Origin of the sequence: Streptomyces sp. NPDC050732 (assembly GCF_040654255.1) — a bacterium.
Lineage (GTDB): Bacteria > Actinomycetota > Actinomycetes > Streptomycetales > Streptomycetaceae > Streptomyces.
This window is the reverse complement of the sequence record NZ_JBFAHP010000003.1, coordinates 230,687-285,655: the sequence shown is the minus strand read 5'-3', so window position 1 is coordinate 285,655 and position 54,969 is coordinate 230,687. Positions and strand designations below refer to the sequence as shown.

Below are 54,969 nucleotides of genomic sequence, written 5' to 3'. Positions count from 1 at the left end.
GCGTCCTCCGCCGCGGCGATGATGGCGGCGCGCCCGAGGCCCGCCCCGCGAGCACCGAGTGCCAGGGCTTTCAGCACCCTGGTCCCCTCCCACATGCGGCCCGAAGCGAGCAGGCAGTGCGGGGTGGGACCGATCCTGTGGAGACACTCGCCGAGCGGCAGACCCACCTGCGACAGGAAGCATGTGGGTGCCCAACCCGTGCCGCCTTCCGCCCCGTCCACGGTGACGGCGTCCGCTCCGGCCTCCCAGGCCGTACGGGCCGCGAGGTCCACGTCCCGGCCCGGGTGCAGCTTGACCCACACCCTGGCCCGGGGAAAGTTGTTGCGCATCTGTCTGATCTGCTGCCTGAGGATCTCCTCGGTGAACGTGCCGGGAGCGCTGCTCCGCAGCACGCTGCCGCGGGAGAGCACCGCGTCCGTGGCGTACAGGTCCGCGACCCGGTCGGCTGCTTCCTCTCCGAGCACCGTCATGCCGCCGAGCCCGGGCTTCGCCCCCTGCCCCACCTTCAGTTCGAAGGCCAGCCGGCCACCGTCCAACAGCGCCCCGCACGCCGGGTCGCTGTACACCTGGTTCCACACTTCGGCGTCGGCGTCCTCGGTGCTCTGCTGCACGGCCACGCCGCCCGTCTGACCTTCGCCGGCCGCCTCGGCGTAGGCGTGGATGCGGGACAGCAGAGAGGAAACCTCGTCGCCCGCGGTGCTCCGGTAGCCGTTGACCGGCGCGACGTTCTCGCCGACCACCAGGGGGATGCCGAGGCGTCCGGCCTGTCTGGCGACCGCCTCACCGAGCGTCCCGCTGGCTATCCGCGTGGACCCGAAGGCGGATACGTACAGCGGCAGCGCCGAGGTGAAGCCGCCCATGGGGACGCGGAGGCGGACGTCGTCGTAGAGAGGTTCCCGGCCCAGCTCCACCAGTGCGGCCAGCCGGTCGGGCATGAAGACGGGTGGGACGATCCGTGCGCGGTCCAGCAGGTCGGGCGGGTGCGGACCAGCCTCGGCGCCGGGCGCGCCGTACAGGGAGGTCCCGTACTCGCGCGCGTCCGGGAACACCGCTGCGACGCCCAGCCTGGCGCGCTCCCGCACCGGGCCCGCGGGAAATCCGTCCGCGCTGACGACTCCGGGGGCGGCGGAGGGGCGGGCTGTGGTGGTCATGCCGAGACCACGCCGGGCAGCCTGGGGTAGGCGGCCGCCTGCCACACGGCGTCGACGCCGGTCACGTACCGGGTGAAGCGTTCCAGCCCTATGCCGAATCCGGCGCTGGGCGGGAGGCCCGCGCGGGCGATGTCGAGGTACCAGCCGTACTTGGAGGGGTTCTCGCCGGTCTCGCGCATCCGGGTGATGAGTGTGGCGTAGTCGGACTCACGTCGGCCGCCGCTGGCCAGCTCGCCGAAGCCCTCCGGTGCGATCAGGTCGAAGTTGTCCAGAAGTCCTGGGCGGTCCGGGTGCTCCCGGTCGTAGAAGCCTCGGGAGCCCTTGGGGTAGTCGACGATGAAGCAGGCGCTGTCGGCCCTGGCCGAAAGGATCTCCTCGCCGCGCCAGTCGATTTCGGCTGCGGGGTCCTGGGAGTGGCCCAGGGCGATGAGTTCGTCCGTGGCCTCGCGATGGGTGATGCGGCCGAAGCGTCCCTCGATCACCTTCTGGAAGCGGTCCGGATCACGGCCGAGGGCCGCCAGGTCAGCGGGCATGTCCCGGACGACCTCACCGACCACGTACGCGACCAGCTGCTGCGCGACCCGCATCGCGTCGTCGCGGCCCGCGTCGCGGATCTCGACGTCGATCTGATGGAACTCGGCGAGATGCCTGTGGGTGACGGTGGTCTCCAGGGGTTCCAGGCGTACGTTCGGAGCGATGTAGAAAACTCTGTCGAACGCGAGCAGTGATGCCTGCTTGTACAGGATCGCGCTGGTCATCAACTTGTACTTGTGGCCGTAGAAGTCGACGTCCACCTGCTTGGAGCCACGGATGCCGGGGTCGGTCACCGGCCCGATGAGCGGCGGCAGCAGCTCGATGAAGCCGTGCTGCGACAGGAACGCGCGGGCCGCGGACAGCATCCGGTTCTGCACACGCAGCACAGCCTGGGTGACGGGCGAGGTGAGGTGCCGGTCGAGCCGTACCGCGTCGGCGTCTTCCGGCCGGGGGCCCGGGCGGGCCGGTTGCACGACGGTCATCTTCTTCTCCTGGGTGTCGTTCGGGTACCGCTCAGCGGGTGAGGGCGCCGGGGTCCGGACGGACGGCTCGTGGTCGTACCGCCTTTGCACATGGGCCAGCGCGTCGTACAGGCCGGTCGCGGTCAGCCGGGGCGCAGGACCGGCGTGGGCGGGGGCGATGGGCATGGCGCCGACCTCGGACCACATCAGACGGCCTTGCGGGTCGATATAGCTTCTGGAGCGGCCGGCGTTGTCGGCGTGCAGGCAGAACGGGAAGTCCAGCAGCCCCTTGGCGAAGGCTTTCAGGAGCGCCTCTCCGATGTCGTCGGCCAGGCCGAGCACCGTCGTGACGAGCATCCGCGCCTCTTGGTAGACGGGCGAATCGGTGTCGTCGTGGACCGGCTCGGGTCGCGGGGCACACGCCGTACGGGCGGCGTCAGCCGCGGTGAGCAAGGCGCGCACGTTCTCGGCGACGGTCGGAAGGCGATGCGCTTCCGCCTCTGTCTTGACGACCAGTCGCGCGGCGCCGGAGCGGACCGCCAGTTCCGCCGAGCCCCGCAGCAGCCGGGTGGCTCCGTGCCGTGTCTGTGGGAAGAGCCCCATGTACGTGTAGAGAACGACGTGCCACTCGCAGCCGTCCAGCAGCTCGGAGGCCAGTTTTCGCAAGGCCCGCACCGCCTGTTCGTCCTGCCCGGCATGGGTCTGCTGGGCATAGCTGAGGGAGATGCTGCGGATGCCGTGCTGCCGGAAGAACAGGGCCTCCAGGACACTCAGCGCCACGAGCAGCCCCGGCGGGCACAGCTGTCCGAGCACGCAGCCGCCGAACGTCTCCAGATGGGGCTCCAGCTCAGGCCCGCGCCGGCGGGCGAAGAACTCACAGCTCTCCCGCCAGCTTCGGACGGAGTCGGCCAGCGGCGTCCGTCCGTAGGGAAGGCAGTACGAGACCGGGCCGCCTTCCGTGGAGTCGATCCCCGCCAGGGCCAGTGCCGCGAAGATCCGTTGCGGCCGGGCGGAGCCGTGACGTACCTGCACCGGGAAACCGGGATCGCGTACGGCGGCCAGCATCTCCTGCGTCGTCAGTGAGCTGTAGGAGGTGATGGGGTATCCATTGAGCGGAACGCCGGAGCGAAGCGCCCCGAGCACCGCGGCCTCGTCGCCCACGCGGGTGTAGCTGTCCACGGTGATGGTGCCGACGGATCGGGTGGGCACGTCCCTGACGGCCAGCAACCCGGCCCGCATCGCCGCCGGGTCGGCGAACCCCATCCGCGGCTGTACGACAAGGACGCCGTCGGCCTGTGCCTCGGCGATGTACCGGCCGAACGCAGCCGGGCGAGCCGAGGCGTCAGGCCGCGGCACGCCGGCTCCGCGCCGGGAGGTTCCCGAGGAAGGACACGAAAGAGGCCAGCCCCGCCTCGCCCTCGGCGAATACAGCCGAGCAACCGGCGGCCAAGAGCGCCCGGGTCCGGTCCTCCGCCCCATCCTCGGAGACGCCCAGCTTGCCGCCGATCACCACGGGCAGGTCCCGCAGCGTCCGGTCACTTCGGAGGGCGGCGACGAGGGCCGGGGCGGAATGGAAGCCGTGCCCGTTCACCGTGCTGATCACCAGCAGGTCCGGACGCGTCGTGCGGCACCTCTCGATGATCTCGCTGTCGGGGACGCAGGGGCCCAGGTTGTGCACCCGGTGCCCCAAGTCCTCGACGAGAAGCTGGACATACACGAGATTCCAGGTGTGAGCGTCGGAGGAGAGCCCGGTCACGCACACGGTGAGTTCCTCACCGGGCTGCCTGCGCACCGCGGGCGCCGATATCCATTCAGGGGCGTTCATCCGTACTCCAGCCTCTGTTCCTGGTCCCGGCCCCAGTGCGCCGACAGCGTTCCGTGGCCGACGACGAGGGAGCGGACGGCGACTTTCGACGCTAGGCCCGCTCCTCGTCGGCCGCGTGCCACGTTAGGCCGAACGGGGTGCCGCCGCTTCGGCCTCGTACCCGGGAACAGCCTGTCCGGTCGGCGCTGTTGCACCGGTCAGGGGCCCGCACGGCACGGGGGTTCGCGGCATGCCCGACACGCGATTCGATCAAGACTTACTTCTGCAGGAGGACCTACTCATGGCTGACCGGCCTTTGACGCTCATGGCAGTACACGCCCACCCCGACGACGAGGCCACCGGAACCGGAGGGGTTCTCGCGCGGTACGCGGCGGACGGTGTGCGCACGGTTCTCGTGACGTGTACCGACGGCGGTTGCGGTGACGGGCCGGGGGGTGTGAAGCCGGGTGACCCCGGGCACGATCCGGCGGCCGTCGCCCTGATGCGCCGTCACGAACTCAAGGCGAGCTGCGATGTCCTGAAGATCAGCGATCTGGAGATGCTGGACTATGCCGACTCCGGGATGATGGGCTGGCCGAGCAACGACGCTCCCGGGTCCTTCTGGCAGACCCCCGTGGAGGAAGGCGCCGCCCGCCTCGCGGAACTCATGCGGCACTACCGGCCCGATGTGGTCGTCACCTACGACGAGAACGGCTTCTACGGGCACCCCGACCACATCCAGGCCCACCGCATCACGATGGCGGCGCTGGAGATGGTTCCGCTGACGCCGAAGGTGTACTGGACGACGATGCCCCGCTCGGGAATGCAGCGGTTCGGCGAGATCATGCGCGAGTTCGGTGAGGACATGCCGGAGCCGGATCCCGCCGAGGCCGCCGCGCTGGCCGAGATCGGCCTTCCCGACGACGAGATCACCACGTGGGTGGACACCACCGCGTTCAGCGGCCAGAAGTTCGACGCGCTGGCCGCGCACGCCAGTCAGGGCGAGAACATCTTCTTCCTCAGGATGGGCAAGGAGAGGTTCGGCGAGTTGATGGGCATGGAGACCTTCGTACGCGTCAAGGACGCCACCGGCGCGGCCGTGCCCGAGAACGACCTCTTCGCCGGACTGCGCTGACACCGGGGAGGAAACGGGGGAGGAATCGAACGGGGATCAGCCGAAACCTGCCGCGCCCGCCGGCCCGGCAGGTTTCGGCTGCCCGGGGTCTTGACAACTCGATTGGTCTGGACCAACGATGCGCACAGCAGCGGTGGCCACCGTCGATCACTTCCTCCCCCACCCCTCCCTGGAGGCACCCCGTGGACCGTGTACGTCAGGGCAGAGCCGGTGTTCGACGGAGACTCGGTGCGGCGATCGCCGTCGGTGCGGCCGCCGCGCTCGCCGTCACCGGGCTCGCCGCACCCGCTCAATCGGCTCCCGCACAGCCGTCGGACGCATCATCGGTGAACGCACCGTCAGTGGACGTCAAAGCGGACGTCAACGTCGTCAAGAACGCCGGGTTCGAATCGGACCTGAGCAACTGGACCTGCGCCGCCAACAGCGGCACCGCCGTCACCTCCCCCGTGCACGGCGGCACGAAGGCGCTCAAGGCCACCCCGTCGGGCCAGGGCACCGCCGAGTGCTCACAGATCGTCGCGGTGAAGCCCAACTCGACGTACAAGCTCACCAGTTGGGTGCAGGGCAGCTACGCCTACCTCGGTGCCCGCGGCACCGGCACCACCGACGTGTCGACCTGGACGCCGGGCACCTCGTCCTGGCAGCAGCTCTCCACCAGCTTCACCACCGGCGCGAACACCACGTCGGTCACCGTGTACACGCACGGCTGGTACGGGCAGAGCGCGTACTACGTGGACGACGTGAGCGTCTTTGGACCCGACGGGGGCGGCGGCACCGACCCGGTCGAGATACCGGCCGTGCCGAGCGGCCTCGCGGCGGGCACGACGACGCCCACGTCGGTGGACCTGTCCTGGACCCCGGTCTCCAAGGCCACCGGCTACACCGTCTACCGCGACGGCACGAAGGTCGCCTCCACCGGCGGCGCCTCCACGACCGTCACCGGCCTCACCCCGGACACCGCCTACAGCTTCCAGGTGAGCGCGTCGAACGCGGCGGGTGAGTCCGCGAAGTCGACGGCGGTGTCCGCACGGACCGCCAAGGGCGACGGCGGCGGCGACAGCACCGTGCCCAGGCACGCGCTGACCGGCTACTGGCAGAACTTCGACAACGGCGCGACCGTGCAGAAGCTGCGGGACGTGTCCTCGCAGTACGACATCATCGCCGTCTCCTTCGCCGACGCCACTCCGACCCCCGGCCAGATCACCTTCAACCTGGCCCCGGCCGTCGGCTATGCCTCCACCGCCGACTTCAAGGCGGACATCGCCGCGAAGAAGGCCGCGGGCAAGTCCGTCATCCTCTCGGTCGGCGGCGAGAAGGGCACCATCTCCGTCAACAGCGACGCCTCCGCGACGGCGTTCGCCAACAGTGCCTACGCGCTGATGCAGGAGTACGGGTTCAACGGCGTCGACATCGACCTGGAGAACGGCCTCAACCCCACCTACATGACGAAGGCACTGCGCCAGCTCGCGGCGAAGGCGGGCCCGAAGATGGTGCTCACCATGGCGCCGCAGACCATCGACATGCAGTCCACCTCCGGCGGCTACTTCCAGACGGCACTGAACGTGAAGGACATCCTCACGGTCGTCAACATGCAGTACTACAACAGCGGTTCGATGCTGGGCTGTGACGGCAAGGTCTACAGCCAGGGCAGCGTGGACTTCCTGACCGCGCTCGCCTGCATCCAGCTGGAGGGCGGCCTCGACCCGTCGCAGGTCGGCATCGGCGTCCCCGCCTCGACGCGTGGCGCGGGCAGCGGCTACGTGGCCCCGTCGGTCGTGAACAACGCCCTGGACTGCCTGACCCGCGGCACCGGCTGCGGCTCCTTCAAGCCGTCCAGGACGTACCCGGCGCTGCGCGGCGCCATGACGTGGTCCACGAACTGGGACGCGACCGCGGGCAACGCGTGGTCGAACGCCGTCGGCCCGAAGGTGCACAGCCTCCCCTAGGGAAAGGGTGGCGAACGGGGTCACCCCAGGCGGCGGACGGCCTCGTCCATGACCCCGCGCACCAGGAGCGCGTCCGGCGCGGCAGCGGTGACCAGGACCCCGGGGCCCGCGAGCGGCGTGATGGCGGCCCACTCCCCCAGCGGGCCCGCGGACGGCTTCTGGTGCGCGAACTCCGGTCGTACGACGATGAGTTGCCCGAGCGCACGGTGGCCGGCCAGGACCGCCGGGCCGTCCCAGCCGCCGGGCGCGCCGGGGCCGCAGGACAGCTCCTGGTCGAGGAGGAGCTGTCCCGCGCGGCGCACGGTGAGGCGGCTCGTCAGGCGGCCGGGCGCTTCGCCCGTGCGGCCGAGGACCTGCTCCTCGCGCAGCACCAGGCGGGCGTCGGCGGCCAGCTCGGCCCGCGTGGTGACGCGCAGGTCACTGTCGCGCACGGAGATCAACTGCTCGGGCAGCCAGTGCAGTTCGGCGCCGTCGGCGACGGCGAGGCGGACGTCGTAGCGTGCCGTCGCCCGGGTCTGGCCCGGGAGCGCGAGGGTGGCCGCCGCCGAACCGATGTGCAGCGCCGAGCCCTGCTGGGCGGTGGCCTCGACGGTGAGGTGGTCGCCGCCCAGGGGGCCGCTCATCGCGCCGACGAGCGTGACGCGCGCCGCGGGGCCGCTGGAGCGGGTGCGGCGCAGCGCGAGCGGGCCCTCGCCGTCGAGGACGGGGAGCGACGTGCCGCCGCGGCCGTCGGCCCGCGCCTCGACGCGGGCGGTGGCGCGGATTCCCGCACCGCCCCCCTCGACGCCGGTGGCAGCCGGCCGCGGCCGGCTCTCTTCCGTGGCGTCCCGAGGGGCCGTGGCGCCCCGTGGGGCCAGTTCCACCGTCACGCCGACGCGGTCCACGTCGCGTACTGCTCGCGCACCCATGCGGCGACCGGCCCGACGCCCTCGCTCGACCGCAAGGACTGGAAGGCGACGGGGAGTTCGGCGCGCTGCGCCTTCGCGTCGGCGGCCATCCGGGCGAGGTCGGAGCCGACGTGCGGGGCCAGGTCGGTCTTGTTGACGACGAGCAGGTCGGCGGTGGAGACGCCGGGGCCGCCCTTGCGCGGGATGTCGTCGCCGCCCGCGACGTCGATGACGAAGATCTGCGCGTCGACGAGGCCCTTGGAGAAGGTGGCCGTGAGGTTGTCGCCGCCGGACTCGACGAGGATCAGGTCGAGCGGACCGACCTCGTCCTCCAGGTCCTCGACGGCCTCCAGGTTGGCGGAGATGTCGTCGCGGATCGCGGTGTGCGGGCAGGCGCCGGTCTCCACGGCGGTGATGCGCTCGGGCGGCAGGACGGCCTCGCGGAGCAGGAACTCGGCGTCCTCGCGGGTGTAGATGTCGTTGGTGACGACGGCGAGGGAGAGCTCGTCGCGCAGTTCGCGGCAGAGCGCGGCGACGGTCGCCGTCTTCCCGGAGCCGACCGGGCCGCCGAGCCCGATGCGCAGTGCGCGGCGGCGCCCGTCGGGACGGTGGGCGTCGGCGGAGACGGCGGCGGGGCCGTCGTGGGAGTGGTCGAGGTGCAGCATGACAGCTCCATGGGTCGGTGGGTGGGCCGCCAGGGGCGGGCAGGGGTGATGGGTTGGGGGCGTTACGACGCGAAGAGGCGTACCGGCCAGGCCGCGTGCGCCTCCGCGCCGATCTCCAGGAGCGGCGCGGAGGCCGCGGGCAGCGCGTCGACGCCCTCGTGGACGGCGCGTCTCGCCGCCTCGGCGGCCTGGAGTGCCACCTGGTCGACGTCGGGCGCGAGCCGGGCCAGGACGGCCGTGGCATCGAAGGGGTCGAGGCTGAGCAGCCGTACGGTGGCGGTCGCCGGTCCGCTGATCCCTTCGTACGCCGAGCAGTACGCCGCGTCTTCGGGCCCGAGTCCGGCGGCGCGGGCGGTGAGTCCGAGGACGACCGGCTGGTGGGCGCCCTTGGGAAACTGGCGGGCCAGCGCGTCGAGTTCGGGGTGCGGCCAGGTGGCGCGGGCGGCCCGCATCATCTGCCGGCCGAGGCGCCGCGCGGCGGTGCGCAGGGCGGGCGAGGGCGTGCGGGCGTCCGCGGCCGCGTCCAGGGTGCCGGGGTCGACGCCGAGGGCTGCGGCCGCCGCGAGGGCGGCCGACACGAGCCCGGAGGTGTGCAGCCGACCCCGGCAGAAGGCCTCCAGGCTCGGCGCGCCCGTGATGCGGCCCGCCTTGACGGCCGCCTCGGCGCCGCCGGAGTGGGCGTGCCCGCCGGCGGGGAAACGGCCGTCGGCCAGGACGAGAAGTGCTGCTCTGGACATGGGTGGGGTCGCCTGGTGTCGTCGGGGCCGTCAGAAGAGGAAGTACCGCTGTGCGAGCGGGAGTTCGGCGGCGGGTGACGGTTCGACGAGTTCGCCGTCGATGGTGACGGCGAAGCTGTCGGCGGCGACCTCGACCCGGGGCAGCGCGTCGTTCTCGCGCATGTCGGCCTTGCTGCGGCCGCGGGTGGAGCGGATCGCGGCGAACGGCTTGTCCAGGCCGAGGCGCTCCGGAAGGCCGTCGTGGAGCGCCGACTGGGTCACGAAGTTGACCGAGTTGAGTGCCGGGGCCCTGCCGTGCGCCCCGTACATGCGGCGCGGCAGGACCGGCTGCGGGGTGGGGATGGAGGCGTTGGCGTCGCCCATCTGCGCGTACGCGATCTGTCCGCCCTTGAGGACGAGCTGCGGCTTGACGCCGAAGAACGCCGGTTCCCACAGCACCAGGTCGGCGAGTTTGCCGGGCTCGACCGAGCCGAGTTCGTGGTCGATGCCCTGGGCGACGGCCGCGTTGATCGTGTACTTGGCGACATAGCGACGTGCGCGGTGGTTGTCGGCGCGGGTGTCCCCCGGCAGGAAGCCGCGGCGCCGCTTCATGACGTGCGCGGTCTGCCAGGTGCGCATGATGACCTCGCCGATGCGTCCCATGGCCTGGGAGTCGGAGGACATGATCGAGATGGCGCCGAGGTCGTGGAGGATGTCCTCCGCGCCGATCGTGGTGGGCCGGATGCGGGACTCGGCGAAGGCGAGGTCCTCGGGGACGGCCGGGTTGAGGTGGTGGCAGACCATCAGCATGTCGAGGTGTTCCTCGACGGTGTTGACGGTGTGCGGCCGGGTCGGGTTGGTGGAGCTCGGCAGCATGTTGGGCAGCGAGACCGCCGTGATCATGTCGGGGGCGTGGCCGCCGCCCGCACCTTCGACGTGGAAGGCGTGCAGGGTGCGGCCCGCGACGGCGTCGAAGGTGGCGTCGATGAACCCCGCCTCGTTCAGCGTGTCCGTGTGGACGGCGAGTTGGGCGCCGGTCTCCTCGCAGACGTTCAGGCAGGCGTCGATGGCGGCGGGCGTGGCGCCCCAGTCCTCGTGGATCTTGAAGCTGACGGCGCCGGCGCGGAGCTGGGCGTGCATGGACTCGGCGTTGACGGTGTTGCCCTTGCCGAGGAAGCCGATGTTGACCGGGCTGGACTCCAGGGCCGCGAACATCCGGGACAGGTGCCAGGCGCCGGGCGTGATGGTGGTCGCCTTGCTTCCCTCGGCGGGCCCGGTGCCGCCGCCGAAGAGCGTGGTGACGCCGGAGGCGAGCGCCTCGTCGACGATGGTCGGCGAGATGAAGTGGATGTGGGTGTCGATGCCGCCCGCGGTGAGGATCTTGCCGTTGCCCGCGATGACCTCGGTCTCGGGGCCGATGACGAGGTCGGGGTGGACGCCGTCCATTGTGTCCGGGTTGCCGGACTTGCCGATGCCGGTGACGCGGCCGTCGCGGATGCCTATGTCGGCCTTGACGATGCCCCAGTGGTCGATGATCACCGCGCCGGTGATGACGGTGTCGGGGGCGCCTTCGGCTCGGGTGGTGCGGGACTGGCCCATCGACTCGCGGATGACCTTGCCGCCGCCGAAGACCGACTCGTCGCCGGAGCGCCCGGGCCCGCCCGAGCGGTCCTCCTCGATCTCGATGAGAAGGTCGGTGTCGGCGAGCCGGATACGGTCGCCGGTCGTGGGGCCGAAGAGATCCGCGTACGCGGCACGGGACAGCTCAGGCATCGAGGGCACCTCCGGTTTCGCCGCGCAGACCGGGCACGACGCGCTTGCCGGCCAGCGGGACGAGTTCGACGTCGACGGGGATTCCGGGCTCGAAGCGCACGGCGGTTCCCGCGGCGATGTTGAGCCGCTTTCCGTGCGCGGCGCCGCGGTCGAAGTCCAGACCCGGGTTGGCCTCGGCGAAGTGGTAGTGGGAGCCGACCTGGACGGGACGGTCGGCGGCGTTGAGGACGGTGAGGCGGGTGACCTCGCGGTTCTCGTTGAAGGGGACGGGCTCGTCGGCGAAGAGGATCTCTCCGGGGACCGGGCCGTGGGCGGTGCCGTGCGACGCGGCATGCATGAGGGGCTGACTCCCGTCAGACGATCGGCTCGTGGACGGTGACGAGCTTCGTGCCGTCCGGGAAGGTGGCCTCGACCTGGACGTCGTGGATCATCTCCGGGATGCCGTCCATGACGTCGTCCCGGGTGAGGACCCGCCGCCCCGAGGACATGAGCTCGGCGACGGTGCGGCCGTCGCGGGCGCCTTCGAGGATGTGGGACGTGATGAGGGCGATCGCCTCGGGGTGGTTGAGCCGCAGTCCCCGCGCCCTTCGCTTCTCGGCCACATCCGCGGCCACATGGATGAGCAGTCTCTCCTGCTCGTGCGGGGTCAGTTGCACGCGTCCCACCTCACAGTCCTCGCTCCGAACCGTGCGGGGTCCGGCTGCCGCGGCCACCGCGACGGATATAGATGTAACACACAGCGAAGGCGCGCGATCTTGCGCACCCCGGTTAGAAAATCCGCTGGTGGCGTGGCACGGGAGGGTAGTTGGGAGGAGTTTCAACGAGGTTAACCAGTCGTTGACCGGCCCATGACCGTCAGCTGGGCTCCCCCATACTCATCAGGGCTCGCAGGCCGTTCTGCAGCGCCTCGACGGGGACCTCGTCGAGGCGCTGCCGGACGCACTCTGCGTGTAGGTGCGGGCCGGGCCTCCCTCGGCTGGTGAAACACTGGCCTCTCCGGCCCGCCTGGGGAGGGCGCCGTGTCCGAGACCGAGTAGCACGTGATCAAGGTGGGGCTTTGTGCCCGCGACCACGCCGTACAGATGGTGTTCGAAAGCTGCAGGTGGAGCCCGGAATGCCTCGCGTCCCTGAATCCCCAGGTCGCCTTCGTGCTGGTAGCCCTGCCCCGCGAGCCGAGAGATCAACACAAGCATGGCCGCTTCCTCGGGCACCACGATATCGAGGTCGATGATCGGCTTGGCGGCACACCCGGGCACGGCCGTACTGCCGATGTGCTCGATGGACACAGCCAGATCCGCGACGTGAGGGGCCAGCCACTGCCGCCGATCCTCGAACCGCTCGGACCATTGGGGTTCGTAGGCGCTGACCACGATCCTGTCCGTCATGTCGGCAGTCTCTCGGTGATCGCTCCATGCGATGAGCGCTGTCTGCTGCCCAGCGCGACGGCCCCGGTCAGATAGAAGGCGGCTTGTTCGATGTCGTCGTCCTGCGGCGTGAGGTCCCCCCGACCACTGTTCGACTGCGAAGGCCGCGGCCAATGCCGAGAGGTGCTGCTCGGGCCCAAAACTGTGCACGAGAGACGACGCGTCATCGCAGACCAGCCATCAAGTGGAGGACAGATCCCCGAGCCAGCGATGTCCTGGGTGGACGCGGGTGAGGAAATCGGCCAGTGCCGTGCGCTGAACTGAAGTCATGTGCGGAAGAGTCGCGTTGAAGTCTTCCTGATCCTTGGGCCGTGCGTGCTTGGCCTTGAACAGCAGGACCAGTTCAGGCGCCAGGTAAGGGATGCCGTCCGAGGTGCGGTGGACAATCTTGCTGTAGGGAAGCCGGATCGTCTCATCGTGTCGGCAGATCCAGATTCTGCCGTCGTGGGGTTCACGGAACACATCGAGCAGGTAGTCGCCGGTGGCCGGCTCGCGCAGCCAGGTCTGGTGTGTGGAGGCCAGCACATCCGGTGTGGCGTTCTCCCAGATCCGGCCGCTGCTGACCGCGTCGAAGACATATCCGGGAAAACGGCTGCGCACCTCGGGGAACTCTGCGGCAGGGACCGCGATCTCGATGTCCCCGTGTTCGCGCGTCTGCGTACCGCGGAACAGATCCAGCGCCCAGCCAGCGGCGACACACCACGGCGCGGAGACCCCGGCCAGGCGCTGTGCAACCTCACCCGGGGTCCAGCAGGCCGACCACCTTGCGTCGAGCGCATCGAGTTCGGCGGCCGACAGCTCGATGCCACCACTGGGAAGTTGCTCGCTCACCGGAATGAATCTAGCAGCAGGGTAGAAGGGGCCCCGCCTGGTTTCCCCGAGCACGTTGGGCACTCCGCGCCCTTCCCGGCGGGCGGCAGTCCGGCCGCCGCGGCGGCGAGGAGCCGAACGGCTCCTGACCTCGGGAGAACAAGCGTCGGACGCAGCGCGCTGCCGCTCGTCATCGCGGGAGTCGTGGTCGGCTTCCTCGTCACGCTGCTGGGCCTGCGCGGCGGACGCGCTGCCCGTCACCGCCGCGCTCGCGGGCGCCGTCGCGGCCGCGCTCGTGCACGGCCAGCTCGGCGTGCTCACTGGCAACCGGCGGGCGGTAGCGGGGGTGCTGGCCCTGACGCTGATCGCATGGGCCGCCTTCGGCCTCGCGGCGGCCCTGCTCGGGACGGTGCGCGCCCGGCGCCGCCAGGCCACCGCACCGGGCCCCTCAAGGCAGTCGGCGGCATCGGCGGACTGACGCGCGCTCGCTACGTCGCGTTCGGCCCCCGGTGTTCGGCCGCGATGCCGAACCGCTGCCGCTCCGACGCAGCGGACGACGTGGAGTCGATCGAGGTGACGGTACTGACCGTCCGTTCCTCGGAGGCTTCCGCGAGCCCTTCGAGGCGTTCCAGGTCGGCGGCGGAGACCAGCGCCACGAGCGGCTTGCCGTGCCGGGTGACGACGACGCGCTCGCCGCCGTAGACGACGCGGTTGATCAGCTCGGCGAGCTCTGCGCGGGCTTGCGTCACCGGAATCTCGTAGGCCATGCGTCCAGCTTAGACGCCGCTCTCGACGGGTTGCGGGCACGAGCGGCCTCCATGAGGTCCAGCCGCCCCGCGACTCCCCTCTCCCCGTCCCGGCCCTTTCCCTGCCCTCACGTAACGTACGTCCTGTACATTTTTTACAGAGCCGATCGCATCACGCCGCGACCGGAAGAAGAGAGGCGAGCCATGAATCAGCCGTCCGCCCGTCCGTCTGCCCGCCACGTCCTGCCCGAGTTCACCGAACGCACCAGTACGGGGGCGCGGACCATGGACCCGTACTCCAAGCTGCTCGAAGAGCGGATCGTCTTCCTCGGCACCCCCGTCGACGCCACCTCGGCGAACGACGTGATGGCGCAGTTCATGCACCTGGAGTACCAGGCACCGGACCGCGACATCTCGCTGTACATCAACTCCCCCGGCGGCTCGTTCACCGCGATGACCGCGATCTACGACACGATGCGGTTCGTCAGCTGCGACGTGGAGACGATCTGCCTGGGCCAGGCCGCGTCCGGCGCCGCCGTGCTGCTCGCCGCCGGCACGCCCGGCAAGCGGTTCGCGCTGCCCGGCGCACGCGTCCTGATCCACCAGCCGGCCATCTCCGAACCCCTCCAGGGCCAGGCCACGGACCTGGCGATCCAGGCCGATGAACTCCTGCGCACAAGGCGGCAGTTGGAAGAGCTGCTCGCACGGCACACCGGGCAGAGCCCGGAGCAGATCACCGCGGACATCGAGCGGGACAAGATCTTCGACGCCCCGGCGGCCCTGGAGTACGGGCTCGTGGACCGGATCATCCCGAGCCGCAAGGCCTCGCTCGCCGCGCGCGACCCGAGGTGAGCCGCCGGTGCTGCCGCCCGAACTGCCCCCTTTGCCCGCCCTCACGCACGCCGAGGCAGAGTTGATCGACCGGTATCTCGAAGTCGTCGACCTGCTCGGCCGCATCAATCCGGCGCGCGCCGAGCACACCTACGGCGGCCTGCGCGCCGCCCAGGCCCTGGTCGGCCGGGCGACCGCGCTGCGGGACGCGCTCGCCCTCATGCACCAGCGGGGCGAGACTGAGGTGCACGCGCCCACGCTGGCCCGGGCGCTGCGCGTCCTCGACGGCGAGCGGCGGGCGGGGCGACTCACCGTGCCGCCTCCGCAAGGCTCCTGAAGCCCCGTCGGCCGCCACGCTCCCGACATCGGAACCGTCCGGGGCGACTTCGAAACGGACCAGTCGGGCTACCCCGGACGGCGTACCCGGGCGTCGTCATCCGCGCGGTCCGAAGTTGCGTCCAGCGAGTACAGCATGGGCGGAATCGGGCATTCCGCTGCTGGTCGAGCGGTCGTCAGAGAGTGCGGCGGAACGTCGAATTCGGCAGTGTCCACCTGAACAGGTCAGTCGTGAGGAGCCTCACAAAACACCGTTTCGACTCGGTTTTCGGACCTGTTTCGGGTCAAGATCCCTTCCGACGACAAGCCCCCGCCACAGCGGCGGGGCGGTCCGGGCGGACGCCGAGTCCTGCCGCCACCCGGATGACCGGTCGACATCGGTGCAACGGCAGGAGTGGAGGACCCAGGTACGACGGGCCCGTCCGGGAAGTCCGGACGACGCCCTTGGGGTGAAGCCGCAGAGCACGACGCGGCCGGGCATCTTCGCCTGCCCGAACCCGACAGGTCATCCTTCACAGGCGGCTGACGAAGGGTTGCGCATGACCGCGCTGAATCATGTTCCGTCGCTGCTCAGCAGGACAGGGGCCGCATCGGCCCTCACGCTCGCCGTGGTAGGCGGCACCGTCATGGCCCCCGGGCTCACGTCGGAGGCCGAGGCAGCGACACACGGAACGAAGGCGCTCAAGATCGCGGCGTCCAAGAAGGGCTCCCCGTACGGCTACGGGGCAGCGGGACCCAACCGGTTCGACTGCTCGGGGCTGACGCTCTACTCGTTCAAGAAGACGGGCAAGAAGCTGCCTCGCACGGCCGCCGCGCAGTACAACAAGACCAAGCACATCTCCAGGTCCCAGCGGACCCGTGGTGATCTGGTGTTCTTCCACTCCGGTCGGAACGTCTACCACGTCGGGATCTACGCGGGTAACAACCGCATCTGGCACGCCCCCAAGAGGGGGACCGTGGTGCGCCTGGAGAAGATCTGGTCCAACAGCGTCTGGTACGGCAGGGTGCGCTGACCGCACCGTCCAGCGCGGCGTCCGTGGACGGCGGCCGAGCCCGTCAGCGGGCGTCGTCACGCGAGCCGCGCTGGACAGGTGCCTGCCAGGGCAGCGCGATCCACACGGTCTTGCCGCCCTCGTCGGTGGGGCTGACCGAGAGCCTGCCGCCGCACTCGGCCGCCAGCCAGCGGATGATGACCATGCCGCGGCCGTTGTCCTGCTGGACGGCCGCGGGGAGCCGCTTGGGGTAGCGGGGGTGGCTGTCGGTGACACCGATGCGCAACTGTTCGTCGCGGTCCAGTTCGAGGTCCACGGTGAAGGTGGGCGACTGGCCGAGCGTGTGCTGCACGGCGTTGGTGGCGAGTTCAGAGACGATCAGCCTGATCGTGTCGGCCACCTCCGCGTCACCTGGCAGGCCCCATTCCGCGAGCGCGCGGGATACGAATTTCCGGGCGGCGGGGACCGAGACAGGATCGCTCGGCAGGGTGACGGAGGCTTCCTGGTGGTCTGCCATGGCGACGTTGTCCCTTTCCCACCGGGACCGGTCTCCGGCTCGCGGCGGATGACTCGCTGACAGTCCCGGACTGGTGCTTCGCGCCAGCCTGCCACTCCTTGGCCGGTCACGGGTGGCGATCCACCGAGATGTGCATATATCTGTCGCTCGAAGCGGTGAACTCTGCTACGGCAGACCGTATTTGGGCGGGAGAGCGGTACTTCCTCTAATCTCGCCTACTGCCCTGCCCTGCCGCCGGGAGATCCGACGGCTCCGTCCGAAAGGAGACGGGCATGCAGTACGGCCCGGCGGTGCGCCGTCGTCAGCTCGGCGCCGCCCTGCGTGCCCTGCGCGGTCACGCGGGACTCACCAGCAGCGAGGCCGCCGCCAAGGTCGGCTGGCACCAGTCCAAGGTGAGCCGGATCGAGACGGGCCGCAGTGGCGTGAAGGCCGCCGACGTGCGGCTGCTGATGGAGGCATATCAGGTCAAGGATCCGCAGCGCAGCGAGCTGCTCATCGCGTTCGCCGGCGCCGACGACCCGGGCGCGGGACGTCATCACTGGTGGAAGGCCTATCGCGATCTGCTGCCCGCCACCTACCGCGATTTCATCAGCCTGGAGTCGCAGGCGAGCTGGGTGCGCACGCTGGAGACCTCCGTGGTCCCCGGTCTGCTGCAGACCTCCGAGTACGCACGCGCGGTGACCCGGGCCGCGCTCGGCGAGCTGCCGGAGGAGCAGGTCGAGGCGTTGGTGGAGGTCCGCCTCGCCCGGCAGGACGTGCTGCGCTCGGATCCGCCGCTGCGGTTGAGCGTGGTCATGGATGAGGCGGTGCTGCGGCGGCCGGTGGGCGGGGCGGGTGTCTTCGCGGGGCAGTTGATCCGGTTGAGGGAGGCGTCTCACATGCCTCACGTTCGGCTTCAGGTGTTGCCGTTCGCCGCAGGTGAGCATGTGGGCCTGATCGGTCCTTTCGTTATTTTTTCATTTCCGGACATTGCTGATCTGGATGTGGTTGTTCTCGACCATTTGACGAGTAGCCTCTACCTCGAACGGAAAGAAGACCTCCAGGCGTACACGGAGGCCTTCAACTCCCTTCAGGTACAAGCGCTCTCACCCGAGGACTCAACGGATTTCATCGCCGGGCTATGCGACGGCGCGTAAGGAGGCACAATGACCGCAATGCCTCGGTACGTACCTTCCAGCACGAGAATTCAAGGTGCGCGGTGGCAGCGCAGCAGCTACAGCAACGGAATGAACAACTGTGTCGAGACGGCCACTCTCGACTCGGAACCGCTGACCGGCCTGCGTGCCGTGCGTGATTCCAAGAACATCGCAGGGCCAGCCCTGCTCTTCTCCCCCGGCCCCTGGGAGTCGTTCATCAACTGCCTCCGGTAAGCGGCCCCGGCCCCGCGCGGGCCCGGCACGCTTCATCGGGGTGCGTTGCGGCTGATCACCCGTACCGCACCGGCGAGCTGTGCGTCGGTGAGATCGGCGCGGGCGGTCAGCCGCAGCCGTGAGATGCCGTCCGGCACCGACGGCGGCCGGAAGCAGCCCACGGCGAGACCCTCCGCCCGGCAGTCGGCGGCCCACCGGACGGCCTGCTCCGGTGACGGCGCGCGTACGGAGACGACGGCGGCGTCGGGGCGCACCGCCGACAGACCGTCGGCCGTGAGGCGGCGATGCAGCTTGGCCGCGACCTCGCGGACCCGTGCCGCCCTGCCGGGTTCGCGGCGCAGCAGGCGCAGGGCCGCGAGGGCGGCGCCGGCCGCGGCGGGCGCGAGCCCCGTGTCGAAGATGAAGGTGCGGGCGGCGTTCACCAGGTGCTCGATGACCCCGGCGGGGCCGAGTACGGCGCCGCCCTGGCTGCCGAGGGACTTCGAGAGGGTGAGGGTGACCACGGTGTCGCCCGCGCCCGCGAGCCCCGCCGCGTACGGGGCGCCCCGGCCGCCGTCGCCGAGCACACCGAGACCGTGGGCGTCGTCGACGATCAGCCCCGCACCGAATTCCCGGCAGACCGCGGCCAGTTCCGCGAGCGGCGCCATATCGCCGTCGACCGAGAACACCGAGTCGGACACCAGGACGGCGGGGCCGCCGTGCGCGTCCAGCGTCTTGCGGACCGCCTCGGGGTCGGCGTGCGGCACCACCTGCGTCGTCCCGCGCGCGAGCCGGCACCCGTCGATCAGGGACGCGTGGTTGCCCGCGTCGGAGACGATCAGTGAGCCGTGCGGGGCGAGCGCGGTGACGGCGGCGAGGTTCGCCGCGTAACCGGAGGAGAAGACGAGGGCCGCCTCGGCGCCGCAGAAATCGGCGAGCTCACGCTCCAGTTCGGCGTGCAGCTCCGTGGACCCCGTGACGAGCCGGGAACCGGTGGCGCCGCCGCCCCAGCGCCGGGCCGCGGCGGCCGCGCCCTCGGTGACCTCGGGGTGCCGGGTCAGGCCCAGGTAGTCGTTTCCCGCCAGATCGAGGAGGCCGTCCGCCTCGGCGGGGCGCGGGCGCAGGGTGCGGACGAGCCCGGCGTCCGCGCGCAGCCGCGCCTGTTCGTCGAGCCAGCCGAACGCGGTGCGCGGTGCGCGGTCGTGGGCGTCGTCGAGGGTGTGGTCCGACGCTCTGCCCGGCGCGGTGGACGCGCCCGTCACGGGGTGCCTGTTTGTAGACATTGCACAGACCTTAGTGGTCGTGCCACCTGGCCAGGGTGTGGCAATACCCACACCTCAAACCGTTTCTGTTGTGCGAACTCTCCTTGGCCCGGCAGGCTGCCGTGCGTAAGGATCAGCGCCATGGACCTGCTGAACACGCTGGTGGACAAGGGGCTTCGGCGCGAACTGCCGACCCGTGAAGAGGCGCTGGCCGTGCTGGCCACCTCCGACGACGAACTCCTGGACGTAGTGGCCGCCGCCGGAAAGGTGCGGCGGCAGTGGTTCGGGCGACGGGTGAAACTCAACTATCTGGTCAACCTCAAGTCGGGTCTGTGCCCCGAGGACTGCTCGTACTGTTCGCAGCGCCTCGGTTCCAAGGCCGAGATCCTGAAGTACACCTGGCTGAAGCCCGACGAGGCCTCGCAGGCCGCCGCGGCCGGGGTCGCGGGCGGCGCCAAGCGGGTCTGTCTGGTCGCCAGCGGCCGCGGCCCGACGGACCGTGACGTCGACCGGGTCGCGCAGACCATCGCGGCCGTCAAGGAGCAGAACGAGGGCGTCGAGGTGTGTGCCTGCCTCGGCCTGCTCTCGGACGGCCAGGCGGAGCGGCTGCGGGGTGCGGGCGCCGACGCGTACAACCACAACCTGAACACGTCCGAGGCGACGTACGCGGACATCACCAAGACCCACACGTACGCGGACCGCGTCGACACCGTGCAGAAGGCGCACGCGGCGGGGCTCTCCGCCTGCTCGGGGCTGATCGCGGGCATGGGCGAGCAGGACGAGGACCTGGTCGACGTCGTCTTCTCGCTGCGCGAGCTCGACCCGGACTCGGTGCCGGTGAACTTCCTGATCCCCTTCGAGGGCACGCCGCTGGCGAAGGAGTGGAACCTCACGCCGCAGCGCTGTCTGCGCATCCTCGCGATGGTCCGCTTCGTCTGCCCGGACATCGAGGTGCGCATCGCGGGCGGCCGGGAGGTCCATCTGCGCTCGCTGCAGCCGCTCGCCCTGAACATCGCCAACTCCATCTTCCTGGGCGACTACCTGACCAGCGAGGGCCAGGCGGGCAAGGCCGACCTGGAGATGATCGCGGACGCCGGTTTCGAGGTCGAGGGCACGGACCAGGTGACGCTGCCGCGGCACCGCGCCGACGCGGCGGCCGCCGCGGCCGAGGGCTGCGGCTCGCACGACGGGGGCGGGTGCGGGCCGTGCGGGGGCTCCGAGCCGGCCGCCGAGCCCGCGGCGGAACCGTCGGCCGCACCCGCGGCCGGGTCCGGTGAGGCGCGGACGGACCTGGTGGCGGTACGCCGCCGGGGCGCGGGAACGGACCTGGCCCCCAATGCCTGACCTCTCCACGGCGGACCTGCTCGCGCTCGACCGACAGCACGTCTGGCACCCCTACGGGCCGATGCCGGGCCGCCAGGAACCCCTGGTCGTCGAGTCCGCGAGCGGCGTCCGGATGCGTCTCGCGGACGGCGGCACCGAGCTGATCGACGGCATGTCGTCCTGGTGGTCGGCGATCCACGGCTACAACCACCCGGTGCTCAACGACGCGGTGCGCGGCCAGCTGGACCGCATGAGCCACGTCATGTTCGGCGGCCTGACGCACGAGCCCGCCGTCGCGCTCGCCAAGCGCCTCGTCGACATCACCCCCGACGGTCTTGAGCACGTCTTCCTCTCCGACTCGGGTTCCGTCGCGGTCGAGGTCGCGGTGAAGATGTGCCTGCAGCACTGGCGCTCGCTCGGCCGCCCCGAGAAGCGGCGGATGCTGACGTGGCGCGGCGGCTACCACGGCGACACCTGGCAGCCGATGGCCGTGTGCGACCCCAAGGGCGGCATGCACGAGCTGTGGCAGGGGGTGCTGCCGCAGCAGGTGTTCGCGGACGCGCCACCGAGTGGTTTCGACGCGTACGAGGAGTCGTACGCCGAGCACCTCCATGAGCTCGTCGGGCGGCACGCCCACGAACTCGCCGCGGTGATCGTCGAACCCGTGGTGCAGGGGGCCGGTGGGATGCGGTTCCACTCCCCCGGCTACCTGCGTGCCCTGCGGGAGGCGTGCGACGCCCACGACGTGCTCCTGGTGTTCGACGAGATCGCGACGGGCTTCGGTCGTACGGGCGCGCTGTTCGCGGCCGACCACGCGGGTGTCTCCCCCGATGTGATGTGCGTCGGCAAGGCGCTGACCGGCGGCTATCTGTCGATGGCGGCGACGCTGTGCACGGCACGGGTCGCCGACGGCATTTCGCGGGGCGAGGTGCCGGTCCTGGCGCACGGTCCGACGTTCATGGGCAATCCGCTGGCCGCCGCGGTGGCCGGCGCCTCGATCGACCTGCTGCTCGGGCAGGACTGGGCGACCGAGGTCAAGCGCATCGAGTCGGGCCTGCGGAACGGCCTGGCCGAGGCCGCCGCTCTCCCCGCGGTACGGGAGGTCCGTGTCCTCGGGGCGATCGGTGTCGTACAGCTGGACCACCCGGTGGACATGGCCGCGGCGACCCGTGCGGCGGTGCGCGAGGGTGTGTGGGTGCGGCCGTTCCGCGACCTGATCTACACGATGCCGCCGTTCGTCACGGGCGACGACGACGTGGCACGGATCGCGCGCGCGGTGTGCGCGGCGGCGAAGGAGGGGTGACGTGACGGTGATCGTGGTGTCCGGTACGGGCACGGAGATCGGGAAGACGGTGACGACCGCCGCCGTGGCCGCGGTGGCCCTGGCGGCCGGGCGCAGCGTCGCCGTGCTCAAGCCGGCGCAGACCGGGGTGGCGCCCGGTGGCCCCGGCGACGCGCAGGAGGTGACGCGGCTCGCGGGGGACGGCGTCACCACGCTCGAACTCGCCCGCTACCCCGAGCCGTTGGCGCCCGACGTCGCGGCGCGGCGGGCCGGTCTCGCGCAGGTCCACCCGCAGGACGTGGCCGACGCGGCGGCGAAGCTCGCGACCGAGCACGACCTGGTCCTCGTCGAGGGGGCGGGCGGGCTGCTGGTGCGCCTCGACGACGAGGGCGGCACCTTGGCGGACGCGGCCCGGCTCCTGGACGCGCCGGTCCTGCTGGTCGTCACGGCGGGCCTCGGCACGCTCAACTCCACGGCGCTGGCGGCGGAAGCGCTGCGGGCGCGCGGTGTACGCCAGCTGGGTCCTGTGATCGGCAGCTGGCCGGCCGACCCCGACCTGGCGTCCCGCTGCAACCTCGCGGACCTGCCGAAGGACGCGGGCACCCCGCTCCTCGGCGCGGTCCCGGAGGGCGCCGGTTCGTTGCACGCCCCCACCTTCCGCGCGGAAGCGGGGAGTTGGCTGGGCCCGCAGCTGGGCGGCACGTGGGACGGAGCGGTGTTCGCGGAGCGTGAGGGGCTGGGTACCGGGTGACATCGAGGCGGGGCGCGGCGTCCCCTTGGGGTCGCCCGTCCCGCCCTCGGGGCACCATGGCGGTATCCGCTCGCTTCGCCGAGGAGGTCCCATGTCGCCGCGCTCCGCCAAGTCCGTGTCCCGGGAAGCCGTGCACCATCCCGTTTTCGCCCGTTTCTACGCTCGGTGCAGCGTGGCGGCCGAGCCCACCGTCGGGGCTCACCGGCGGGAGCTGCTTGCCGGTCTGTCCGGGCGGGTCATCGAGGTCGGCGCGGGCAATGGGCTCAACTTCGCGTACTACCCGGGTGCGGTCTCCGAGGTCGTGGCGATCGAACCGGAGCGTCTGCTGCGGCGGCTCGCGGTGTCGGCGGCGCTGCGCGCGGACGTGCCGGTGGATGTGGTGCCCGGTGCCGCGGAGGCGCTGCCCGTCAAGAGCGAGGCGTTCGACGCGGCGGTCGTCTCGCTCGTGCTGTGCAGTGTGCGGGACGTGCGGCGGGCGCTCGGTGAGCTGCGGCGGGTGCTGCGGCCCGGCGGTGAGCTGCGGTTCTTCGAGCACGGCTGGGCGCCGGGAACGCTGATGTCGGTCACCCAGCGCGTCCTGGACCGGACGGTGTGGCCGCCGCTGTTCGGCGGGTGTCACGTCGCGCGGGATCCGCTGGCGGCCTTGCGCGGCGCCGGGTTCGAGCTGGGCGCGCACCGGCGGTTCCTGGTGCCGGCGAAGGGGCCGCGCCTGCCGACGTCGTTCTGCGTGCTGGGGACGGCGGTCCGCCCCGACGCCACGTGAAGATCCACAGGCTTACCGGCTTACAGGCTCCACTGGCGCAGCTGGTCCGCTATGGCGTGCACGCTCGCGCCGCCCTCCTTCACCAGGCGGGCCAGCTCGCGCACCTGCTCGGGGGAGGTGACGACCTTCAGACCGCTGGAGACGAGGTAGGCGTAGGCGACGGAGGAGGCGAAGAGGGCGTTGGAGCGTTCGAGTGCGGGGATGTGGAGCAGGACCTGGAGGAGCGCCGCCGCGCGGTCGTGCGGGGTTTCGTAGACGGGCACGCCGAATATCTCCGCCTCGTGTCTGCTGACGGCGGCGACGAGCGCGCCCCAGTCGGTGACCTGCGGGTCTCCGGGCGTCTTGTGTTCGGCGACCATCAGGAGCCAGGCGAGGTCGATTCTGAGGTCCAACGGCTCAGCAGCGACCTTCACGCACTGGGCGGCTGCCCTCGCGCTCGACGCCGAACTCCTCGGCGAACACCGATTCGTACTGCTTCATGAAGTCGGCGGCGGCCTCGACGAAGGTGTGTCCGATTTCCCCGGCGTCCTGTTTGACGAGCTCTTCGATGTACCGGTTGACGCTCATGCCGCGGGCCAGGGCGCGCTCCCGCGCGGCCCGGGCGGTGTCCTCGTCCACCCGCACGTTCAGCTGTGTCTTCGCCATACCGTCAAGCTAGCGCCGGGGTGCTAGCACCACAAGGCCGTCATGACTTGCCCCCTACATGCGTTTCGGGGCCCGACCTCGGAGGGATACCGGACACCCGGGCGGCCCCACTACTCTCGGCGGGGTTACGGGAGTTGGAACGGCCACAACCCAGGAGGCCGCCTTGTCCGCACCTGCTTCGACACCGTCCGCGGGTCGCCCGGGCCCCGCCGGTATCGCCGCGCGCGCCCGCGGCCTGACCAAGGCGTACGGCTCGGGTGAGACGACCGTGCTCGCCCTCGACTCGGTCGACGTGGACATCAAGCGCGAGCGGTTCACGGCCGTCATGGGGCCCTCCGGTTCGGGGAAGTCCACTCTGATGCACTGCCTCGCCGGGCTCGACAGCGTCTCGGCGGGCCAGGTGTGGCTCGGCGACACCGAGATCACGGGCCTCAAGGAGCGGGAGCTGACCCGGCTGCGGCGCGACCGCGTCGGCTTCATGTTCCAGTCCTTCAACCTCATCCCGACGCTCAACGCCCTGGAGAACATCACGCTGCCGATGGACATCGCCGGACAGCGGCCGGACCACGACTGGCTGGAGCACGTCATCGACACGCTGGGGCTGCGGGACCGGCTCAAGCACCGCCCCGCGCAGCTGTCCGGCGGGCAGCAGCAGCGGGTGGCGTGCGCGCGGGCGCTGGCCGCCAAACCCGAGCTGATCTTCGCCGACGAGCCGACGGGCAACCTCGACTCGCGGGCCGGGCTCGAAGTCCTCGGCTTCCTGCGCGAGGCGGTGGACCAGCTCGGCCAGACCGTCGTGATGGTGACCCACGACCCCGGCGCGGCCGCCCACTCCGACCTGGTGCTCTTCCTCGGCGACGGCCGGATCGTGGACGACATGGAGCGGCCGACGGCGGAGGCGGTGCTCGAACGCATGAAACGGTTCGACGCCCTGCACGCGGTGGCACCGGGCATGCCCACGGCGGCACCAGGAGCTTCCGTGTCCATCGACAAACCGTCCGACCAGAGCTGAGCCGGGGGCCGAGGTGCTGAAGGCGACACTCAGAAGCTTCCTGGCGCACAAGGGACGGCTGGCGCTCTCCGCGCTGGCCGTCGTCCTCTCGGTGGCGTTCGTGGCGGGCAGTCTGATCTTCTCGGACACGGTCACGCGCACCTTCGACCGCCTCTTCGCCTCCACTTCGGCCGATGTGACGGTCGGGCCGAAGGAGGACCTGGACGAGGCCGTGCCGTCCGGGCAGACGCCGACGGTGCCCGCGAAGCTCAAGGAGCGGGTGGCCGGGGTCGAAGGGGTGAAGGACACGCACGTCGACGTGTCCGTCGAGAACGTCACGGTCGTCGACCGCGACAACGAATCCGTGGGCTCGACGACCGGCGCGCCCACCATCGCCACCAACTGGTACCCCACCGACCGCAGCCCCGTGGAGCTCACCTCGGGCCATGCCCCGCGCGGCGACGGCCAGGCGATGATCGACGCGGACACGGCCGACAAGAAGGACGTGGAGATCGGGGACACCCTCACCGTCCTGGCACGCCCCGGCTCGTTCAAGGTGAAGATCGTCGGCATCGCCACGTTCACCACCACGAACCCGGGCGCCGCTCTCGTCTTCCTCGACACGCCGACCGCCCAGCGCGAGCTCCTCGGCTCGCAGGAGGTGGCGACGAGCATCGCCGTGACGGCCGCGGACGGCGTCTCCGATCCGACGCTGAAGCGCCGGATCGCCGCCGAGCTGGGCTCCGGCTACGAACTGGAGACCGCCGACGAGCAGGCCGAGTCGGCGGCGTCCGAGCTCGGCGGGTTCCTCGACGTCATCAAGTACGTGATGCTCGGCTTCGCCGGGGTCGCCGTGCTCGTGGGCATCTTCCTGATCGTCAACACCTTCTCGATGCTCATCGCGCAGCGCACCCGCGAACTGGGCCTGCTGCGCGCCCTCGGCGCCGACCGCAGGCAGGTGCGCCGCTCCGTGCTCTTCGAGGCGCTGCTGCTCGGGCTGGTCGGCTCGACGCTGGGGCTCGCCGCGGGCATAGGGCTGGCCCTCGGCCTGATCGAGCTGATGGGCCTGTTCGGGATGAACCTGAAGTCCACGGAGATGGTCCTCGGGTGGGCGACGCCCGTCGTCTCGTACGTCGTCGGGGTCGGCGTCACGTTCGTCGCGGCGTACCTCCCGGCCCGGCGGGCCGCGCAGGTGTCGCCGATGGCGGCGCTCGCCGACGCCGAGATAGCCGGTGTGGGGCGGCCGTTGAAGGTGCGGGCCGTCGTCGGTGCCGTCGTGGGGGCGGCCGGTGCCGCCGCGCTGGCCGGTTGCGCGACCGCGGAGAAGACCTCGTCGGCGGCGTCGCTGCTGGGGCTCGGCATCGTCCTGACGCTGGTCGCCACGGTCGTCGCGGGGCCTCTGCTGGTACGCCCGGTGATCCGGGTCCTCGGCGGCGCGTTCCCGGCGGTCTTCGGCTCGGTCGGCCGGATGAGCCAGCGCAACGCGCTGCGCAACCCGCGCCGCACGGGCGCCACGGCGGCCGCGCTGATGGTGGGGCTCGCGCTGGTCGGCGGCCTCTCGGTGGCCAGCGCGTCGATGACGAAGTCGTTCGACCGGCAGATCGACAAGACGCTCGGCGCGGACTTCGTCGTGCAGAACAGCAACTTCATGCCGTTCTCGCCGGAGATCACCGGGAAGGTCAAGGACACCGAGGGCGCCGGTCTGGTCGTACGCCAGCGCTTCGCGCCCATCGAACTGGCGCTGCCCGACGGCAGGAGCGTCGAGTCGACTGCCGCCGGCTACGACCCGCGGCTCGACGACGTCGCCAAGGTCACGTACGCGCAGGGCAGTTCGCGGGAGGCCCTGGCGGCCGGCCGGATCGGCATGGACAAGGACTTCGCGGAGAAGCACGAGGTGCGGCTCGGGGACGCGCTGCCCGCGACGTTCCCCGGCGGGCGCGAGACGAAGCTGACGGTCGGCGCGCTCACCGACCAGGACTCGGCCGAGGGCTTCGGCATCGAGGGCGGGCTCTTCCTCGGGTTCGGCACGGTCGAGAAGTACGTGCCGGGCGGCCAGGACTCCGCGCTGTACGTCAACGCGGCGCCGGGCACGGACGCGGACACCCTGCGCGAGCGCCTGGAGAAGACCCTCGACCCGTATCCGCAGGTACAGGTGCGCGACCAGGCGGACTACAAGGAGCTGATCCGGCAGCAGATCGCCGTGATGCTCTACCTCGTCTACGCCCTCCTCGGCCTGGCGATCGTCATCGCGGTCCTCGGCGTGGTCAACACCCTGGCCCTGTCGGTCGTGGAGCGCACCAGGGAGATCGGTCTGCTGCGCGCCATCGGTCTCGGGCGGCGTCAGCTGCGGCGCATGATCCGCCTGGAGTCGGTGGTGATCGCGGTGTTCGGGGCGCTGCTCGGCCTCGCCCTGGGCATGGTCTGGGGCGTCGCCGTGCAGCAGGTCCTCGCGCTGCAGGGCATGAAGGAGCTGGCGTTCCCCTGGACGACGATCGTGGCGGTGGTGATCGGCTCAGTGGTCGTCGGGCTCGCGGCGGCGCTCCTGCCCGCGCTGCGGGCATCGCGCATGAACGTGCTGGCGGCCATCGCGCACGAGTGATGGGCTCCTCCGTCCGGCTCCGCGCCTTCGGCGTCCGCATCCTGAAATATCCGCGCGCCGGGGCACCGGCCGGTGGTGAGATGCCGGCATGAGCGACCTTCATGTATGGGACAACGACCTTCGCATACGGACCGCGACGACCAGGGACCTCGACGCGGTGCTCGCCTTCTGGAAGACGGCCGCCGAGGGCACGAGCATCAGCGACGACCGCTCCGGAGTGGAGCGGCTCGTCGCCCGGGACCCCGAGGCGCTGATCCTCGCGGAGCGTGGCGGCGAGCTCGCGGGCACGGTCATCGCGGGCTTCGACGGCTGGCGCTGCCACCTGTACCGCCTCGCCGTGCACCCGGAGCACCGCCGCCGCGGCGTGGGCTCGGCGCTGCTCGCGGCCGCGGAGGAGCGGTTCGTGCGGCTCGGCGGGCGGCGCGGCGACGCGATGGTCCTGGACCGCAACGATCTCGCCCACCACACCTGGCGCGCGGCGGGATACGCTCCCGAGCCGCAGTGGAGCCGCTGGGTGAAGCCGCTCCCTGCCGGGTACGAGGAGTAGACCCCGGCCGGGGCCCGAACGGCTTTGCCGGTCCTTTACCCTGTACGTATCACTCGTATCGACTGAAAGGTGTGAGCGTCCGCCCATGGGCGAGCCTCCTAGTACCCGACATCGCGCACTCCTCCCGCTCCTGTCCGATCATGGGACGGAGGTGACCCGATGACCGAAGTGCTCCTGCTCCTCGTGGCGGTGCTGCTCAGCCTGGCGTGCGGCGTCTTCGTCGCGGCGGAGTTCTCCCTCACGACGGTCGAGCGCAGCGAGCTCGAACGCGCCGTCGAACGCGGCGAGCGCGGCGCGGCCGGCGCCCTCAAAGCCGTCAAGAACCTCACCTTCCAGCTCTCGGGCGCCCAGCTCGGCATCACCGTCACCAACCTGGTGGTCGGCATGCTCTCCGAGCCGTCCATCGCCAAGCTGATCTCGGGCCCGCTCCGCGACCTCGGCGTCCCCGCATCGGCGGCCTCCTCCATCGCCCTGGTCCTCGGAACGGCCCTCTCGACGGTCTTCCTCATGGTCGTCGGCGAGCTGGTCCCGAAGAACTGGGCGATCTCCTCGCCGCTCGCGGTCGCCAAGCGGGTGGCGACGCCCCAGCGGCTGTTCAGCGCCGTGTTCCGGCCGTTCATCGCGCATCTGAACAACACCGCCAACCGTTCCGTACGCCGCTTCGGCATGGAGCCCACCGAGGAGCTCGCCTCCGCGCGCGGCCCCAAGGAGCTGGTGGCCCTGGCCCGCCACTCCGCCAGGGAGGGCGCCCTGGAGGCGGACACCGCCGAGCTGTTCGTGCGCACGCTGAACCTCGCCGACCTCACCGCGGAGAACGTGATGACGCCGCGCGTCCAGGTCATGGCCCTCGATGTGCACGCCACCTGCGAGGACGTGGCCAACGCGACGCGCGCCACCGGCCTCTCCCGCTTTCCCGTGTACCGCGGGAACCTCGACACGGTCGTCGGCGTCGCCCACATCAAGGACGTGCTCGCCATACCGGCCGAGCGCAGGCAGCGCGTCCCCGTCTCCGAACTGCTGCGCGAGCCGCTGCTCGTCCCGGAGACGCTGACCGTCGACCGGCTCCTCGACCGGCTCTCGGGCAAGCGCACGATGGCCGTGGTCATCGACGAGTACGGCGGGACCGCGGGGGTGGCCACCCTGGAGGACATCGTCGAGGAGGTCGTCGGCGAGGTGCGGGACGAGCACGACCCGCACGAGACGTCCGACATCTCCCTGGAGGGCACCGACGACGACGGCAGGACGCTGTACTCCGCCGACGGCGCCGCCCGCACCGACCAGCTCGCGCGGGTCGGCCTCCGGGTGCCCGACGGGCCGTACGAGACGCTCGCCGGCCTCGTCGCCACGCGGCTCGGCCGCATCCCCGCCGTCGGTGACGACGTCGAGGTGGGCGGCTGGCGGCTGGCCGTCGTCGACGCCACGGGGCGGCGCGCCGCCCGCGTGCTGCTGCACGCGCCGCCGCTGCCCGGCGATCCCGACGCCCACGACGCCCGCACGGCCCGCGCCGACCACGAGGAGGACGCCCGATGACCGCCGTCCAGTTGCTGATCGGTCTGGCGACGCTCGTCGTCAACGCCTTCTTCGTGGGCGCCGAGTTCGCCCTCATCTCCGTACGCCGCAGCCAGATCGAGCCGCACGCGGAGGACGGGAACAAGCGCGCCAAGAGCGTCATGTGGGGTCTGCAGCACGTGTCGGCGCTGCTCGCCGCGGCGCAGCTCGGCATCACGCTGTGCACCCTCGTCCTCGGCATCGTCGCGGAGCCGGCCATCGCGCATCTGCTTGAGCCGGTGTTCGACGCGGTGGGCGTGCCGCACGGCCTGGTCCACCCGATCTCGTTCGTCATCGCGCTGGCCCTCGCGACCTACCTGCACATGCTGCTCGGCGAGATGATCCCGAAGAACATCGCGCTCGCCGAGCCCGTGCGCTCGGCGCTGCTCCTCGGGCCGCCCCTGGTGGCGATCGCGCGGGCGCTGCGCCCGGTGATCTTCGCGATCAACGCGTTCGCCAACGGTCTGCTGAAGCTGCTCCACGTCGAGGCCAAGGACGAGGTGTCGGCGAGCTTCTCCGACGACGACCTCGCCCGCATGGTCAAGGACTCCGGAGACGCGGGTCTGATCGACAACCGTGCGCAGGAACGGCTGCACGACGCGCTCGAACTGGGCCGCCGCCCGGTCAGGGACGTGGTCCTGCCGCTGGAGGACGTGGTCTACGCACGCGTGGGCGTCACTCCGGAACAGCTGGAGCAGCTCTCGGCCGAGTCCGGGTTCTCCCGCTTCCCCGTGGTCGACGACGGCCGCCGCATCGTCGGCTACCTGCACGTCAAGGACGCCCTGGACCGGGCGCCCCGGGATCTGCCGTTCCGGGTGCCGGACATGCGCAAGATCGCCCAGGTGCGCGAGACCACGCCGCTGGACGACGTCCTGACCGCCATGCGCGGCAGCCGCACGCACGTGGCGGCGGTGCTCGGCTCGGACGGCAGGCTCGCCGGCATGGTCACGATGGAGGACGTGCTGCAGGAGCTCTTCGGCCAGCCCGTCTGAGCGGTGCTGAGCGGCGCGGTGGAGGGCCTGTCCGCCCTCCGCCGCGCCGCTCAGCCGACCGGTTCGCCCGCGCCCGCCGACGCGGTCGGCTGCTCGGTGATGCCGGGCCCCGCCGCCCCGGCCTCCGCGGCCCCGAGCGCCGTGAGTACGGCGAGAACCGCGGCGAGCCCCGCCGTCGCGAAGGCCGCGCCCCACGCCACGTCCAGCAGGCTGGTCGCCCCGGCGACCAGTACGGCGGCCAGCGCCTGCGCGAACGTGCGGATCGCGCGTTCCGCGGTGGCCTTCCAGAAGGCTCCGGTCCACATGGCTGGCTCGCTCTCTCGTGACGACGGCTCGCCTATGGCATACCGCCGTGCCACCACACTGCCCAGGGGCGGGACGCCCCGGGAAGCGGAGGCTGTGGCGCCTGTGGGGCCCTCAGACCGCGGTCGGCTCCGCGGCGGCCAGCAGCGCCACCTCGTCGAGCACGGCGGCTGCCTGCGCGGCCAGCTCCGCCGTGGCCACGAAGCTTCCGTACCGGCCGGCCAAGCGGTCCTCGATGCCGGAGATGGACAGGCTCCGCCGCGCGGGACGCAGCCCCACCCGGCGCAGCACCGGCTGGATCATCTCGACGGCGGGGGCTCCGCCCGAGCTGCCCGCGCTGTAGCTGATCAGGCCCACCGGCTTGCCCTGCCACTCCTTCTGCAAGTAGTCGACGGCGTTCTTCAGGGGCGCGGTGAATCCGCCGTTGTACATCGGCATGACGAAGACGAAGCAGTCGGCGGCCGCGACGGTCGCGCTCCACTCCTTTGTGTGCCGGTGGATGTAGCGGCCTTCCGACGGGTGCTCGGGCTCGTCGAAGAACGGCAGGCCGACCTCGCCGAGGTCGATCAAGGTGGTGTCGAACTCCTCGCGGGCGGCGGCGAGTTCCGCGACCCAGGCGGCCAGCGGGCGGCCCGCGGAGGTGGGGCGGGTACTGGCCGAGACGACGTGCAGACGAGGCATCGTGCCGATCCTTTACGTGGTGGTGGCGTCACCCTTGGGCGTGACGGCCGGGGCTGAGAAGCGGCGGATGGCGAGCTGGGCCAGGGGGCCGATCGTCGCGGCGAACAGCAGCGTGCCGAACCCGACCGTGCCGCCGAGCAGCCAGCCGAGGGCCAGCACACAGACCTCGGTGGCGGTGCGTGCGGAGCGGACCGAGATGCCCCGCCGCGCAAGACCGGTCATCAGTCCGTCGCGAGGTCCTGGGCCGAAGCCCGCTCCGATGTAGAGGCCGGTGGCCAGGGCGTTCAGCACGATGCCCGCGAACAGCAGCGGTATTCGTACGACGAGAGTTTCCGGGGAGGGCAGGAGAGCGAGCGCGGCCTCGGTGGCGAGGCCGACGACGAGTACGTTGCCGAGCGTGCCGATGCCGGGGCGGACCCTCAGCGGGATCCACGCGAGGAGCACCAGCGCGCCCACGATGTTCACCACCCAGCCGAAGGGGAGCCCCGTGGTACGCGCCCCTCCCTGATGCAGGGCGTCCCACGAGGGCAGGCCGAGATCCGCGGTGACCATGAGCGCGATGCTGACGCCGAACAGGACGAGCCCGGTCAGCAGCGTCAGCAACCGTGCCGCCACCGGCATCCCCCAGACGTGTCCATGCCGCCCCACCGTTAATGGTTGACGTGTCACTTATAGCGGCAGGGGCGAGGTGAGTGACATGTCAACCACCTCTCCGATACGGTGGTCGCGTGACTCAGGAACCCCGCTGGCTGACTGACCGCGAACAGCGCGCATGGCAGGCGTACCGCCGCATGTTCCTGCTGCTCAACGCGGAGCTGTCCCGCGACCTCAACCGGCAGAGCGGACTCTCCGAACCCGACTACGACGTCCTGTCCAACCTGGGCGCCAGCCCCGACCACCGCCGCCGCGTCAGCGAACTCGCGGACCGCATGCTCTGGTCCCGCAGCCGCCTCTCCCACCACCTCGCCCGCATGCAACAGCGCGGCCTCGTGGTGCGCGAGGAGTGTGCGACGGACGGCCGGGGCGCGGTGGTCGTACTCACGGAGGAGGGGCTGCGCACGATCGAAGCCGCCGCCCCGCTGCATGTGGAGTCCGTGCGCCGGCACTTCATGGATCTGTTGACTCCCGAACAGATCGAGGCGTTCACCGACGTCGGAGAAACGGTGGTGGCCCGGCTCACCGGACCTGGCCCCGGGTGACACCTGCGACCGCCCGCCCCGGCGGGATACCATCGCTTTCGCCATGCAGATGAATGTCAACTACACCAGTCTCGTCGCGGTGGGCGACTCCTTCACCGAGGGCATGTCGGATCTGTTGCCCGACGGGAGCTACCGCGGGTGGGCCGACCTCCTGGCCGGGCGGATGGCGGCGCGCAGTCCCGGCTTCCGCTACGCGAACCTCGCGGTGCGGGGCAAGCTCATCGGGCAGATCGTCGAGGAGCAGGTCGACGTCGCGGCCGCGATGCAGGCCGACGTGGTCACCCTGGTGGGCGGGCTCAACGACACCCTGCGCCCCAAGTGCGACATGCGCCGCGTCCGTGATCTGCTCGAAGAGGCCGTGGAACGCCTCGCGCCCGCCTGCAAGCAGCTCGTCCTGATGCGCAGCCCGGGCCGCAACGGCCCGGTGATGGAGCGGTTCCGCCCGCGCATGGAGGAGCTCTTCGCGCACGTCGACGACCTGGCCGGCCGGCACGGCGCAGTGGTCGTGGACCTGTACGGTGCCGCCGCCCTCGGCGACCAGCGGATGTGGGACGTGGACCGGCTGCACCTCACGGCCGAGGGGCACCGCAGGGTCGCCGAGGCCGTGTGGCAGGCGCTCGGCTACGACCCCGAGGACGACTGGCAGACCCCGCTGCCCGCCGCCGTGCCGCCGGGCTGGGCGGTGCGCCGCATCGCCGACGCCCGGTTCGCCAGGCAGCACCTCGGCCCGTGGATAGGGCGCCGCCTCACCGGCCGCTCCTCCGGCGACGGCCGCGCACCCAAGCGCCCCGACCTGCTCCCGTACGACGGCCCGCTCCCCTAGCGGCCACCCGACCCCCGCTCTCGTAGCTTCCGACGAACGGGGGCGTGGCGCTGGCCTGCATGAATGCCCAGTAGAATCCGTACACGTGACTGCTGCGCCTGCAAAGCCCCGTATCCCGAACGTCCTCGCCGGACGTTATGCCTCCGCCGAGCTCGCCACCCTCTGGTCGCCCGAGCAGAAGGTGAAGCTGGAGCGTCAGCTCTGGCTCGCCGTGCTGCGCGCGCAGAAGGACCTCGGGATCGAGGTTCCCGACGCCGCCATCGCCGACTACGAGCGCGTGCTCGACCAGGTCGACCTGGCCTCGATCGCCGAGCGCGAGAAGGTCACGCGCCACGACGTGAAGGCCCGCATCGAGGAGTTCAACGCCCTCGCCGGGCACGAGCACGTCCACAAGGGCATGACCTCGCGCGACCTCACCGAGAACGTGGAGCAGCTGCAGATCCGGCTCTCCCTGGAGCTCATCCGCTCCCGTACCGTCGCGGTCCTCGCCCGGCTCGGCAGGCTCGCGGGTGAGTACGCGGAGCTGGTCATGGCCGGCCGTTCCCACAACGTCGCCGCGCAGGCGACGACGCTGGGCAAGCGCTTCGCGACCGGCGCCGACGAGCTCCTCGTGGCGTACCGCCGCCTGGACGAGCTGGTCGACCGCTATCCGCTGCGCGGCATCAAGGGCCCGGTCGGCACCGCCCAGGACATGCTCGACCTGCTCGGCGGCGACGCCGGGAAGCTCGCCGACCTGGAGCGGCGCATCGCCACGCACCTGGGCTTCGAGTCGGCCTTCACCTCCGTCGGCCAGGTCTACCCGCGCTCCCTCGACTACGACGTCGTGACCGCGCTCGTGCAGGTCGCCGCCGCGCCCTCCTCCATCGCCAAGACGATCCGCCTGATGGCGGGCCACGAGCTGGTGACCGAGGGCTTCAAGCCGGGCCAGGTCGGCTCGTCCGCGATGCCGCACAAGATGAACACCCGCTCCTGCGAGCGCGTCAACGGCCTCACCGTCATCCTGCGCGGCTACGCCTCGATGACCGGCGAGCTGGCGGGCGACCAGTGGAACGAGGGCGACGTCTCCTGCTCCGTCGTACGACGGGTCGCCCTGCCCGACGCGTTCTTCGCGCTCGACGGTCTCCTGGAGACCTTCCTCACCGTGCTCGACGAGTTCGGCGCCTTCCCGGCGGTCGTGGCGCGCGAGCTGGACCGCTACCTCCCCTTCCTCGCCACCACCAAGGTCCTGATGGCCTCGGTGCGCGCGGGCGTCGGCCGCGAGGAGGCCCACGAGGCCATCAAGGAGAACGCCGTCGCCTCCGCGCTCGCCATGCGCGAGCAGGGCGCCGAGCGCAACGAACTGCTCGACAAGCTCGCCGCGGACACCCGGATCCCGCTGGACCGCGGGCAGTTGGACGAGCTGATGGCCGACAAGCTGTCCTTCACCGGCGCCGCGAGCGACCAGGTCGCCACGGTCGTCGCGCGGATCGAGGAGCTGCTCAAGAAGCACCCCGAGGCCGCGGCGTACACGCCGGGCGCCATCCTGTAGCTCCGACCCGGCACAGCGGCCCGTCCACGCGGTTCGGTGGACGGGCCGAGCCGTGTCACGGCGCGGACCGGGGTCAGGCGGCGCGGGCGGCGGTTCCCGCGTCCGCGTAGCCGGCCTCGGCGCGCACACGGTCGCAGCTGCGGCTGATCAGACGCGAGACGTGCATCTGGGAGATGCCGAGCTTCTCCGCTATCCGGCTCTGCGTCATGTCCTCGAAGAAGCGCAGGTACAGGATGGTCCGCTCGCGCTCCGGAAGCTTCCGCAGCCCCTGCTTGGCCGCCTCCCGGTCGGTGATGATGTCGTACGCGGTGTCGGGCGCCCCGAGCGTGTCGACGAGGCTGAAGCCGTCCGGGTCGGCGGAGGAGATCTCGGCGTCGAGCGACAGGGCGCTGTATCCCTCCATCGCCTGCATGCCGTCCCGCACCTCGTCCTCCGTCAGCCCCGCGTGCGCGGCGATGTCCGCGATGCTCGGCTCGGGGCCGCTGCCCGGCTGGTCGATGAGCTCGCGGCGGGCGGTGCGGACCTTGTTGCGCAGATCCTGGACGCGGCGCGGCACCCGCACGTCCCACATGCGGTCACGGAAGTGCCTGCGCAGTTCGCCCGTGATGGTGGGTACGGCATAGCTCTCGAAGGCCCCGCGGCCGGGCTCGTACCGGTTGACGGCCTTGACCAGGCCCATCGCGGCGACCTGCCGCAGGTCTTCGAGGCTCTCGCCCTTGTTGCGGTAGCGGGCGGCCAGCCGGTGTGCCATGGGCAGCCAGGCCTCGACGATCCGCTCGCACAGGGCCTCCCGCTCGGGCCCGTCGTCGAGCGTCGCGAGCCGGGTGAAATCCGCGGTGGTGTCCGGTGCGTCGTTGTGGGGGTGCCGGCCCGTCGTACGGCGACGGGCGGAGTATGCAGTGAGGTCCGTAGGCATCAGAATCGCTCCTCAACGGTGCCGCCAATAAATGACCGCGAGAAACGGGGCGCCCCAGTGACAGGCATCCACCGGGAGTGAACACACCGCTCCCGCGAACGCGCCTCCGGTCCGAAGCACGACGTTCGCCTGCCCTGCGCATGGGGGGTCAAACAGCCGTGTGAGCAAGGAATTCGGGGGTGAATACCTTCGAATGGGTGGGGCATACGGGACGCGGGGTGCGCAGCGCCGGAACGGCCGTCGGGCGCCCGCGACGCCGACCGGCCGCATTGGGGTGCGGCCGGTCGGTCTCCGGCTAGGTGCCGGCGAGGACCTCGCTGTCGAGGCGGCTCAGCATGTCGGCGGGATCCGCGTACACGGCCGAGGCGCCGGCCTCCTCCAGGTCGCTCCGGGGAATGCCTCCCGAGAGCAGCGCGACGCTGCGTACCCCCGCCCGGGACGCCGCCCGCATGTCCCACACCGTGTCGCCCACGAACAGCGCGTTTTCCGGGGCGCATTCGGCGATCTCCAGGGCGTGGTGGACGGGGTCGGGAGCCGGTTTGCCCGAGGACACGTCGTCCGCGCTCGCGATGCCGACGATGACGTCGTCGGCGTCGATGGCCCGGCGGAGCGCTTCGAGCTCCGAGCCGCCCGCCGAGGTCGCGAGGACGACGCGCCGGCCGCGGTCGTGCAGCGCGTGCAGCAGATCGCTCGCCCCTTCCAGCGCGGGCAGCCGGTTGAAGTACGTGCCGTACAGGGTGCTGTGCGCGGAACTGATCTCCTCGTCCTGGCCCGTGTCGCGGTCCTCACCGAGCAGATGGGCGATGAGGTCGGTCGAGCCGAGGCCGACGGCCCGGTGGATGTCGTGCATCGCGACCTGGTGTCCCGCTTGGCGGAACGCCTCCCACCAGGTCGTCACGTGCAGGTGGTTGGTGTCGGTCAGCGTTCCGTCGACATCGAACAGCGCCGCACGTCTCATCACTGCGTTCCTTTCTCTCGCTTGGTCACTCCGCTGATGACGAAGCCGCTGCGGGGCTTGGTCGGCACCCGGTTCAGGGGGATGCGCAGGTCCTGCTCGGGGACGTCGTGGTCGAGCCGCGCGAGGCGCGGGAGCAGGGTGCTGAGGACCGCGAGGGTGACGTCCTCGCCGGGGCAGCGGTGGCCCTGGGAGACCTCACCGCCGCCCTGCGGGACCAGTTCGTCGCGTCCGGGTTCGCGGCCGGTGAACCGCTCGGGGTCGAACGTGTACGGCGCGTCCCACAGTTCGGGGTCGTGGTTCTGCCCGTAGAGGTCGAGGAGGACCATGGTGCCCTCGGCGATGGGCTCGCCGTGCCATTCGATGTCGTCGGGGGCGAGGCCGGCGACGAACGGCGCGAACGGGTAGAAGCGCCGCACCTCGTGGGCGAACGCCCGCGCGTAGCCCTCGTCCCCCGCGGCCAGTCGCTTCCGGAGCGCCGGGTGCCGGTGCAGGGCGTGCGCCCCGAACACCGTGAACCAGGTGACGGCGACGGTCGGCCGGAGGATGTTGAGGAGCTCGACGGCGGCCGTGCGCGGTGCGAGCAGCTCGCCGTCGGCGTCACGGTGGAACGCCACGGCCGCCACCACGGAGTGCGGCTCCCCGGCCCCCTTCGACTTCGGCTTCGGCTTCGGCTTCGACATTGACGACTCTCCGCCCGCCGACCGGACGTCCTCGATCAGCCGGGCGAGGCGCGCCTCCTGACGCCGTCGGGCGGCGCGGGCCTTCCAGTGCCTCGGCCCCGCCGTGGCGAAGCCGTCGACCATCGCCACCAGGTCCCGGGCGGTCCGCCGCGACTCGTCGTCGGGATGCTCCGGAAGGGGGACGCCCGCCCATGCGCACACGGCACGCGTGATCAGGACGCTCACTTCGTCGAACAGCGTCACCTGGGGGCGGTCGGCCCACTCCTTGCAGGACCTCTCCCACTCGTCGGCGACGTGCCGCGCCAGTCCGGTGACACCCGCGGTGTCCTTGAGGACCGTCACGAAGAGATCCTTGCGCCGCCGGTGCTCCGCCCCGTCGAGGGTGTGCACCGCGCCCTTGCCGAAGAGTGTGGCCAGGATGGGTTCGGGCAGGGCTGTCCGACGGCGTACGTGGTCCTCGTCGTAGAAGAACCCGACGGCCGCGGGGCCGCGCAGCGCGATGGCCGGCTTGCCCAGCAAGCGGGTACGGACTGCGCCCGGGCCCCGGCGGCGGGTCAGGTCGGGGAGCCACGCGTAGCCCTGACTGAGCAGCGGCAGCGTGTTGTCCAGCATGGAGCCTCCTGGATGGAACCTGTCGATCACTGCTCACGGGTTCCCCGGTGTCGCCTTCGCGAATCAGGGCGAAAGGGGGCCAGATTCGCGAAGACGACATGGACGGGTCCGGTGAAGCGGGCACTTCACCCCGTTTCGGCCATGATGCGGAGGGGCACCCGGCGTACGGCCAAGATCGTGAAAGGAGGCCTCCCCCATGCGGGATCAGCAGACCACTCCGGGCACCGGCACTCCCGGGGAATCGCAGGGAGCGACCGAGCCGACCCCCGAGTTCCCCGCGCACAAGCAGGACCCGCCGGGCCTGGAAGCCGAGATGACACCGACGCCCCGCTATCGGGCCCCGCAGTACAAGGCGGCGGGAAAGCTGGCCGGGAAGGCCGCGCTCATCACCGGCGGCGACTCCGGCATCGGCCGGGCCGTCGCCGTCCTGTACGCCCGCGAGGGCGCCGACGTCGCCATCGTGTATCTGCCCGAGGAGCACCGCGACGCGGAGGAGACCCGGCGGGCCGTGGAGGCCGAGGGGCGCGCCTGTCTGCTCCTGCCGGGAGACCTGCGCGAGGCGGAGTTCTGCCGCGACGTGGTCGCCCGTACCGTGGCCGAGTTCGGCGGGCTCAACATCCTCGTGAACAACGCGGCGTACCTGAACAGCAAGCTGGAGCTGGAGCAGCTGACCGCCGACGACTGGGACCGGACGTTCAAGACGAACGTCTACGCGTGCTTCCACCTGGTCATGGCCGCCCTCCCGCACCTCGGCCAGGGTGACGCCATCATCGCGACGGCGACCGAGGAGGCACTCAAGGGCAGCAACACCATGATCGACTACGCGGCTTCGAAGGCCGCGCTGATCACCTTCATCAAGTCGATCGCCTCGCACCTGGCCCGCCGGGGCGTCCGCGCCAACGTCGTCGCGCCCGGCCCCACCTGGACCGTCCTCAACAACTCCGACCCGCACATGCCCAAGGAGGGGCTCGTCCACCTGGGCGACGAGACCCCGCTGGGCCGCCCCGCCCAGCCGGAGGAGCTCGCGCCCGCCTACGTGTACTTCGCGTCCGAGGCCGACTCCAGCTTCACCGTGGGCGAGGTGCTCGCCGTCACCGGCGGGGAGACCGACACCCGCTGACGCCCCCTTCCCCGACGCTCAGGCGCGCAGGCGGGCCGCTACCTCTTCGGCCGGTCCCGTGCGGTTCTGGGCCCGGTACAGCGCCAGCGCCTGCTGCCAGGCCTCCCGGGCGAGGTCGGGGCTGCCCATGGCGTGGTGGGTCTCGGCGAGGTTGGCGAGGGTGTCCGCCTCGTTCGAGGAGTCCTCGTACCCGCGGAACAGGGCCAGGGCGCGCCGGTAGTACGCGAGGGCCTGCTCGTGCCGACCGGTGTGGTGGGCGATGTAGCCGAGGCTGTCGAGCGTGGAGGAGGCGTCGATGGGGCGCGCGTGCTCCTCGTAGAGCCGCAGCGCCTGCTCGCAGTGGGTGCGCGCCTGCGGATAGCGGCCCAGCTGCGCGTACATCCAGCCGACGGCGTTGAGCTGGTTGGCCTGCCAGACGGGGTTGTCGAGGCGCTGGTAGAGGGCGAGGGCGCGCCGCGCGTGGTCCAGCGCGCGGGCGTCGTCGCCGTGCTGCTCCCAGACCCGCCCGAGGGTGCGGCAGATGTGTGCCTGGCCCGCGACGTCGTCGGCGTGTTCGGCCAAGGTGAGGGCCAGGCCCAGGTGCTCCAGGGCCTCGGCGTAGTCGCCGGTCAGGGAGCGGGCGTGGCCGTAGCGCCAATGTGCCAGGGCTCTGGCGGCGGGGCTTTCGCCGTGGTGTTCGGCCGCGGTCAGGGCGGCCCGCCAGAAGGTGAGGTACTCCGTGAGGTGGTATCCGGCCATGTGGTACGTGATCAGGCACCAGGCCAGACGCCACACCTGGGGATCGCGGCCGGTGGCCAGGGCGAGGGCCTGGACGGCGAGGAGACACGCGTGTTCCTCGTTGAACCACCGGAGCGCGGCCGTGGTGTCCGCCGGGTTCATCGGATCGCACCCGGGCGCCGGGGGCTCAAGGCGGAAGTCGAACGGGGTGTGCGGGCCGTCCAGGAGCCGGTTGGTCGCGTAGGCGGAGTGGACGTAGAAGTCGACGAGCCTGGTCAGGGCGGCTTCCCGGTCCTGGGCGGGTTGCCGTTGGGCGAGTTCGGCGGCGTACAGGCGCACCAGGTCGTGCATCCGGTAGCGGCCCGGGCGCTCCTGTCGCACCAGGTGGGCGGAGTCGAGCTCCATCAGCAGGGTCCGCGCCCTGCTCCGGGGAAGCGCGGCGAGGCTCGCCGCGGCGGCCAGGCCGATGTCGGGGCCGGGAGCCAGGCCGAGCAGGACGAACAGGTCGCCGGCCGCCGGGGAGAGGGCGCGGTGGGACGCGGCGAAGGCCGCGCGGAGGCTGGCCGTGAGGTCGCCGATGTCCAGCGCGTCGAGACGGTCGGCGGACCGGCTCAGCTCCGCGGCGAGGACGGTCAGCGGGAAGTCCGGGTGGGTGGCGGCGCGGGCGGCCACGACCCCGAGGGCCAGCGGCAGTCCCGCACAGTGGTCGATCAGCGCGGCCACGGAATCCGGTTCGGCCGCGACCCGGGACGCGCCGAGGTGGCTGGCCAGCAGATGGCGCGCCTCGTCCCGGCCGAGGATGTCGAGCGGCAGCAACCGGGCGCCGTGCGTCGCCGCCAGTGCGGTCAGCCGGTTGCGGCTGGTGATCAGGACGGTGCACGACGGGCTGCCGGGCAGCAGCGGGCGGACCTGGTCGGCGTCGCGGGCGTCGTCCATGAGGATCAGCATGCGCCGCCCGGCCACGAGGCTCCGGTACTGGGCGGCCTGCGCCTCCGGGTCTGCCGGAATGCTGTCCGGGTCGGCGTGCAGCGCGTCGAGCCACGCGCGTATCGCGAGGGCGGTCGGCATCGGCTGTTCGGCCGGGTCGAACCCGCGCAGGTTCACATACAGCTGGCCGTCCGGGAACCGGTGCGCGTTCTCGTGCGCCCAGCGCAGGGCCAGCCAGGTCTTGCCCAGGCCGCCGATGCCACCGATCGCCGAGATCACCACGGTCCTGCCCGGCCCCCCGTCCTCCGAGGCGTCCAGGGCCTGCGTGAGCTGGTCGAGTTCCTTGCCGCGGCCGGTGAACACCCCGGGCGGCGCGGGCAGTTGGCGGGGCACGGGCAGCGGGGTGGCAGCGGCGGGCGGCGAGTCCGGGTCCAGCGAGGCGTCGGCCGTGAGGATCCGCTGGTGCAGGTCCCGCAGGGCCGCACCGGGGTCCACGCCGAGCTCCTCCGCCAGCCGCTCCCGGGTGCGCCGGTAGTGGCCGAGGGCGTCGGCCGCCCGCCCGGATCCGTACAGAGCGAGCATCAGCTGACCGGCCAGCCGTTCGTCCAGCGGGTGCGCCTGCGCCGTCGCGGTCAGCTCGGCCAGCAGCTCCCCGTGACGGCCCCGGCTCAGCGCGACGTCGTTGCGGTCCAGCTCGGCGGCGAACAGTTCGCGTACGAGATTCTCGCGCAGCGCGCCGAACCAGGGCGTGTCCAGGGTGGCGAACGGCTCGCCCCGCCACAGACCGAGGGCTTCCTCGTAGAGGGCCAGGGCGTGCTCGCCGTCCTCGGCCGCCCTGGCCCGCGCCACCAGGCTCCGGAAGCGGTGCATGTCCACCGCTGATGCGTCGACGGTGAGGCGGTAGCCACCGGGCTCCTTCACGATCCGCGCGCCGGCGTCGTCGTCCTCGGCGTCCACGGCCCCGAGCAGGGCCTGCCGCAGGCGGGACAGGTAGCTGTAGAGGGTGGTGCGGAACCGCCGCGGAAGCCGGTCCGCCCAGACACGGTCGGCCAGTTGGTCCACCGAGACGGTGCGGTTGGCCTCGACCAGCAGCACCGCGAGCACAGAGCGCTGCCGCAGGTGACCGACGTCGATCTGCCGACCGTCCACCTGGACCTCGACATCACCGAGCACCGTGAACCGCGCCGCCACTGCCCGGACCTCCCGTCCCCACCGCCCGCGCTCTGCCACGGCTCGTTTTCGGCCGCTTCGCGGCCCAGCCTGACCGGGTGGTTCAAGGTCTGTCCAAGGATTGGCCACACTCGGCCGGAAAAAGTGGGGTGTGCGGCGCCCGTACGGGGGCGGGTGCCGCGTCGACCACCGAGGGCAGGGGCGGTGACCAGGGGCTACAGGCCCACGTCGCGGCTGCGGAAGTCCTCCAGGGACTCGCGGCGGACCAGCAGCCTCGCGCGGCCGTCGGCCACCGCGACCACGGGCGGGCGGCCCACCATGTTGTAGCCGGAGGCCATCGACAGGTGGTACGCACCGGCGACGGGCACGGCGAGCAGGTCGCCCGGGCGCACGTCGCCGGGCAGCGGAACATCCGAGGCGAGGACGTCACCCGCCTCGCAGTGCCGCCCGACGACCGTCGCCGGGGCGGACTCCGCCACGGAGCGCCGCCCGACCAGACGGGGCACATAGCGCACGCCGTAGAGGGCGGGCCGCGGGTTGTCGCTCATCCCGCCGTCCACGGCGACGAAGGTCTTGTCCCCGGTGCGCTTCACGGCGAGGACCCGGTAGAGCGCGACGCCGGCGGGGCCCGCGATGGCGCGCCCCGGTTCCACGATCAGGCGCGGCACGGGCAGGCCCGCCGCCGCGCAGCTCGCGGTCAGCTCGGCCCGCACCTTGCGGGCGAGCGCGGTGATGTCGAGCGCCTCCTCGCCGGGGCGGTACGCGATGCCGTGCCCGCCCCCGAGGTCCAGCTCGGGCAGGGTGACACCGTGCTGGTCCTCGATCCGGGCGAGCAGCCCGACCATGCGGCGCACCGCGGCGAGGAAGGGCTTCTCCGTGGTGATCTGCGAGCCCAGGTGGCAGTGCAGGCCCACCAGCTCCAGCGTCGGCTGGCCGAGGATGCGGGCCACCGCGTGCTGGGCGGAGCCGTCCGTGAGGGACAGGCCGAACTTCTGGTCGTCGGTGCCCGTACGGATCTTGGCGTGGCCGCCGGCCGCGATGCCCGGCACCACCCGGACCATCACCTTCTGCCGGCTGCCGGGCGGGACGGCCGCGGCCAGGCGCGCGATCTCCGACGCGCTGTCGATGACGATCCTGCCCACGCCGAGCCGGAGGGCGGCCCGCAGGTCGTGCGGGCTCTTCGCGTTGCCGTGCAGGACGATGCGGTCCGCGGGGAAGCCCGTGGTGACGGCGAGCTCCAGCTCACCGGCCGAGCAGACGTCGAGGCCCAGGCCCTCCTCGTCCATCCAGTGCGCCATGGCGCGGCACAGGAAGGCCTTCGCGGCGTAGAGGACTTCGGCGTCGGGGAAGGCCTGCCGGTACGTGCGGCAGCGGGTGCGTACGTCGTCCTCGTCGATGAGATACGTGGGGGTGCCGTAGCGCTCGGCGACGTCGGTGAGCGGCACGCCGCCGACGGCGAGGTCGCCGTGGGCGAGGCGTGTGGTGGAGGTGGGCCAGACGGACAGTTCTTCTGCAACCGGTGCCGGGGTCGGTACAGGCGCTGATGCCGGTGCCGGTGCCGGGAGCGGGGATTCGCGGAGTGTGGTCATGACAGCTTCTTTCGTCGTCTCGTCGCTTCGTCGTCTCGTCGCTTCGTCGTTTTCAGTCGTTACGTGCTGTCAGCGCGCCCACGAGGCTTTTCCGCGGGGCGGGGCCACGGCGGACGGCGATCGGCTGCGGCGGGCCGACGGGGTGCGCGGCGAGGCGCGGATCGACGGTGACTTCGCTGACGCCGAGCGGCTCGGCGAGGGACCGCAGCGCCGGTTCGGAGAGCCTGATCCAGGCCTGCCGGTGTCCGAGTGCGGCGCTCAGGCGGTGCGGAGACGTGAAGGCGACGGCGGTGCGCCCGCCGACGGGTGTGCGGAACAGGCGGGCCACGCAGCCCGCGGGTCCCGGCCGGACGGGGACGAAGAGCGGTCCGGCCGGGCCCGGTTCACAGGGCTCGGGGTCCTCGCCGCACGGGAGCTCGGCCATGGGTACCTCCAGTGGAGACAGCAGGGAAGCTGAGGAAGCGCCGCAGGTCCGTTCGGAGCGCCGCGGCACACGACGACGTTATGCCCGGCACGGGGTGCCAACCGACCGCTCATGACGCGACGTTGACGTATGTGTGTCCACCCCTGACGCGATGCTGGCGCCCGGCCCGTCCCGCTCATCAGGGCGACATCAAAGCGACGGAACGCTCTTGCGGTCCGTGCGTGCGGACCAGTTGGATGACCCACGGAGCGGGAGCCCGGCGCCGGGACAGCCGCCCCCGGTCGTGGCCCGGCCGTCGCCCGGCGCACCGTTTCACTCGAAGGTTTCACTCCGGAGGTGCCCCGATGATCCAGCTTCCCCCGCACCACCTGCCCGCCGTGCCCCGCTGGTTCGCTCCCGGGGCCCCCGGGCCCGCCGCCCTGGCCGAGCACGTCACGGCCACCGGTGTCGGCAGCTGGTGGGCCGACCGCGCCCTGGACCCGCGGGCCGTGGCGGTGTCGTGCGCGGGCCACGTGCTGCTGAGCGGTGACCCCGGCAGTGTCGCGCCGGGCCTGCTGGCTCCCTTCGCGCACAGCCATGTCGAGGCCCCGGTCCGTTTCCTGCCGGTCCTGGGCAGCGCCTTCGACCGCGTCGTACCGGACGAGCGCATGGTGTACATCCACCGCGAGCCGGTGGAGCCGCCCCGTCCGCCGCGGGGCGTGACCGTCCGCCGCCTGACGCCCGCGGACGCGGACGCGCTCGCCGCCCTCCCGGCCGACTCGTCCTGGATACATGACAGTTGGGGCGGGCCCGAGGGCCTCGCCGCCTCCGGGCACGGCTGGGCCGCGGTCGACCGCGACGGCCGGGTCGCAGCCGTGGCCTGCGGCTACTTCACCGGACAGGCGTACGAGGACGTGGCCGTGCTCACCACTCCCGAGCGCCGCCGTGAGCGCCTCGCCCTGGCCTGTGTCACCGCCCTGTGCGCGGACATCACCGCGCGCGGCCGGACCGCGAGCTGGTCCTGCGGGCGCGAGAACCGCCCCAGCCGCCTGCTGGCCTGGACGGCGGGCTTCCGGCTGCAGCGCGAGTACGTGCAGTACGTCACCGGAAAGCCCGCGGCCCGGCCCCGGCACGCCACGGAGGTGCCCGCCTGACGTGGCGAGTAATAGCCGTCCGCTCGTTCGAGATCAAGAGCGATCGGAAGAGGGCAAGGTCACAGCCTTTGGCGGCACCGCGTGCCATGGGTTGCGCCCTAGCATCGGGGCATGACGGTCCTGCCTGACGACGGGCTTTCCCTGGCCGCCGAGTTCCCTGATGCGACCCATGAGCAGTGGCACCGCCTTGTGGAAGGCGTGCTGCGCAAGTCGGGTAAGGACGTATCGGGCACGGCCGCAGAGGAAGCGCTGTCCACCACCCTTGAGGACGGGCTCACCACCCGCCCCCTGTACACCGCGCGCGACGCCGCGCCCGATGCCGGTTTCCCCGGTTTCGCCCCTTTTATCAGGGGTTCGGTTCCCGAGGGCACCGCCCCGGGCGGCTGGGACGTCCGGCAGCGGTATGCGAGCGCGGACCCCGCGCGCACCAATGAAGCGGTCCTCACCGACCTGGAGAACGGCGTCACCTCGCTCTGGCTGACGCTGGGCTCCGCCGGCCTCCCGGTCACCGGCCTGGAGCGGGCGCTCGACGGCGTCTACCTCGACCTGGTGCCCGTCGCGCTCGACGCGGGCAGCGAGTCCGTGCCTGCCGCACGGGAGTTGCTGCGCCTGTACGAGGCCGCGGGCGTCGCGGACGACGCGGTGCGCGGCACGCTCGGCGTCGACCCGCTCGGGCACGAGGCCCGCACCGGGGAGAAGAGCGCCTCCTTCGATGCGGTCGCCGAACTGGCCCGGCTGTGCGGGGAGCGCTACCCCGGCCTGCGCGCGCTGACCGTGGACGCGCTGCCGTACCACGAGGCGGGCGCCTCCGCCGCGCAGGAGCTCGGCGCCTCGCTCGCCACCGGTGTCGCGTACCTGCGCGCCCTGTACGAGAAGGGCCTCGACGTCGAAAAGGCCTTCGCGCAGCTGGAGTTCAGGTTCGCGGCCACCGCCGACCAGTTCCTCACCATCGCCAAGCTGCGCGCCGCGCGCCGCCTCTGGGCGCGCGTCGCCGAGGTGTCCGGGGTGCCGGGTGCCGGGGCGCAGCGGCAGCACGCGGTGACGTCGCCGGTGATGATGACCCGCCGCGACCCGTGGGTGAACATGCTGCGGACCACCGTGGCCTGCCTCGGCGCGGGCGTGGGCGGCGCGGACGCCGTCACGGTCCTGCCGTTCGACCACGAGCTCGGCCTGCCGGACGCGTTCGCCCGCCGCATCGCCCGCAACACGTCGACGATCCTCCTTGAGGAGTCGCACCTGGCGCGTGTCATCGACCCGGCGGGCGGCTCCTGGTACGTGGAGCGGCTCACCGACGAACTCGCCCACGTCGCCTGGGACTTCTTCAAGGAGATCGAGCGCGCGGACGGTCAGGCCGGGGCGCTCCGCTCCGGCCTGGTCGGCGACCGGATCGCCGCGACCTGGGCCGAGCGCAAGAAGAAGCTGGCCCGGCGCCGCGAACCGATCACGGGCGTCAGCGAGTTCCCGCTGCTCACGGAGCGCCCGGTCGAGCGCGAGCCCGCTCCCGCCGCCCCGTCCGGCGGTCTGCCCCGGGTGCGCCGCGACGAGGCGTACGAGGAGCTGCGCGGCCGCTCGGACGCGCACCTCGAAGCGACCGGTGCCCGGCCCAAGGTGTTCATCGCCGCGCTGGGACCCGCCGCCGCGCACACGGCACGCGCGACGTTCGCCGCCAACCTGTTCATGGCGGGCGGCGTCGAGCCGGTCCACGACCCGGTGTCGGTGGACGCGGAGACGGCCGCCGAGGCGTTCGCGGCGAGCGGCGCCACGGTCGCGTGCCTCTGCTCCAGTGACGCGCTCTACACCGAGCAGGCGGACGCGGTCGCGCGGGCCCTGAAGTCTGCGGGCGCGCTGCGGGTGTTCCTCGCGGGGCGCGGGGAGTTCGCCGGCATCGACGAGTACGTCTTCGCGGGCTGCGACGCGGTCGCGGTGCTCACCTCCACCCTCGACCGCATGGGAGTGGCGTAATGCGGATCCCCGAATTCGACGACATCGAACTGGGCGCGGGCGGCGGGCCGTCCGGCTCGGCGGAGCAGTGGCGCGCCGCCGTGAAGGAGTCCGTCGGCAAGTCCGAGTCCGACCTCCTGTGGGAGACGCCCGAGGGCATCGCGGTCAAGCCTCTGTACACGGGCGCCGACGTCGAGGGCCTCGACTTCCTGGCGACGTACCCGGGCGTGGCGCCGTATCTGCGCGGCCCCTATCCGACGATGTACGTGAACCAGCCGTGGACGATCCGGCAGTACGCGGGGTTCTCCACCGCCGAGGAGTCCAACGCCTTCTACCGCCGCAATCTCGCGGCAGGACAGAAGGGGCTCTCGGTCGCCTTCGACCTGCCCACGCACCGCGGGTACGACAGCGACCATCCGCGCGTCACCGGTGACGTCGGCATGGCGGGTGTGGCCATCGACTCCATCTACGACATGCGTCAGCTCTTCGACGGCATCCCGCTGGACAAGATGACGGTGTCGATGACGATGAACGGCGCGGTGCTGCCCGTCCTCGCGCTGTACATCGTGGCGGCCGAGGAGCAGGGCGTACCGCCGGAGAAGCTGGCCGGGACCATTCAGAACGACATCCTCAAGGAGTTCATGGTCCGCAACACCTACATCTATCCGCCGAAGCCCTCGATGCGGATCATCTCCGACATCTTCGCGTACACGTCGCAGAAGATGCCGCGCTACAACTCCATCTCGATCTCCGGCTATCACATCCAGGAGGCGGGTGCGACGGCCGACCTGGAGCTGGCGTACACGCTCGCCGACGGTGTGGAGTACCTGCGGGCCGGTCAGGAAGCGGGCCTGGACGTGGACGCGTTCGCGCCGCGGCTCTCCTTCTTCTGGGCGATCGGCATGAACTTCTTCATGGAGGTCGCCAAGCTGCGCGCGGCGCGCCTGCTGTGGGCGAAGCTCGTGAAGCAGTTCGACCCGAAGAACGCCAAGTCCCTTTCGCTGCGCACCCATTCGCAGACGTCGGGCTGGTCGCTGACCGCGCAGGACGTGTTCAACAACGTCACGCGTACGTGTGTCGAGGCGATGGCGGCGACGCAGGGCCACACGCAGTCCCTGCACACGAACGCCCTGGACGAGGCGCTCGCCCTGCCGACCGACTTCTCCGCGCGCATCGCCCGCAACACCCAGCTCCTGATCCAGCAGGAGTCGGGGACGACGCGGACGATCGACCCGTGGGGCGGCAGCGCGTACGTGGAGAAGCTGACGTACGACCTGGCACGCCGTGCCTGGCAGCACATCGAGGAGGTCGAGGCGGCGGGCGGCATGGCGCAGGCCATCGACGCGGGCATCCCGAAGCTGCGCGTCGAGGAGGCCGCGGCGCGCACCCAGGCCCGCATCGACTCAGGGCGCCAGCCGGTCATCGGCGTCAACAAGTACCGGGTGGAGACCGACGAGCAGATCGACGTCCTGAAGGTCGACAACTCCTCGGTGCGCAGCCAGCAGATCGCCAAGCTGAAGCGGCTGCGCGAGGAGCGCGACGAGGCGGCCTGCCAGGACGCGCTGCGCACGCTCACCGCGGCGGCCGAGCGCGGTCCCGGCCAGGGTCTTGAGGGCAACCTGCTGGCGCTCGCGGTCGACGCGGCCCGCGCGAAGGCCACGGTCGGTGAGATCTCCGACGCATTGGAGAGCGTGTACGGGCGGCACGCGGGCCAGATCCGTACGATCTCCGGTGTGTACCGCACCGAAGCAGGCCAGTCCCCGTCCGTCGAGCGGACGCGTGCCCTGGTGGACGCGTTCGACGAGTGCGAGGGGCGCAGGCCGCGCATCCTTGTCGCGAAGATGGGTCAGGACGGCCACGACCGCGGGCAGAAGGTGATCGCCTCGGCCTTCGCCGACCTGGGCTTCGACGTCGACGTCGGCCCGCTGTTCCAGACGCCTGCGGAGGTCGCGCGCCAGGCCGTCGAGGCGGACGTGCACATCGTCGGCGTCTCCTCGCTGGCCGCGGGGCACCTCACCCTCGTGCCGGCGCTGCGCGAGGAGCTGGCCGCCGAGGGCCGCGACGACATCATGATCGTCGTGGGCGGTGTCATCCCGCCGCAGGACGTCGAGGCGCTGCACGAGGCGGGCGCCACGGCGGTGTTCCCGCCCGGCACGGTGATCCCGGACGCGGCGCACGACCTGGTGAAGCGACTGGCGGCCGATCTCGGCCACGAACTGTGAGCCGGTGAGAGCCGCCCCATGCCTGTGACGATCGACATCGACGCGTATGTGAAGGGCGTCCTCGACGGGAAGCGTGCGTACGTGGCGCGCGCCATCACCCTCGTCGAGTCGACCCGGCCCCAGCACCGGGCGTTGGCGCAGGAGTTGCTGACGGAGCTGCTTCCGCACAGCGGGCGGGCCCGGCGGGTCGGCATCAGCGGGGTGCCGGGCGTGGGCAAGTCCACGTTCATCGACGCGCTCGGGGTGATGCTGACCTCGCTCGGGCACCGGGTCGCGGTGCTCGCCGTCGACCCGTCGTCCACCCGCACGGGCGGCTCCATCCTGGGCGACAAGACCAGGATGGAGCGGCTCTCGCTGGATCCCGCCGCCTTCGTACGTCCCTCTCCTTCCGCCGGGACGCTCGGCGGGGTCGCCAAGGCGACGCGGGAGTCGATCGTGGTGATGGAGGCGGCGGGGTACGACGTGGTGCTCGTGGAGACCGTGGGCGTCGGCCAGTCGGAGACGGCGGTCGCGAACATGGTCGACACGTTCCTGCTGCTGACCCTCGCCCGCACGGGTGACCAGCTGCAGGGCATCAAGAAGGGTGTGCTGGAGCTCGCGGACGTCATCGCCGTGAACAAGGCGGACGGGCCGCACGAGCGCGACGCGCGCTCGGCCGCGCGTGAACTCGCGGGCGCCCTCCGCCTCATGCACCCCGCCGACGCGGCATGGACCCCGCCCGTCCTGACGTGCAGTGCCCGTGAGTCGAGCGGTCTGGACACGCTCTGGGAGCGCATCGAGCAGCACCGCGCCCTTCTCGACTCGACCGGCCGCCTCGCCGCCAAGCGCCGCGACCAGCAGGTCGACTGGACGTGGTCGATGGTGCGGGACGAGCTGCTCGGCAGGCTGCGCGGCGACGCGGAGGTGCAGCGGGTGGCCCCGGACCTGGAACAGCGTGTCCGCGAAGGTACGTTGACGGCCACGTCGGCCGCCGAGCGGATCCTCGACGCGTTCCGGACCGACCGCCCCTGACCCAGCCCTCCCCCGCCCCCGAACGGAGCCACCCGCAGCATGCACGCCACGCCCGACGACTCCCCTGTGCTGGTCCGCCGCGAGGGACGCGCCGGACACCTCGTCCCGAACCGGCCCCGGGCCATCAACGCCCTGAACCACGCCATGGTGCGGATCATGGCGGACGCCCTCGACGCCTGGGAGCGGGACGGGGCGGTGGCGACGGTGGTCCTCACCGGTGCCGGGGAGCGCGGGCTGTGCGCGGGCGGCGACATCCGCTCCATCCACGACGACGTCCGCGCGGGCCGTGCGACCGCGTCGGCCGCGTTCTGGCACGATGAGTACCAGCTCAATGCCCGGATCGCCCGCTTCCCGAAGCCGTATGTGGCCGTCATGGACGGCATCGTGATGGGTGGCGGCGTGGGTGTCTCGGCGCACGGCAGTGTGCGGGTGGTCACCGAGCGGTCGCGGGTCGCGATGCCGGAGACCGGCATCGGCTTCGTGCCCGACGTGGGTGGCACGTATCTGTTGACGCGCACGCCCGGTGAGCTCGGCACCCATCTCGCGCTCACCGGCACGGCGGTGGGGGCGGGCGACGCGCTGCTGTGCGGGCTCGCCGACCACTTCGTACCGTCGGAGCGGCTGCGGGAGTTCACCGCAGCGCTCGCCGGGGCGGAGGCGGCCGATGTCGTACGGCAGTACGCGGCCGAGGCCCCCGCCGGTGAGCTGGCCGGGCACCGCGAGTGGATCGACCACTGCTACGCGGCGGACTCCGTCGAGGAGATCGTCGACCGGCTGCACGCCTGCGGCGACCGGCACGCGAAGGAGGCGGCCGAGACGATCCTCGCCAAGTCGCCGACCTCCTTGAAGGTCACGCTGGCCGCGCTGCGCCGGGCTCGTGAACTGCCGTCCCTGGAGGCCGTCCTCGACCAGGAGTACCGCGTCTCCTGTGCCGCGCTGGGCTCGCCCGACCTGCCCGAGGGCATCCGGGCCCAGGTCGTCGACAAGGACCGCAGGCCGCGCTGGTCGCCCGCGGAGCTTGGGCAGGTGACGGAGGCGGACGTCGCCCGCTTCTTCGAGCCGATGGACGGGGACTCGCTGGGCCTGCTCTGACGAGTGCTCGGCGCCCTCGCGGCCGGTTCGCTCTCCCCGTGGGCCCGCTCTCACGGCGGGTCCGTCTCCGTGACCACGGCGAGGAGCTGGAAGGGCAGCTCCCTGTCCCACTGGGCGACGCCGAGGGCGATCCAGCGGCCGTCCACCTGCCACAGGTGCAGATCCGGCACGCAGGAGCTCAAGTGCGCCCACGGCTCCGGTATCTCCTCGTCCGTGTCGCCGAAGTCCACCGCCACGGTGCGCTCGAAGACGCTCGCCAGGCTGAACTTCTGCGGCGGCCCCCAGCGGTCGGCGAGGAGCACGGTCAGCGCGTCGCGCTCGGCCTCGTACTGCTCCTCGGTGGCCTCGCGGCGGGTGCCGTCGTCGTCCCAGAAGGTGTCGCTCGTCAGTAACTCCGCGATGTGGAAACCGGGTCCCCCGGAACCGCTCGGCGACCTGCCGGGCTCGGCGGGGAAGTCCCGGGAGCGCAGCAGGTCGAGCGTGGCGAGATGCTGTGCGGTACTCATGGCGTCCAGACTCATGACATCCAGTAAAGCGGCCGCCACTGACAATCAGTCACGCGTCGCGGCGCCGCACCGCCCACCAGCCGGCGAGGAGCGCGGCGGCCGCCCAGGCCGCGCACACCGCGAGCCCGGCCCACGGGCCGAGGCTCCCGGCCGGGTTCTCGTGCAGCACCTGCTGGCCCGCCTTGTCGGGCAGGTAACCCGCGGCGCCGCTCGCCACGTCGCCGACCACGAAGGAGACGATCAGGGTGAAGGGGATGAGGATGCTCAGGACGGCGACTCCGCTGCGCAGCACGGCCGTCAGGCCGGCCGCGAGGAGTGCCATCAGCGCCAGGTAGACACCGCCGCCGACGCAGGCCCGCACGGCTCCCGGGTGGCCGAGCCCGATCGCGTGGTCCCCCATGAAGGCCTGGCCGGTCAGGAAGGCGGCGAAGGCGGTGGCGAGTCCGGCGAGCAGGGCGAGGCCGCCGACGACCGCCATCTTGGCGCCGTAGAAGAGCCCGCGGCGCGGCACGGCGGCGAGCGAGATCCGCAGGGCGCCGCTCGTGTACTCGGCGGAGACGGCGGTGGCGCCGAAACTGATGGCCGCGATCTGACCGAAGTTGAGGGCGTAGAACGCGTCGAACAGCGGCTCGGCGTCCGCGTCGCCCGCCTCTGCCTGGCCGACCGACGCGAAGGCCAGCGCGGTGACGGCGACGGTGACCGCGAACACGGCGATCAGTGAACCCCAGTTGGACCGCAGGGTCCTGATCTTGATCCACTCGGCGTGGGCCACGGGCAGCACGGTGGTGTTGGACATGCTCAGGCCTCCTGGCGGGACGTGGCAGCGGTGGTCGCCCTGAACTGGGTCTCATCGGCTGTCAGAGCGAGGTACGCCTGCTCCAAGGAGGCCTGTTCGTCGGCGAGTTCGAGGACCGGGATGCCGGCGCCCGCGGCGATGGCGCCGATCTCCTCGGCCCTGGCCCCGTCGACGGTCCACCGGCCGTCCACGGCCTCCCCGAGGGTGTATCCCTTCGCCGACAGGATGCCGCGGAGCCGGTCCGGGTCCGTCGTGCGCACGCGGACCCGCGCGTGGCCGTGTGCCTCGATGAACTCGGGCATGGGGTTGTCCGCGAGGAGCCTGCCGCGGCCGAGGACCACGAGGTGGTCGGCGAAGGTCGCGGTCTCGTTCATGAGGTGGCTGGAGACGAGGACGGTACGGCCCTCCCGCGCCAGGCGCCGCAGCAACTCGCGGATCCAGATGATGCCTTCGGGGTCGAGCCCGTTGGAGGGCTCGTCCAGCAGCACGACCTCGGGGTCGCCCAGGAGGGCTGCCGCGATGCCGAGCCGCTGCCGCATCCCCAGCGAGAACGTCTTGATCCTCTTGTCCGCGACGGACCCGAGCCCCGCCTCGTCGAGGACCTCGCCGACGCGGTGCGCCGGGAGGCGGTTGCTCACCGCGAGGGCGAGGAGGTGGTTGCGGGCGGTGCGCGACCCGTGGGGCGCCTGGGCGTCGAGGAGCGCCCCGACGTGGCGCAGCGGGTCGGTGAGCTCGGTGTAGTGGCGGCCGCCCACCGTGGCCGTGCCCGAGGTGGGGCGGTCGAGGCCGAGGACGAGGCGCATGGTGGTGGACTTGCCCGCGCCGTTGGGGCCGAGGAATCCGGTGACACGGCCCGGGCGGACGCTGAACGTGAGGGCGTCCACGGCGCGGGTCGTGCCGTACTCCTTGGTGAGGTCTTGGACGTCGATGCTGGTCATGGGAGTCAGCCTGGCCGTCGCCGCTGCCCGCGGTCTTCCCCCGCGCGGGGATGCCGTCTCCCCCGCACGGGGGAGCCGCGCGGCCCGTGTCACCTGGCACGATGGCGCAATGCCCGGCTTGCTGAGACCTCTGACGCGTGCGGTCACCTATACGCGGTGGCTGCACCTCCTCATCGGTTCGGGGGTCGCCTGGGTCTGCGGCGCGATCTACCCGGGGCTCTCCAGTCCTTCACGTACCGACTGGCTGTTCGTGCTGCTCGATCCCGTCCCGCTGATGGTGCTCGCGGCCATGGTGCCCGCCGTGCGCCGGGCAGAAGGCCTGCAGGCCCGGATGATGCTGTTTCCCGGCCCGCACGCGACGGAGGGCGACGGGGAGGATCCGGGTATCTCGGTGGCTCCGTCGGCCTCGTGGCGCGACCGGGTCAGGACCGCGGTCTGGCTCGTGTTCCGGCTGGAGGCCGGCTGCGCCATGGTCCTGATGACGGGGCAGCTCATCGGGATGGTCTTCGCGTCTCTCGGCGCGAGCGACGAGCCGGCGGACACCGACGGCCTCCTCCTGCCGGTCGTGAGCGGCTGGGCGGCGCTGCCGCTGGGCGTGCTCCTGGTCCTGGCCGAGTTCGCGATGATCGTCGCGATGGGCCGCCTGCTGGCCCGGGCCGCGCGCCGCCTCCTCGGCCCCTCCCCCGCCGAGCGCCTCGCCGCGCTGGAGGAGCGCACCGAGCAGCTCCTCGAACGCAACCGCATCGCGCGGGAACTGCACGACTCCATCGGTCACGCGCTGACCGTCGCCGTCGTCCAGGCGGGCGCCGCCAGGGCGGCCGCCGACCCGGAGTTCACCGACCGCGCCCTGGAGGCCGTGGAGGAGACGGGCCGGGCCGCGCTGGAGGACCTGGAGCGGGTGCT

The 54,969-nt window shown here is 71.7% G+C and carries 55 protein-coding genes and 1 riboswitch (2 of these 56 only partly in view); of the genes, 27 read left to right on the top strand and 28 right to left on the bottom strand.

Annotated features, from left to right (window positions below; all coding sequences use genetic code 11):
- The 3 genes in view from AB0H82_RS04745 to AB0H82_RS04735 are tightly spaced (each overlapping or abutting the next) and all read right to left on the bottom strand, a layout consistent with a single transcriptional unit that may run on beyond the window.
- Positions 1–1,151, bottom strand: the 5' portion of a protein-coding gene (locus AB0H82_RS04745; RefSeq protein WP_362988780.1) for a glutamate synthase-related protein. 127 nt of this gene lie to the left of the window's left edge; the window shows 1,151 of its 1,278 coding nt (coding positions 1–1,151); it begins with the start codon at positions 1,149–1,151; the stop codon falls past the left edge of the window.
- Positions 1,148–3,502, bottom strand: a complete 2,355-nt coding sequence (locus AB0H82_RS04740) for an amino acid--tRNA ligase-related protein (protein ID WP_362988778.1) — start codon at positions 3,500–3,502, stop codon at positions 1,148–1,150. The genes AB0H82_RS04745 and AB0H82_RS04740 overlap by 4 nt, the downstream gene beginning before the upstream one ends.
- Positions 3,489–3,971: a cobalamin B12-binding domain-containing protein gene (locus AB0H82_RS04735; RefSeq protein WP_362988776.1), complete on the bottom strand. Its 483-nt coding sequence runs from the start codon at positions 3,969–3,971 to the stop codon at positions 3,489–3,491. The genes AB0H82_RS04740 and AB0H82_RS04735 overlap by 14 nt, the downstream gene beginning before the upstream one ends.
- Before the next feature lie 280 nt (positions 3,972–4,251).
- Here AB0H82_RS04735 and AB0H82_RS04730 point away from each other — a divergent pair, with 280 nt between their 5' ends.
- Both AB0H82_RS04730 and AB0H82_RS04725 read left to right on the top strand, forming a co-directional pair.
- On the top strand, positions 4,252–5,085 hold the full coding sequence (locus AB0H82_RS04730) for a PIG-L family deacetylase (protein WP_362988774.1): 834 nt from the start codon (positions 4,252–4,254) through the stop codon (positions 5,083–5,085).
- A gap of 182 nt (positions 5,086–5,267) precedes the next feature.
- On the top strand, positions 5,268–7,031 hold the full coding sequence (locus tag AB0H82_RS04725; RefSeq protein WP_362988772.1) for a glycoside hydrolase family 18 protein: 1,764 nt from the start codon (positions 5,268–5,270) through the stop codon (positions 7,029–7,031).
- 20 nt (positions 7,032–7,051) lie between these two features.
- Here AB0H82_RS04725 and AB0H82_RS04720 read toward each other — a convergent pair whose 3' ends face one another.
- The 8 genes from AB0H82_RS04720 to AB0H82_RS04685 form a co-directional block, all read right to left on the bottom strand.
- On the bottom strand, positions 7,052–7,939 hold the full coding sequence (locus AB0H82_RS04720; RefSeq protein WP_362988770.1) for an urease accessory protein UreD: 888 nt from the start codon (positions 7,937–7,939) through the stop codon (positions 7,052–7,054).
- Complete coding sequence (gene ureG, locus AB0H82_RS04715; protein WP_362988842.1) at positions 7,897–8,580, bottom strand: urease accessory protein UreG; 684 nt, start codon at positions 8,578–8,580, stop codon at positions 7,897–7,899. The genes AB0H82_RS04720 and ureG overlap by 43 nt, the downstream gene beginning before the upstream one ends.
- 65 nt (positions 8,581–8,645) lie before the next feature.
- Positions 8,646–9,320, bottom strand: coding sequence for an urease accessory UreF family protein (locus AB0H82_RS04710; protein WP_362988768.1), 675 nt, complete (start codon positions 9,318–9,320; stop codon positions 8,646–8,648).
- 30 nt (positions 9,321–9,350) lie between these two features.
- On the bottom strand, positions 9,351–11,072 hold the full coding sequence (locus AB0H82_RS04705) for an urease subunit alpha (protein WP_362988766.1): 1,722 nt from the start codon (positions 11,070–11,072) through the stop codon (positions 9,351–9,353).
- Entirely contained in the window at positions 11,065–11,409 is a 345-nt protein-coding gene (locus tag AB0H82_RS04700; protein WP_362988764.1) for an urease subunit beta, read from the bottom strand. Before AB0H82_RS04700 ends, AB0H82_RS04705 begins: the two co-directional genes overlap by 8 nt.
- A gap of 16 nt (positions 11,410–11,425) precedes the next feature.
- Positions 11,426–11,728 carry an urease subunit gamma gene (locus AB0H82_RS04695; RefSeq protein ID WP_362988762.1) on the bottom strand — a complete coding sequence of 101 codons (303 nt, stop codon included), beginning with the start codon at positions 11,726–11,728 and terminating at the stop codon, positions 11,426–11,428.
- 222 nt (positions 11,729–11,950) lie between these two features.
- The gene (locus AB0H82_RS04690) at positions 11,951–12,457 is read right to left on the bottom strand and encodes a GrpB family protein (RefSeq protein WP_362988760.1); all 507 of its coding nucleotides are present in this window, start codon (positions 12,455–12,457) and stop codon (positions 11,951–11,953) included.
- 219 nt (positions 12,458–12,676) lie between these two features.
- Positions 12,677–13,327 carry a hypothetical protein gene (locus AB0H82_RS04685; RefSeq protein ID WP_362988758.1) on the bottom strand — a complete coding sequence of 217 codons (651 nt, stop codon included), beginning with the start codon at positions 13,325–13,327 and terminating at the stop codon, positions 12,677–12,679.
- 55 nt (positions 13,328–13,382) lie between these two features.
- On the opposite strand from AB0H82_RS04685, the gene AB0H82_RS04680 reads away from it, so the two are divergent.
- On the top strand, positions 13,383–13,784 hold the full coding sequence (locus AB0H82_RS04680; protein ID WP_362988756.1) for a hypothetical protein: 402 nt from the start codon (positions 13,383–13,385) through the stop codon (positions 13,782–13,784).
- 10 nt (positions 13,785–13,794) lie between these two features.
- On the opposite strand, the gene AB0H82_RS04675 is transcribed toward AB0H82_RS04680, so the two are convergent.
- Entirely contained in the window at positions 13,795–14,073 is a 279-nt protein-coding gene (locus tag AB0H82_RS04675) for a type II toxin-antitoxin system Phd/YefM family antitoxin (RefSeq protein ID WP_362988753.1), read from the bottom strand.
- 183 nt (positions 14,074–14,256) lie between these two features.
- Here AB0H82_RS04675 and AB0H82_RS04670 point away from each other — a divergent pair, with 183 nt between their 5' ends.
- The 3 genes from AB0H82_RS04670 (at position 14,257) to AB0H82_RS04660 (ending at position 16,232) form a co-directional block, all read left to right on the top strand.
- On the top strand, positions 14,257–14,904 hold the full coding sequence (locus AB0H82_RS04670) for an ATP-dependent Clp protease proteolytic subunit (protein ID WP_362988751.1): 648 nt from the start codon (positions 14,257–14,259) through the stop codon (positions 14,902–14,904).
- Between the two features lie 7 nt (positions 14,905–14,911).
- Positions 14,912–15,220, top strand: a complete 309-nt coding sequence (locus AB0H82_RS04665; protein WP_362988750.1) for a hypothetical protein — start codon at positions 14,912–14,914, stop codon at positions 15,218–15,220.
- A 358-nt stretch (positions 15,221–15,578) separates the two neighbouring features.
- Positions 15,579–15,755, top strand: a riboswitch (cyclic di-AMP (ydaO/yuaA leader).
- Between the two features lie 3 nt (positions 15,756–15,758).
- Positions 15,759–16,232: a C40 family peptidase gene (locus tag AB0H82_RS04660; RefSeq protein ID WP_362988748.1), complete on the top strand. Its 474-nt coding sequence runs from the start codon at positions 15,759–15,761 to the stop codon at positions 16,230–16,232.
- Between the two features lie 43 nt (positions 16,233–16,275).
- On the opposite strand, the gene AB0H82_RS04655 is transcribed toward AB0H82_RS04660, so the two are convergent.
- Positions 16,276–16,728 (bottom strand): ATP-binding protein, encoded by a 453-nt coding sequence (locus AB0H82_RS04655; RefSeq protein ID WP_362988746.1) that lies wholly within the window; start codon positions 16,726–16,728, stop codon positions 16,276–16,278.
- Positions 16,729–17,000: 272 nt separating this feature from the next.
- Here AB0H82_RS04655 and AB0H82_RS04650 point away from each other — a divergent pair, with 272 nt between their 5' ends.
- Entirely contained in the window at positions 17,001–17,864 is an 864-nt protein-coding gene (locus AB0H82_RS04650) for a helix-turn-helix transcriptional regulator (protein WP_362988744.1), read from the top strand.
- 9 nt (positions 17,865–17,873) lie between these two features.
- Positions 17,874–18,098 carry a DUF397 domain-containing protein gene (locus AB0H82_RS04645; RefSeq protein WP_362988742.1) on the top strand — a complete coding sequence of 75 codons (225 nt, stop codon included), beginning with the start codon at positions 17,874–17,876 and terminating at the stop codon, positions 18,096–18,098.
- 32 nt (positions 18,099–18,130) lie between these two features.
- On the opposite strand, the gene AB0H82_RS04640 is transcribed toward AB0H82_RS04645, so the two are convergent.
- Positions 18,131–19,360 (bottom strand): 8-amino-7-oxononanoate synthase, encoded by a 1,230-nt coding sequence (locus tag AB0H82_RS04640; protein WP_362988740.1) that lies wholly within the window; start codon positions 19,358–19,360, stop codon positions 18,131–18,133.
- A 120-nt stretch (positions 19,361–19,480) separates the two neighbouring features.
- On the opposite strand from AB0H82_RS04640, the gene bioB reads away from it, so the two are divergent.
- The 4 genes from bioB to AB0H82_RS04620 all read left to right on the top strand — a co-directional run bounded on the left by bioB (position 19,481) and on the right by AB0H82_RS04620 (position 23,458).
- Positions 19,481–20,683 (top strand): biotin synthase BioB, encoded by a 1,203-nt coding sequence (gene bioB, locus AB0H82_RS04635; RefSeq protein WP_362988738.1) that lies wholly within the window; start codon positions 19,481–19,483, stop codon positions 20,681–20,683.
- On the top strand, positions 20,676–21,965 hold the full coding sequence (locus AB0H82_RS04630; RefSeq protein ID WP_362988736.1) for an adenosylmethionine--8-amino-7-oxononanoate transaminase: 1,290 nt from the start codon (positions 20,676–20,678) through the stop codon (positions 21,963–21,965). Before bioB ends, AB0H82_RS04630 begins: the two co-directional genes overlap by 8 nt.
- 1 nt (position 21,966) lies before the next feature.
- A complete protein-coding gene (gene bioD, locus AB0H82_RS04625) occupies positions 21,967–22,695 on the top strand; it encodes a dethiobiotin synthase (RefSeq protein ID WP_362988734.1) in 729 nt (242 codons plus the stop codon).
- 91 nt (positions 22,696–22,786) lie between these two features.
- Positions 22,787–23,458, top strand: coding sequence for a class I SAM-dependent methyltransferase (locus tag AB0H82_RS04620; protein WP_362988732.1), 672 nt, complete (start codon positions 22,787–22,789; stop codon positions 23,456–23,458).
- A 20-nt stretch (positions 23,459–23,478) separates the two neighbouring features.
- On the opposite strand, the gene AB0H82_RS04615 is transcribed toward AB0H82_RS04620, so the two are convergent.
- Both AB0H82_RS04615 and AB0H82_RS04610 read right to left on the bottom strand, forming a co-directional pair.
- Positions 23,479–23,850: a fic family toxin-antitoxin system, toxin component gene (locus tag AB0H82_RS04615; protein ID WP_362988730.1), complete on the bottom strand. Its 372-nt coding sequence runs from the start codon at positions 23,848–23,850 to the stop codon at positions 23,479–23,481.
- A 4-nt stretch (positions 23,851–23,854) separates the two neighbouring features.
- Positions 23,855–24,103 carry an antitoxin gene (locus AB0H82_RS04610; RefSeq protein WP_362988728.1) on the bottom strand — a complete coding sequence of 83 codons (249 nt, stop codon included), beginning with the start codon at positions 24,101–24,103 and terminating at the stop codon, positions 23,855–23,857.
- A gap of 163 nt (positions 24,104–24,266) precedes the next feature.
- Here AB0H82_RS04610 and AB0H82_RS04605 point away from each other — a divergent pair, with 163 nt between their 5' ends.
- The 5 genes from AB0H82_RS04605 to AB0H82_RS04585 all read left to right on the top strand — a co-directional run bounded on the left by AB0H82_RS04605 (position 24,267) and on the right by AB0H82_RS04585 (position 30,780).
- Positions 24,267–25,115 carry an ABC transporter ATP-binding protein gene (locus AB0H82_RS04605; RefSeq protein ID WP_362988726.1) on the top strand — a complete coding sequence of 283 codons (849 nt, stop codon included), beginning with the start codon at positions 24,267–24,269 and terminating at the stop codon, positions 25,113–25,115.
- 13 nt (positions 25,116–25,128) lie between these two features.
- Positions 25,129–27,693 carry an FtsX-like permease family protein gene (locus AB0H82_RS04600; RefSeq protein WP_362988724.1) on the top strand — a complete coding sequence of 855 codons (2,565 nt, stop codon included), beginning with the start codon at positions 25,129–25,131 and terminating at the stop codon, positions 27,691–27,693.
- A gap of 88 nt (positions 27,694–27,781) precedes the next feature.
- Complete coding sequence (locus AB0H82_RS04595; protein ID WP_362988722.1) at positions 27,782–28,240, top strand: GNAT family N-acetyltransferase; 459 nt, start codon at positions 27,782–27,784, stop codon at positions 28,238–28,240.
- A gap of 159 nt (positions 28,241–28,399) precedes the next feature.
- The gene (locus tag AB0H82_RS04590; protein WP_362988720.1) at positions 28,400–29,770 is read left to right on the top strand and encodes a hemolysin family protein; all 1,371 of its coding nucleotides are present in this window, start codon (positions 28,400–28,402) and stop codon (positions 29,768–29,770) included.
- Positions 29,767–30,780, top strand: coding sequence for a hemolysin family protein (locus tag AB0H82_RS04585; protein WP_362988718.1), 1,014 nt, complete (start codon positions 29,767–29,769; stop codon positions 30,778–30,780). Before AB0H82_RS04590 ends, AB0H82_RS04585 begins: the two co-directional genes overlap by 4 nt.
- 50 nt (positions 30,781–30,830) lie before the next feature.
- Here the strand turns inward: AB0H82_RS04585 and AB0H82_RS04580 are convergent, their stop codons facing one another.
- From AB0H82_RS04580 to AB0H82_RS04570, 3 genes are all read right to left on the bottom strand, one after another.
- Positions 30,831–31,085 (bottom strand): holin, encoded by a 255-nt coding sequence (locus tag AB0H82_RS04580; protein ID WP_362988716.1) that lies wholly within the window; start codon positions 31,083–31,085, stop codon positions 30,831–30,833.
- Positions 31,086–31,197: 112 nt separating this feature from the next.
- Positions 31,198–31,764 (bottom strand): NAD(P)H-dependent oxidoreductase, encoded by a 567-nt coding sequence (locus AB0H82_RS04575; protein ID WP_362988714.1) that lies wholly within the window; start codon positions 31,762–31,764, stop codon positions 31,198–31,200.
- A 12-nt stretch (positions 31,765–31,776) separates the two neighbouring features.
- Positions 31,777–32,385 carry a hypothetical protein gene (locus tag AB0H82_RS04570; RefSeq protein WP_362988840.1) on the bottom strand — a complete coding sequence of 203 codons (609 nt, stop codon included), beginning with the start codon at positions 32,383–32,385 and terminating at the stop codon, positions 31,777–31,779.
- Positions 32,386–32,492: 107 nt separating this feature from the next.
- On the opposite strand from AB0H82_RS04570, the gene AB0H82_RS04565 reads away from it, so the two are divergent.
- From AB0H82_RS04565 to purB, 3 genes are all read left to right on the top strand, one after another.
- Positions 32,493–32,963, top strand: a complete 471-nt coding sequence (locus tag AB0H82_RS04565) for a MarR family winged helix-turn-helix transcriptional regulator (RefSeq protein WP_362988712.1) — start codon at positions 32,493–32,495, stop codon at positions 32,961–32,963.
- Positions 32,964–33,006: 43 nt separating this feature from the next.
- Entirely contained in the window at positions 33,007–33,786 is a 780-nt protein-coding gene (locus AB0H82_RS04560; protein ID WP_362988710.1) for an SGNH/GDSL hydrolase family protein, read from the top strand.
- Positions 33,787–33,871: 85 nt separating this feature from the next.
- The gene (gene purB / locus AB0H82_RS04555) at positions 33,872–35,314 is read left to right on the top strand and encodes an adenylosuccinate lyase (RefSeq protein ID WP_362988708.1); all 1,443 of its coding nucleotides are present in this window, start codon (positions 33,872–33,874) and stop codon (positions 35,312–35,314) included.
- 73 nt (positions 35,315–35,387) lie between these two features.
- Here purB and AB0H82_RS04550 read toward each other — a convergent pair whose 3' ends face one another.
- The 3 genes from AB0H82_RS04550 to AB0H82_RS04540 all read right to left on the bottom strand — a co-directional run bounded on the left by AB0H82_RS04550 (position 35,388) and on the right by AB0H82_RS04540 (position 38,480).
- A complete protein-coding gene (locus AB0H82_RS04550; protein ID WP_362988706.1) occupies positions 35,388–36,230 on the bottom strand; it encodes a SigB/SigF/SigG family RNA polymerase sigma factor in 843 nt (280 codons plus the stop codon).
- 295 nt (positions 36,231–36,525) lie between these two features.
- Positions 36,526–37,188: an HAD family hydrolase gene (locus AB0H82_RS04545; RefSeq protein WP_362988704.1), complete on the bottom strand. Its 663-nt coding sequence runs from the start codon at positions 37,186–37,188 to the stop codon at positions 36,526–36,528.
- Positions 37,188–38,480 carry a cytochrome P450 gene (locus AB0H82_RS04540; protein ID WP_362988702.1) on the bottom strand — a complete coding sequence of 431 codons (1,293 nt, stop codon included), beginning with the start codon at positions 38,478–38,480 and terminating at the stop codon, positions 37,188–37,190. Before AB0H82_RS04540 ends, AB0H82_RS04545 begins: the two co-directional genes overlap by 1 nt.
- A gap of 196 nt (positions 38,481–38,676) precedes the next feature.
- Here AB0H82_RS04540 and AB0H82_RS04535 point away from each other — a divergent pair, with 196 nt between their 5' ends.
- Positions 38,677–39,600, top strand: coding sequence for an SDR family oxidoreductase (locus tag AB0H82_RS04535; RefSeq protein WP_362988700.1), 924 nt, complete (start codon positions 38,677–38,679; stop codon positions 39,598–39,600).
- Positions 39,601–39,618: 18 nt separating this feature from the next.
- Here the strand turns inward: AB0H82_RS04535 and AB0H82_RS04530 are convergent, their stop codons facing one another.
- From AB0H82_RS04530 to AB0H82_RS04520, 3 genes are all read right to left on the bottom strand, one after another.
- A complete protein-coding gene (locus AB0H82_RS04530) occupies positions 39,619–42,435 on the bottom strand; it encodes a BTAD domain-containing putative transcriptional regulator (protein ID WP_362988698.1) in 2,817 nt (938 codons plus the stop codon).
- A gap of 194 nt (positions 42,436–42,629) precedes the next feature.
- Positions 42,630–44,003 carry a diaminopimelate decarboxylase gene (gene lysA / locus AB0H82_RS04525; RefSeq protein ID WP_362988696.1) on the bottom strand — a complete coding sequence of 458 codons (1,374 nt, stop codon included), beginning with the start codon at positions 44,001–44,003 and terminating at the stop codon, positions 42,630–42,632.
- Between the two features lie 52 nt (positions 44,004–44,055).
- Positions 44,056–44,427: an SAV_915 family protein gene (locus tag AB0H82_RS04520; protein ID WP_362988694.1), complete on the bottom strand. Its 372-nt coding sequence runs from the start codon at positions 44,425–44,427 to the stop codon at positions 44,056–44,058.
- Positions 44,428–44,771: 344 nt separating this feature from the next.
- Between AB0H82_RS04520 and AB0H82_RS04515 the strand changes: the two genes are divergently transcribed.
- The 5 genes from AB0H82_RS04515 to AB0H82_RS04495 all read left to right on the top strand — a co-directional run bounded on the left by AB0H82_RS04515 (position 44,772) and on the right by AB0H82_RS04495 (position 51,826).
- Positions 44,772–45,560 carry a GNAT family N-acetyltransferase gene (locus AB0H82_RS04515; protein WP_362988692.1) on the top strand — a complete coding sequence of 263 codons (789 nt, stop codon included), beginning with the start codon at positions 44,772–44,774 and terminating at the stop codon, positions 45,558–45,560.
- Between the two features lie 111 nt (positions 45,561–45,671).
- Positions 45,672–47,522, top strand: a complete 1,851-nt coding sequence (gene mutA, locus AB0H82_RS04510) for a methylmalonyl-CoA mutase small subunit (RefSeq protein ID WP_362988690.1) — start codon at positions 45,672–45,674, stop codon at positions 47,520–47,522.
- Complete coding sequence (gene scpA, locus AB0H82_RS04505; protein WP_362988688.1) at positions 47,522–49,723, top strand: methylmalonyl-CoA mutase; 2,202 nt, start codon at positions 47,522–47,524, stop codon at positions 49,721–49,723. Before mutA ends, scpA begins: the two co-directional genes overlap by 1 nt.
- Positions 49,724–49,741: 18 nt before the next feature.
- Positions 49,742–50,734 carry a methylmalonyl Co-A mutase-associated GTPase MeaB gene (meaB, locus tag AB0H82_RS04500; RefSeq protein WP_362988686.1) on the top strand — a complete coding sequence of 331 codons (993 nt, stop codon included), beginning with the start codon at positions 49,742–49,744 and terminating at the stop codon, positions 50,732–50,734.
- A gap of 39 nt (positions 50,735–50,773) precedes the next feature.
- A complete protein-coding gene (locus AB0H82_RS04495) occupies positions 50,774–51,826 on the top strand; it encodes an enoyl-CoA hydratase/isomerase family protein (protein ID WP_362988684.1) in 1,053 nt (350 codons plus the stop codon).
- A 50-nt stretch (positions 51,827–51,876) separates the two neighbouring features.
- Here the strand turns inward: AB0H82_RS04495 and AB0H82_RS04490 are convergent, their stop codons facing one another.
- The 3 genes from AB0H82_RS04490 to AB0H82_RS04480 are packed head-to-tail and all read right to left on the bottom strand — an operon-like array spanning position 51,877 to position 54,066.
- Entirely contained in the window at positions 51,877–52,332 is a 456-nt protein-coding gene (locus tag AB0H82_RS04490; protein WP_362988682.1) for a hypothetical protein, read from the bottom strand.
- Positions 52,333–52,381: 49 nt separating this feature from the next.
- Positions 52,382–53,128: an ABC transporter permease gene (locus AB0H82_RS04485; RefSeq protein ID WP_362988680.1), complete on the bottom strand. Its 747-nt coding sequence runs from the start codon at positions 53,126–53,128 to the stop codon at positions 52,382–52,384.
- Between the two features lie 2 nt (positions 53,129–53,130).
- Positions 53,131–54,066: an ATP-binding cassette domain-containing protein gene (locus tag AB0H82_RS04480; RefSeq protein WP_362988678.1), complete on the bottom strand. Its 936-nt coding sequence runs from the start codon at positions 54,064–54,066 to the stop codon at positions 53,131–53,133.
- A gap of 109 nt (positions 54,067–54,175) precedes the next feature.
- Between AB0H82_RS04480 and AB0H82_RS04475 the strand changes: the two genes are divergently transcribed.
- Positions 54,176–54,969 carry the 5' portion of a histidine kinase gene (locus AB0H82_RS04475; protein WP_362988676.1) on the top strand. Its footprint extends 418 nt past the window's final position, so only the first 794 of its 1,212 coding nucleotides appear in the window; it begins with the start codon at positions 54,176–54,178; its stop codon lies off the right edge, out of view.

Excerpts from the sequence above, each read along its gene's own strand:
- AB0H82_RS04735 (WP_362988776.1), bottom strand. The coding sequence starts at position 3,971 with ATGAACGCCCCTGAATGGATATCGGCGCCCGCGGTGCGCAGGCAGCCC.
- AB0H82_RS04730 (WP_362988774.1), top strand. The coding sequence starts at position 4,252 with ATGGCTGACCGGCCTTTGACGCTCATGGCAGTACACGCCCACCCCGAC.
- AB0H82_RS04720 (WP_362988770.1), bottom strand. The coding sequence starts at position 7,939 with ATGGGTGCGCGAGCAGTACGCGACGTGGACCGCGTCGGCGTGACGGTG.
- AB0H82_RS04710 (WP_362988768.1), bottom strand. The coding sequence starts at position 9,320 with ATGTCCAGAGCAGCACTTCTCGTCCTGGCCGACGGCCGTTTCCCCGCC.
- AB0H82_RS04705 (WP_362988766.1), bottom strand. The coding sequence starts at position 11,072 with ATGCCTGAGCTGTCCCGTGCCGCGTACGCGGATCTCTTCGGCCCCACG.
- AB0H82_RS04700 (WP_362988764.1), bottom strand. The coding sequence starts at position 11,409 with ATGCATGCCGCGTCGCACGGCACCGCCCACGGCCCGGTCCCCGGAGAG.
- AB0H82_RS04690 (WP_362988760.1), bottom strand. The coding sequence starts at position 12,457 with ATGACGGACAGGATCGTGGTCAGCGCCTACGAACCCCAATGGTCCGAG.
- AB0H82_RS04675 (WP_362988753.1), bottom strand. The coding sequence starts at position 14,073 with ATGGCCTACGAGATTCCGGTGACGCAAGCCCGCGCAGAGCTCGCCGAG.
- AB0H82_RS04670 (WP_362988751.1), top strand. The coding sequence starts at position 14,257 with ATGAATCAGCCGTCCGCCCGTCCGTCTGCCCGCCACGTCCTGCCCGAG.
- AB0H82_RS04660 (WP_362988748.1), top strand. The coding sequence starts at position 15,759 with ATGACCGCGCTGAATCATGTTCCGTCGCTGCTCAGCAGGACAGGGGCC.
- AB0H82_RS04655 (WP_362988746.1), bottom strand. The coding sequence starts at position 16,728 with ATGGCAGACCACCAGGAAGCCTCCGTCACCCTGCCGAGCGATCCTGTC.
- AB0H82_RS04650 (WP_362988744.1), top strand. The coding sequence starts at position 17,001 with ATGCAGTACGGCCCGGCGGTGCGCCGTCGTCAGCTCGGCGCCGCCCTG.
- AB0H82_RS04645 (WP_362988742.1), top strand. The coding sequence starts at position 17,874 with ATGACCGCAATGCCTCGGTACGTACCTTCCAGCACGAGAATTCAAGGT.
- AB0H82_RS04640 (WP_362988740.1), bottom strand. The coding sequence starts at position 19,360 with ATGTCTACAAACAGGCACCCCGTGACGGGCGCGTCCACCGCGCCGGGC.
- bioB (WP_362988738.1), top strand. The coding sequence starts at position 19,481 with ATGGACCTGCTGAACACGCTGGTGGACAAGGGGCTTCGGCGCGAACTG.
- AB0H82_RS04630 (WP_362988736.1), top strand. The coding sequence starts at position 20,676 with ATGCCTGACCTCTCCACGGCGGACCTGCTCGCGCTCGACCGACAGCAC.
- AB0H82_RS04620 (WP_362988732.1), top strand. The coding sequence starts at position 22,787 with ATGTCGCCGCGCTCCGCCAAGTCCGTGTCCCGGGAAGCCGTGCACCAT.
- AB0H82_RS04610 (WP_362988728.1), bottom strand. The coding sequence starts at position 24,103 with ATGGCGAAGACACAGCTGAACGTGCGGGTGGACGAGGACACCGCCCGG.
- AB0H82_RS04595 (WP_362988722.1), top strand. The coding sequence starts at position 27,782 with ATGAGCGACCTTCATGTATGGGACAACGACCTTCGCATACGGACCGCG.
- AB0H82_RS04590 (WP_362988720.1), top strand. The coding sequence starts at position 28,400 with ATGACCGAAGTGCTCCTGCTCCTCGTGGCGGTGCTGCTCAGCCTGGCG.
- AB0H82_RS04585 (WP_362988718.1), top strand. The coding sequence starts at position 29,767 with ATGACCGCCGTCCAGTTGCTGATCGGTCTGGCGACGCTCGTCGTCAAC.
- AB0H82_RS04580 (WP_362988716.1), bottom strand. The coding sequence starts at position 31,085 with ATGTGGACCGGAGCCTTCTGGAAGGCCACCGCGGAACGCGCGATCCGC.
- AB0H82_RS04575 (WP_362988714.1), bottom strand. The coding sequence starts at position 31,764 with ATGCCTCGTCTGCACGTCGTCTCGGCCAGTACCCGCCCCACCTCCGCG.
- AB0H82_RS04570 (WP_362988840.1), bottom strand. The coding sequence starts at position 32,385 with ATGCCGGTGGCGGCACGGTTGCTGACGCTGCTGACCGGGCTCGTCCTG.
- AB0H82_RS04560 (WP_362988710.1), top strand. The coding sequence starts at position 33,007 with ATGCAGATGAATGTCAACTACACCAGTCTCGTCGCGGTGGGCGACTCC.
- AB0H82_RS04550 (WP_362988706.1), bottom strand. The coding sequence starts at position 36,230 with ATGCCTACGGACCTCACTGCATACTCCGCCCGTCGCCGTACGACGGGC.
- AB0H82_RS04545 (WP_362988704.1), bottom strand. The coding sequence starts at position 37,188 with ATGAGACGTGCGGCGCTGTTCGATGTCGACGGAACGCTGACCGACACC.
- AB0H82_RS04540 (WP_362988702.1), bottom strand. The coding sequence starts at position 38,480 with ATGCTGGACAACACGCTGCCGCTGCTCAGTCAGGGCTACGCGTGGCTC.
- AB0H82_RS04535 (WP_362988700.1), top strand. The coding sequence starts at position 38,677 with ATGCGGGATCAGCAGACCACTCCGGGCACCGGCACTCCCGGGGAATCG.
- lysA (WP_362988696.1), bottom strand. The coding sequence starts at position 44,003 with ATGACCACACTCCGCGAATCCCCGCTCCCGGCACCGGCACCGGCATCA.
- AB0H82_RS04520 (WP_362988694.1), bottom strand. The coding sequence starts at position 44,427 with ATGGCCGAGCTCCCGTGCGGCGAGGACCCCGAGCCCTGTGAACCGGGC.
- AB0H82_RS04515 (WP_362988692.1), top strand. The coding sequence starts at position 44,772 with ATGATCCAGCTTCCCCCGCACCACCTGCCCGCCGTGCCCCGCTGGTTC.
- mutA (WP_362988690.1), top strand. The coding sequence starts at position 45,672 with ATGACGGTCCTGCCTGACGACGGGCTTTCCCTGGCCGCCGAGTTCCCT.
- scpA (WP_362988688.1), top strand. The coding sequence starts at position 47,522 with ATGCGGATCCCCGAATTCGACGACATCGAACTGGGCGCGGGCGGCGGG.
- meaB (WP_362988686.1), top strand. The coding sequence starts at position 49,742 with ATGCCTGTGACGATCGACATCGACGCGTATGTGAAGGGCGTCCTCGAC.
- AB0H82_RS04495 (WP_362988684.1), top strand. The coding sequence starts at position 50,774 with ATGCACGCCACGCCCGACGACTCCCCTGTGCTGGTCCGCCGCGAGGGA.
- AB0H82_RS04490 (WP_362988682.1), bottom strand. The coding sequence starts at position 52,332 with ATGAGTACCGCACAGCATCTCGCCACGCTCGACCTGCTGCGCTCCCGG.
- AB0H82_RS04485 (WP_362988680.1), bottom strand. The coding sequence starts at position 53,128 with ATGTCCAACACCACCGTGCTGCCCGTGGCCCACGCCGAGTGGATCAAG.
- AB0H82_RS04480 (WP_362988678.1), bottom strand. The coding sequence starts at position 54,066 with ATGACCAGCATCGACGTCCAAGACCTCACCAAGGAGTACGGCACGACC.